The organism is Flagellimonas crocea (assembly GCF_033441595.1).
Taxonomy (GTDB): Bacteria; Bacteroidota; Bacteroidia; order Flavobacteriales; family Flavobacteriaceae; genus Flagellimonas; species Flagellimonas crocea.
Map to the genome: position 1 here is coordinate 173015 of NZ_JAUZVX010000006.1, position 43513 is coordinate 216527.

A 43513-nucleotide genomic window follows, 5' to 3' on the forward strand; every position below is an offset into this window, starting at 1 on the left:
ATCACCGCCCATATCTGAAATTATCTTGATAATTTTTTTGCTTTCCCCATCGGCGCTTTCCTCCAGTTCGTTTAACCTATCCGAAGTTGAAGGATGGGTAATGGAGTCAGCTAGTTTTTGAAGTACTTGCTTGTAGTCCAGGGTATTGGTCAAAATTTTATTCAATATGTCTATGATGTTTTTTTCCATCGGACTCTACTTTTTTTGATATGGCAATGCCATATTTTTTATAAAAATATATTGGCAATTTATGATTACAGTTGTTGGTGGGATGACCCATTTGCACGAATTAGTGACTCGAAACAATAGATAGACCTTGTTAACATTAGGTTTAAACGGAAGCAATAAAATTCGCTGGCACGAAAACAAAATGCTTTGAAAAGAACCCGGTAGGAGGGTTTTCTATTTAAAAAATGCTTGAAAGATCACTATCCTCCAAGCATTTTTTGTTTCTTCGATAACTCTGGTTGTTCAAAGAAAATAGTTAGAAATCCATTGGACTTTGAAAGAACAATCCAGAAAGAAGGATTCCAAATACGATTAATATTAAAATGGTCAAAATAATCACAAAACCAAGTTTGGTAATACCTGTTTTCTGAAAAATATAATTGGGTTTGGGATTTTCCTCTTCTTTTACAAACTCCATATCATCCTCAGGTTGTTTCTCATCTACTTTCATGCAAAATTGTTTTAGTTCAACTGGTTTTTGACCATAATTTTTGGTCAATATTGAAAACTATGGTTTTTCTGACCCTGCTTTTGACATTTTTAAATAAAATCTTGACTCAAAAGAATATTGGATCTTTTATGCCCAAAAAACAATCTATTGAAATTTTACGCTATTTGAGTGCGGTGGTACTACGTTATGCCGCCTTTTTCAATAGAGCTAAAAATCTATTTTTTGGGTTACAATGAAACATATGGCTTTAAATACCTTTAATAAATGATGTAAAACGGAGAACATCCTTAAATAAATCCTCGTCGAACATAAAAACGAATCCGTATGGCCAATGTGGTGACCCTTGAAAAAAAGCTCAACAATTTGTTGAGGAAAACTCATGACGCGGAAAAAGGTTTCAACAAGGCTGCAGAACATGCCAAAAGTGCCGCTTTGCAGAACTACTTCTCGGTAAAGGCGATACGTCGCCATGGTTTTGGCGGCGACCTGGAACAGGAAATATTGGGTTTAAATTACGAAGTGGAAAAAAATGGTAGCCCTGCGGGGACCATTCACAGGGGATGGATGGATATAACAGTGTTTTTTTCAAAAAATACGGATCATGTTATGTTGGAGGAAGCGATCAATGGGGAGAAAGCGGCAGTTGAAGAATATGAGGAGCTTCTAAATGATATCGATTTACCTTTGACAACAAGAAGAATGCTTACGGAACAGATGAATAAGATTATTCACGATCTCGCTACGATAAAAAGGCTTGAGGGCAGCATTTGAGTTTACCCTATAATTTACAGCCGAAGTAAAAAGTTATTTGGATCCAGAAACAGATTACCTGTCCTTTTTCACCATTTGGTTTTGATATTCCTTTGGTGAGATTCCATATTTTTCTTTGAACAGTTTTGATAGGTAGCTTCTTGAGTTTATACCCAATTTATAACTGATTTCGGTAATGTTCATATTTGAATCTTCCAATAGTTCCTTGGCTTTTTCAACCCTAAAGTTTCGTATGTATTCGTTCACAGAGGCATTGTACAAACGTTTAAAACCTTGTTGCAGAGTGGTCTGGTTGAGTCCTACACGTTTTGCAAGGGTTACAATGTTGTCCATTCTGCCGATTTCATCTTCAATGATTTTTGCCGCCTTTTCAATCTTGGATAATGTAGCCTGTCTCAATATTTGGTGTTTTCCCTCCCCGTTCAGGTCATCCAAATATTGTTGCAACTGGTGGGACAGTATTTCATAGGCTTTTCCTTCTTGGTAAACGGTTTTCATAAAATCGGTGAGGTCGCATTCGGTAAACTCTTCCAAAAACTTCGCGATTTCCAAACTGTAAAATTCCTTGTGATAAAAAAGGTTTACCCCATTCACATCGCGGAACAATCCCATAAGGTCCTCGTTCATTTCCTCAAGAAACTCATTGATTTTCTCCTCAAACAATTTTCGGTTTATTTCCAAACTGTACACGCAAATAGGCTGGTTCGGTGGAAAGGAAAGGATATGGTTGTTTTGTGGGGTGCTGGATAAAATGGCGCTCTCCAGTCGGTTTATTTCATGATGGTCGTTGGTTTCATCAAATTCATGAAATATGGTCGATTCTCTATTGAACATTATTTTTAAGGGATGTACCGCGCCTTTTTTGTGTTCCAGGACCAGCTTTTTCTTTAGATAAAAATCAAACTCCAAAACACCAACTCCGTGGTTAAAATGAGTGCCTTTGATAAATCCGGAACCTATTTTATCCGGTATTCTAACACAAAACTCATTGTTGTCTTCTTCTATCTCGACCTTAAAATTTTTGGCAAGATCTTGTATTACATTTTTAATATCGCTATCGGATATTTCGAATTTAGCGCTCATTTCCACGGTCTTAAAAGTAAACTGCCCTGGGGTACTGGATTGTTGTTTGTTAATATGCGTCCAACGGTTTTCAACTGTTAATTACGGACATTTTTTGAATATCTTCCAAATTAAGTTCAAATGAATTAAGATTGTTCGCTTGTGCGTCAATGTATTTGTAATTAAAAGTACATCTTTAAGTCAAAACTTTTGAGGTATGGAAAATGAATTTGCAAAGCACGAAAAAGATTACATAAAGGCATATCAGGAGAAGGGTTATACAGCCAATTTTCGGTTCGAGGATGGGAAATTGATTGCATCCGACTCCAAGAAAGGCTTTAAACCGGAGGATATTTTTATTGTTGCCGATCACCGGTATGAAGGTATGAGCAACCCTTCGGATATGTCCATCTTGTATGTAATTGAAACCAAAAACAACATTAAGGGAACATACCTGCTAGGGTATGGGCCCAATGCCAATTTGGAAGCCAATGAATTCTTCAAGGCAATTCCAAAGGAAAATGTATCCGATAAAGCAAGTCTCGACTAGTTTATTTATGGCATTGGTCTAAATATCCAGAAAATGCCATTCTCATTGATACTTGGTCAAGGAAGCTTTGGGCAATTTATGTTCCATAATTCCTAGAGTAGTTAAAAGGATTTATCGTCTTTTTCTTATAGGTAATGTAAGGTTTGTTATCCGAAAGAATTATTGGGCAATAGTTCAGAATTGCTCAAAAACGCTACAATAGTGTTAAATAATTGTCTATTTTTAGTTTATACTTGCATAGATCTTACCCCGAGCATCTAATCTTTGAGAACCTATTTGTCGGAGAATGAAAATTAGTATCAAATATGATTTGGATATTACTTGCAAAACAATTGTGCATGAACAGTTGGACAAGCTGAATATTCCCCATATACTGCACAACGCCGGCGAAATAGAGATTAAAAGAATGCTTACCGCCGAAGAAATGGAACAATTGGAGGATAACCTCAAACACTATGGTATTTATGTATTGAGCAATCAAAAACAGGCATTGGTTCAGCGAATCAAAAATACCATTAAGGAAATGTTGGAAAACGACATGTTGCAATCACAGACAATTTCTCAATATTTGGCCGACAAGTTGAACTACTCCTATACCTATCTATCCAACCTTTTTTCGGAATCCACGTATACATCCATCGAGAATTTTGTGATTCTCAGTAAAGTGGACCGGGCCAAAGACCTCATGACCAGTACAGACCTAACCCTAACAGAAATAGCCTATCGTTTAAACTACAGCAGCGTGGCACATTTATCAAGTCAGTTTAAAAAAACAACCGGATTGACGCCTACCACGTTTCAGAAAATTTTGGAAAAACGACGGGGAAATAGAATAGAACAGACTATATGAAAATAAACCCATCAAACTCTGGCAATCAAATCTTGAATATTGCCCTTGCTGATGACGATGAAGACGACCGCCTATTTTTTCAAGAAGCCATAGAAGACATTTCAATTCGAACAAAACTCTCTTTGCTGAACGACGGCAAGCAGTTAATGGATTATCTTAATCTACCAAATACAATTTTGCCCAATCTGGTATTTTTGGACCTTAACATGCCGGTAAAAAATGGAATGCAGTGTTTAAAAGAGATTAGATCCAATCCAGCATTGGACAAAATCTGTATTGCCATATATTCCACATCATGTTCCGAAAAGGATATTGAGGATACCTTTGTGAACGGTGCAAATATTTATTTGAACAAACCCAATAGCTTTGCCAAATTGAGGGAAGCTATCGAAAAAGTGTTGTCCATCAATTGGCAATACCATACCTCCAATCTTAATCGAGACAATTTTTTGCTGCGATTGTGACAAGGTTTTCGACAAAATTTCTTTAAATATGCAAGGAGATACATGTACCGTGTGCATGTTGTAGGTATTGGTATTGAGCAGATTGATGGATTCCAAAATAGTACGTCGTATATTAAACTCACCTTGGCTGGATAGACTGTCCCTGGCATCTGCCATTGCCCTTCTTTTGACTTTGACCACGGTTTTGTTCACACAGATAAAAACGCTGGAAAGCTCTGCTGAAAAGGTTTCCCATTCGCTTAAAATGGAGAAGGAAATAAATGGTTTGTTTTCCCAATTCGACCTTATGGAGTCCTCGGAATTTAGGTCGGTGATTTTGGGGGATACCACTTTTTATGCGTCCTACATAAACTACAAGTTGGAAAGCGATAAATCCTTGGAGCGGTTGCATGACCTTGTGGAGGATTTACCAGATTACAAAGTAAAGCTCGAGTCGATCGCTAAGCTCAAGGACAGTTTCCATATTACATTGACGGCCTTGCATGGAAAAATCAATCCTTTTGGCGCCGATTCCGTAGCTATGGTCTATGTGAAAAGAGGCTCAAACCTGCTTAAGGATTTACAAGACATAAAATTTGAAATGCTTCGGGATAACGAGCAATTGCTACAAGACCGTTTGCAAGCATATAGAAGGCACACATTTCTGACCCCGCTTACTACGCTATTGCTGGCCCTTTTTTCAATGCTCATATTCACCATTGCCTTTATTCGATTGCGAAGGCAAAAAAACAAAATCCAATCTTCGGAAAGTCTGCTTCAGAATATTGTTCAGAGTACGGATAATATCATGAACTACTATGAACCCATTTACGATTCCAATAAGAATGTAGTGGATTTCAGGGTTGTGTTCGCCAATAGTTGTAATTGGGAATATTTAAAAATGAAGCCTGAAGATCTTATTGGCAAACCCATATCCAAAGTGTTCCCCTTTGTTTTAAAGAACAATGAACTGGAAAGGATAATAGACTGTTTTTTAGAGGACAAGACCATCGATTTTGAACGCCAGATTACCGTAGAGGGAGAGGTATTCTGGTTCCATTCCTTTGTAAGACGTGCCGATGGTGGATTATTGGAAGTGGTAAGGAACAAGACGGATGAGTACAATGCAAAGAAAGATCTGTTGAAACTCAATCAAGAACTCGAGGTCCAAAACTTTATAATGTCCGAAGCCAAAAAAGTGGCCAAAATTGGCAGCTATACTTGGTACTTGGATACAGGGGTAGCGGAACTTTCCGATAATTACTATAATATATTGGGCTGTGAACCTGGCGAATTTGTACCTTCCTTGGAGACCTACCGGGATTTTGTATATCCAGAAGACTTAAGTATTTATGATGAGTATGGGAAACGTGGCAAAACCATGCAACCGCCCCAAGCCCATACTTATAGAATTGTATCCAAACAAGGTGAAATCAAACATATAAAATCGAAGGGGCATTACATAGAAAGAGCAGGTAAAACCGTAATGATAGGGGTAGTCCAAGATGTATCCGACCAAATCAAGGCAGAAAACGAGCTGAAAGCAAAAAATCAGGAACTAAAGCGCAGCAACGTAGAGCTAGAATCCTTTAACCGTGTGGTAAGCCATGATCTGCAGGAGCCGTTGCGAAAAATACAAATGTTCATATCCCGTATTGACGAAGGGGATAAAAACAGACTTTCCGAAAGGAGCAGAAGGTATTTTGATAGAATTGAAAATGTAGCCGCCCGGATGCAATCCCTAATCCGCAATTTATTGACCTATTCCCGAATTGGCAACGAACAGGACGACTCCAACCGGATCGACCTGAACCAATTGATGGAAAGGGTAAAAGAAGAGTATCTGGAACGTATTGAAAGTGTTGATGCCTCCATTGTTTGGGAAGAGTTGCCAGAAGTACATGGAGTTTCATTTCAGTTGGAACAGTTGTTCGGCAACCTAATATCCAATTCCTTAAAATACAGGAACCCAGAGGAGCAGACAAAAATCCTGTTGAAATCTGAGATCGTGTCCCGTGGGCAGCTTCCCAAAGAGGTTGTCAACCCTTCAAAGGAATATCATAAAATTACGTTGTCCGATAACGGAATTGGTTTCGATAATCAGAATTCGACCAAGATATTCGAAGTGTTCCAACGTTTGCATGCTAAAACACAATACTCAGGTACCGGTATAGGGCTGGCCATTTGCAAGAAAATAGTGGAAAACCATCATGGGTTCATTACTGCAACAGGGGAACCGGGGAAAGGCTCTATTTTCAGCATCTACCTGCCCGTATAAAAATAGTGGGCCTGTCTTACTTCTCTTTGGAATTTTTTTGCCCCAAAAAAACTTGCTTCCCTGTTATTTAAGAAGTTTTTAACAGTATTCTGCCCCATATCAAAAGTTTCTATAACAGAATCCAAAAGTTGTGTAACGTGTGAGGTGCGCTTTGTGGTCATCTTTACCATACAACTCTCCATTGTTTATCGTAATGGAGAATAACCTTTAAATAACACTATTATCATTATGAAGACTATATCCCTAAGAACAGCGAATATAAATGAAGTGTTCAATCAATTTCAAGAAGCTATAGGAGGCGAATTGAGCATGGATGCCAAAGAGCATATTTTAAAAGTGAACGGAACATTGGGTAACGGCCTCATAAAGGGAACATCCTTTAAAGGAGGCATATCCTACATGGAGTTTGATGTGGAATTTGCCGAAAATTTGGTTCTAGTGGCCAACTCTCCCAAATATAATCCCATATGCTTTGCATATTGCTCCCAAGGTCAAGTGTCCCACAGTTTTGGGCTTGACGGTCAGCAACAGTTGCTGGAAAATTTTCAAACCGGTATTTTGACCAGTAAGAACAATCAGGACAACGTATTGTATTTTGAAAAAAATGTTCATCTTAAAATGATTATTGTGCTGGTGTTTCCCGTAAAAAACAACGATGAAAGAGCACATCTTAATCAAGAATTGCAGAAGTTGTTCTTTAAGGATGATGTAGCCGATAATTTTACCTATGTTGGATCGTACAACCTTAAATTGGCCGATATGGTCCGACAGTTGAATACCATCAAGGAAAAGGGAATTGCCCGAAGGTTGATGATAGAAGGGTTGGTACATTTGATTTTAGCGCTGGAGATTCAACAACATTCGGACGACCTTAATAAATCTGAGTTGTCGGAGTCTTCATTGACTTCAAAAGAGCAGGAAATTATCCAAGAACTTTCCTTGTTCATCAACAACTATCCGGAAAAAGAACTTTCCGTATCCTATTTATGTAAAAAGGGTGGACTGTCCCCATCCAAATTGCAAGAAGGCTTTAAATTGATGCACGGAACTACCGTTACGGATTACATCAGGGACGTGAGAATAATAAAGGCAGAGGACCTAATTAAGAATACCGACCTGAACATTTCCGAAGTGGTGTATAGTATCGGATTTATCAGCAGAAGTTACTTTTCGAAGATATTCAAGGCAAAATACAACTGCAGTCCAAAGGAATATAAGGATAAGCAAAAATGTTTTGCTGTTTCGGCCTAGGTCGATTTTTACATCTGGGTGACAACTTTTTGCATTGCTCAAGTAAGTCAATTCCCAGAAAAGAAGAATAATCTATCAAACAGCATTAAATCTTATAAAAACATGCTAGCTTATGGAAAAAGCCGAGGGAACCTTATTGTGCTTGCCGGATATAAGTGGATTTACCGAGTTTATGAGCGATGTGGACTATGAGCTCGCCTCCAAGGTAATCCCCACATTGTTGAACAAAACTATTTATGCCAATACCATAGGCCTAAAAGTTTCGGAGATTGAGGGGGATGCTGTGTTTTTTTTCAAAAAAGGACCATTGCCGTCATTTGACAGCCTCATTGATCAAAGCATACATTTTTATGAAGATTTCTATTCAGGGCTTACCGCTTTAAAAAACGAGTTCAGCGAACACGAAAAGGCTCATAAAATTCCAGAAATACTTGGTTTAAAAATTATACTGCACTACGGGGCCAATGTGGGTTTTGCACCTATCGGAAACAGTATCAAACTGTTGGGGGAAGAAGTTATTGTGGCCCATAAACTGCTGAAAAACAAAATAGAAGAGAAAGAATATGTTTTGATGACCAGTTCTTTATTGGATCAATACAAGGATAAGGAAAGCTCTGACCATATTGTATGGGGCAATTTAGAGGATGGGGAAGCAAAATTTGATCACTTGGAAAAGGTCCGTTATAAGTATTTGCCCAACCCATCAAATTCAATGTTATAATTCACTATTTCTATTCAAAGTACACCTGCACTGGGGAACAAACCCAATTTTTGATAGAGTCAACAATAAAATGAAAAAGAGTAGCGTCAATTGAGCCTTCAAATTACCTTGTCCATTTAAAAATGTGTAGAGTAATGCCGTCCTTGATTTGATGCTATCACATTTGTAAGCGTAATCCCTTTTTATGTTTTGCTTGTTTTATAAAAAACCTCAACTAAACAAAACAGTCAAGGGCTAGTGGATAAGTAAGGTTTTACCTGAGGTTTAGTTATCGAAAATCCCTTTTATGAGAACAATATGGAACAGAGCAATTTTATCTTTCATTCCTTTACTGCTTTTTTCTTGTGCTACCTATAAGCTTCAGCACAGTGAGCCGTTTGCTTCAACAAAAAAGGATAAAGTGCCAAGCCATACATTTTTTGTTGCAGGTGGCTTAGGGAATATTGCTCAAGCCGATACGCTTCCCATCATGGAGAATCTTCGGGGTCAGCTGAAATCTGCGGGAGAAAATAGCACTTTGGTGTTCACGGGTGATAATGTTTCCGCAGAGAATAAAAATTGGAATTCCGATAAAGAATTGTTGAACAGACAAATAAAGCTTGCCCATGATTTTAAGGGAGATGTCGTTTTTATTCCGGGGAACAATGAGTGGAAAGAAAAAAATACCGATGATGTTGAACAAATAGAGGATTACATCAAAGACCTCGACAACGAACAAATCAATTTTTTTCCCGAAAATGCGTGCCCTATCGAGCGGAGGATCATCAATGATAAATTATTGTTGGTCCTAGTGGATTCAAAATGGTTTGTATCCAATTGGTCACGGACGAAAAACATAAATAAAAAATGCACGGACATTGTTACTAGAACAAGATTTGTAGAGGAACTGGAAGATGCAATCGATGATAACTTGGATAAGAACATTGTCATTGCCATGCACCATCCCGTGTTCAGCAATGGACAGTACGCCGGATACAAAACATTCAAGGAACATATGACCCCGGTTCCCGTGATAGGAACCCTTGCAGAAGGTTTCATGGATCTGGGAGCATTTGACCCAGAACATTTGAATTCCAGAAGATACAACTACCTGCGTATATTGGTAACGGCACAAGCCCAAAAATCGGACCGGATTACCATAGTGTCCGGCCATGAGGAAAATTTGCAATATCTCGTCGGAAAAGAAGTCCACCAAATTATAAGTGGATCATTGGGAAGCAAAACAGCCACCAAACTTTCCGAGGATGAACTGGTGACCATAGGCGGGGCATTGCCGTTTGAAGGTAAATTTGCTTACGGGGACCTTGGTTTTGCAAAGCTTACGTATTTTGAAGATGGTTCTTCCGAGGTCACCTTTTATAGCTCCGATAACTTAAAAACAGGCTTCACAATGCCGGTTATGCCCAATTTCCCTAACCGGGAGGAGGTAAGCGACTTTGGTTCCACGACCCAAAAGGAAGAGATCGCACAAGTATTGGACAATCCGGAGGAATACCGCAAATCGGATTTTTATGAATTTCTCTGGGGTCACCGCTATCGTAAATATCTAGGGACACCGGTTACTGCACCCGTGGTACAGTTGGATACTTTGTACGGAGGCCTTAAAATAACCAAGATGGGAGGGGGGCACCAATCGTTTTCGTTGCGGTTGGAGGATAAAGACGGTCGTGAATATGCGATGCGTTCGCTTAGAAAAAGTGCGTTAAAATATTTAAAGTACAAGTTGCCCGGCATATCTTACAATGAAGAAGACTATAAAGATTCTTGGCCGGAAGAAGTAATATCCGATTTTTTTTCCACCGCGCATCCCTACATGCAGTTGGTGGTAAATCCTTTGGCAAGGTCTGTTGGTATAAATCATTCCGATACACGACTGTTCTACGTACCAAGACAAAAGGTTTTGGGCGAGTACAACAAGGACTTTGGCGATGAGCTATATTTTATAGAAAGACGCCCATCGGAAGAGCAAGCAAACCATAAAGGATATAGAAGGACAATTGATGATGAGGGCAAAGTAACGGATATGGAAAGCACCACGGATATGCTGGAAAAAATCAAAAGTGATGAATCTTATATCGTGGACCAAAAAAGTTATGTTCGAGCCAGAGTCTTTGATATGCTCATCGGCGACTGGGATCGGCATCAAGACCAATGGCGATGGATGGAGTATGAAGGGGAGGATGACATTAAAGAATTTATGCCCATCCCAAGGGATAGGGACAATGTTTTTCCCCGATTTGATGGTTTCGCAATGAAGCTGGTAAAGATGTTTGTGCCCAATGCACGGCGTTGGCAGACCTTCGATGACGATATTGATGATGTTAAATGGCTAAACCTCTCTGGCAGTAAACTCGATAAAACACTTGTCACCGAATTGGATGTAGAAGATTGGGTGGCAGAGGCCAGAATCATCCAACAGCAAATGAATGAGGAAGTGATTGACGCTGCATTCCGGAAACTTCCCGAAGAAATTCAGGATGATACTTCTGAAAAAATAAAACGTTCCCTTTTGGAGCGACTCAAAACGCTTGATGAAGATGTGCGGTCGTATGCAACCTATTTAAATAAAATCGTTGTGGTCAGGGCTACGGAAAAGGATGATAAAATAGAAATTGCACGTGGAGCGGAGAATAAAACGACCGTGGTAATTAAACGGATACTTACCGATGAGCCCAATGAAGAAATTTATCGAAGAATCTTTGATCATTCCGTGACCAAAGAACTTTGGATATATGGACTTGGTGATGATGATGTTTTTGAAGTAAAAGGTTCCGGAAACAATGCAATTATGGTAAGGATTGTAGGAGGGTACGGCGATGATGTTTATGATGTCGAAAACAAGAAAAATATAAAAGTGTATGATTGGAAGCACGAAAAAATACATTTTAAAGCAGAAGAGCCGGCAAATCAGCTAACCAACTTGTACCGCACCAATTCTTTTCATTGGCGATATTTTATGCCGAACAGTAATGTATTGGCCCCTAATCTTGGTTTTAGGACGGACGACGGTGTATTTTTTGGTTTGACCGATCGCTACACCAAAAATGGCCTAAATGGTGCTCCATTTAGGCAACAACATACCGTAAAAGCCAATTATTATTTTTCGTTTGCAGCGCTGGATATGCAATACGATGGTGTTTTTGCGAACATAATACCCAATTGGAATTTTGAAATGGGTGCCTATTACAGCAACGATAGGTATGTCAAAAACTTTTTTGGATTCGGAAACGAAACGGTCAATGGAGAGGACCAACTGGACATAGATTATTATAGGGGCCGCGTACGCCAATTTAATTCCTATGTTGGATTGGCCTATTATAACCTAAGGCCCAGATTATTGTTCGAATCTTTTAAAGTAAAGGAAATGCCGGACCGTTTTTTTAATTCACAAAACTTGAATGAATCGGCCTTTGAAACACAAAATTACGTGGGTGCCGAAGTTTCCGGACACTACGATAGGGACAATGCCGGTGATTTCCCAACCAAGGCCATGTATGTTGGATTAAGCGCAGGGTACAAGGCCAATCTCAATATTAAGGACAATCGGTTTGGCTACGCTTCCATAAAAATGGGGTTCGACCATCAGTTGATTCCATCAGGGGATTTGGTGTTCTCCACAATAGCGGAATACAAGACGAACATTGGAGGCAACAACTATTTCTTTTATCATGCCCCTTCCATTGGTGGGAACAACGGCTTGCGGGGATTCCGGGACCAAAGGTTCGCAGGCCGATCCTATTTTTATCAAAACACCGATTTAAAACTTCGTTTAAAACAATATGTTACCGCATTTACACCCGTAACCCTAGGGATTTATGGCGGATTTGACTATGGCAGGGTTTGGGTAAAGAACGATACTTCCAATATTTGGCACACTTCTCAAGGAGGTGGACTTTGGATCAGTGGATTAAAATCGTTGGTTTTTAGAATAGGATATTTCAATTCCATAGAAAACAATATGCTTCAGGTAGGTTTTGATGTATCTTTTTAAAAAGTCGAGGGTTGTGGGCTATCCAAAACATGGAGATTGTGTTGGACATGCGCAAATAACACCAAACCAAGATTTATCAAAATTATAGGAAGAACAAAATATGGTTAAAGAAAGCTTACAAGTTGTAGTACGCAAAGTTGAAAAGTGCCTTTACCCCCTGTTGGAGAAATATCGTCATAAGGGAGCCTATGTCGCCACGGCTCTGGCCGCATTGATATTGGTGATATTGGCAATCAACATTTTTGTTGAATTGACCGAAACTCTTACCACAGAAATGTTGGGTACTTATGACCAAAGCATAACCCAATATGTATTATCCTTTCGTTCACCTCGGCTTACGAACTTTTTTCTGTTTATGACCAATGTGGGCGATCTTGAGGGATATTTGACCATTCTGGGAATAATGGTGCCATTGACAGCGATTGTTTTCAAGAAATGGAAGTATGTAGGTCAAATATGTTTGGTCTTGTTTTTGGCCTCTACGTCAAATTTAGTTTTAAAACGATTTATCAACAGGGCCCGGCCAGAATTGGAGCATATGGTATCGGTGGAAACGCTAAGCTACCCCAGCGGTCATGCGATGAGCGCAATGGCGTTTTATGGCTTTCTGATTTACTTGGTTTACACGTTCAGGTTAAACAAGTATCTTAAAAGCAGTCTTATCCTTTTACTGATTCTTTTGATTTTGAGCATTGGGATCAGCAGGATTTATTTGGGCGTTCATTTTCCATCGGATATCGCCGGTGGATTTATTGCCGGTGGCATATGGGTGTTCCTTTGCGTTTTATTGTTCAATCTGGTGGAGGTCTTCCGAAAAGATTCCGAGACCCGATGACCCATTCATAAAACCGTTACCAACACAGTCTTCATAGCCATACTTGAAAAGGCAATAGCGTTAAAATAAAAACTTATAGGAATCAGTCTCCGAATTCAATTTTGATAACTTTCCCAAGTTGAGTCCAGAAGTCGGGATGGTGATGTTGATCTGAAGTAAAAGCATCAAAACAATGATTTTACGATTACTTCTGATAGATTCATGTTCAACTGAAGCAACAGCCTTTCAAAAATTAAACAATTTCATTTTATGAAGAGAATTTGGAAAATCTTGTTATCCATCACGGTAGTGGTAGGGATTTTTATTGCCTTCGTGTATCTTTCAGTTTCAGAGACCGAAGCGACTTTCCGTACATGCAAAATCATATATCCGACCGAAATAGGAAACATCAATTTTCGTGAATTTGATTCGGTCACCGTATCGGCAAACACCATTTATCAGGCAAGCGGATTTAAGGAATTCATGCAAGGTGAACAATATAGGGATGCATGGACCCAGCCCGTTACGGTGCCCATAGCTTATTTGGATACTCTAAAAGGAGGTCTCAAAATTATTGAAGAGGGCGGAGGAAAGCAGACACATTCCCTAGAACTCGAAGACGGTACGGGAATACGCTACGCGTTGCGAAGTTTGAGCAAGGACCCTTCAAAACTGGTGCCGGATGTTGCAAAAAAGCTTGGATTGGAGAATATCGTAGTGGATGGGGTTTCCGCCCAACATCCTTATGCCGCCCTGGTAGTATCCAAGTTGTCGCAAGCCGCAAATGTATTGCACACGCATCCCAAACTTATTTTTGTGCCCAAACAAGAAACACTTGGCGAACTGAACGAAAAATACGGAAACCGGCTTTACTTTTTCGAATATGAGAGTGAAGGTGAAGTCGACTGGACAGGCATCAAAAATGTAAAAGAACTGATTGATACTGATGATTTGCAAGAACTCAGAATGGAAAAGGGTTCCGAAATTACAATAGATAAAAAAGAATTGATAAAGGCCAGATTGTTCGATATACTGATCGGTGATTGGGACCGCCATGCCAAGCAATGGGGTTGGGCAATGGTAAAAAAGGACAATGGGTTTTTGGCCATTCCGGTACCGACCGATAGGGATAATGCCTTTTTTAAGCAAGATGGGGTTCTCCCAACGTTAATTACCAATGACCTCACCCTGCCAAAGGTTCAAGAATTTGAAGAAAAAATTGATTTTTTGCCCGGACTGGTTCGACCTTTTGATGAATATTTTTTACGGACAGCGACTCTGGAGCAATTTAGGGAAGCCGCTAAATATTTAAAGCAAAAATTGACGGATGAGGTCATAATAGATGCATTCAATGCGTGGCCCAAAGAAGTAGACAGTTTGGATGGTCCGGAAATTCGGAACAAAATCATCGCTAGGAGAGATCACTTGGTCCAATATGCTGAAGAATTTTATAGAACATTGGAACAACGTCCCAAAGAGCCGATAATTTTGAGCGGCTCCGAGGATTTGGAGCTGGAAGGGAGTCTGAACAATTGTTTTGATTGTGATATTTGAGTACATTAACGTTCATCCAAAACCTTACTGTCAATAACTAGAAACTTAAAAATGACAAATATTAAAACCCAATCCATAAAAAAATATGTTACATCATATTTTTCGGAAAATTTGACCCCGGACCATTTATTCCATACCCTGGACTATACACAAAGGGTGGTAGACTATACGGAGGTGCTGATGGAGGAATCTTCCAGTCCGAATTTGAACAAGGATGCAACAATAGCTGCAGCTTGGTTTCTTAACCTTGGATTTATTGAGAATTACAATGATCATAAGCACTGTAGTTGTGAGTTGGCAAAAGCATATCTATCAAAGAATCCATTGCATATAAATGCATCGGAAGTTTCTGATATTATTAAAGCCGCTTGGGGCACCGATGAACCTTCCAGATCGGAAGTTGAGATTTTAAGGGATGCCAATACCGCTTTTTATGGATCCAAGGATTTTGATAAGCTTATGGAACTGGAAAGGATGGAACTTTCCAATTTTTCGCAAGATACCTATACAAGTGTGGAATGGCGCGAGGAATATCTGGAGAAACTTAGGATACACCATCGCTACTTTACGCAATATGCCATTGATGACCTAAAGGAGCAAAAGGAGAGCAACATCCTAAAGCTTGTGGGACGAATCAAGAAGTTGAACAAAACCAAAAAGAAAGAAAAGCTTAAGGTAAAGTTCAAGGATCAAAGCCCGGAAAGAGCGATTCAATCCCTTTACCGTACACAACTTAGAAACCATATTAAACTAAGTGATATAGCAGATACCAAGGCAAACATACTACTGTCGGTGAATGCGATCATTATTTCTTTGTTACTTGCCAATCTGATTCCTGCCTTGGGGCAGCCCAAAAATTCATATTTGATTTATCCCACAGTTATTTTTGTGATATTCAGTATAGCCTCCATGATTATGTCCGTCCTTGCGACCAGGCCCAATATCGACAACAAAAAAATGATGGATGGAGGTATATCCGAAAAGGAGATGAACTATCTCTTTTTTGGAAATTTCCATGCTATGCAACTTCCGGATTTTAAACAAAAAATCAGGGATATCATTCAATCAAAGGACACCATTTACGATTCACTGACCATGGATCTATATTATCTGGGAATGGTACTTAAGAAAAAGTATTATCTACTTCGTTGGACCTACACCATTTTTATCATAGGAATCATTCTTTCTGTTCTGGCGTTCGCTTTGGCTCTCAAATACTTTGGGATGGAAGATGAAATTATAAATGCTGTAACACCGGATGCACCTCAATAAGTAAGGCGACACTTAAAGTTGATCAAGGGAGAAGCAATGAAAAATTCGATTGGTTTTATGGAATTGAAAGGAATTAATGTGATGGAAGCCTTCATTGCTGTGTCTTTTAACTGTATTCAAGTTATTTGACTTAAAAAATGCATAAACCATTAAAAACCAGAAAACATCAATTTTCTGGCTTTTTATACCCAAATTAAATTTGAGGTAGAACTGTCCTGTGTTGCCCCATTTCCCTTGAACTCGCATTGGAGTCTAACCTCTAATCTAGCTATTAAATAAGCTTAGAGTCAATCTTAGGATTTGGATAATTATCCGATTGGTCTTCACTGGTCTTGTCCATACAGGCAAAATCCTTTTCCAACAATAGGGCAAGTTCTTTTCCGTTGCCCAGGGGCATCATGTTCTGATAGCCAACCCTTTCGGAGGAGGCCCAAGTATGACGTTCTGCATCGGGAACGAATAGGGTAATGGTATTATGGTCAAAATCAGCTTCCATAACGGAAATACCTTCCTTGGCTTTTAAGACGTACCTGAACACATTGGTTCCAAAGTGTGTTTTTTCCTCAAATATTCCTGTATCACAGAATGTTTCCACTTCGGTTTTTGTCAATCGGTATCGTATGGAATCACCTTTTATTCTAATCTTCATTTTCAATGCTTTTTAAATTCTTTTTCTCGCTTTCTTTTAAGGTGTAATTTATAGTGACCCGTGTACCTTCACCTGGTGTGGAACTAATGAACAGTCTTCCATTGATGTAACTGATGCGCTCCTTCATGAAAAACACCCCCATTCCTCCTTCACTGTTATTTTTCGGAGGAGTTTTTAATATAGCGGGATCAAATCCTTTTCCATCGTCATCGATAACAACGCTCAGCAGGTTGTCCGTAAAATTGATGGTCACCAAAATATAGTTGGCGTTGGCATATTTTATGGCATTGTTCACGGCTTCTTGTGTTACCCTATAAATATTGGTTTCCGCCAAGGAATCAAACCGAATATTTTCTTCTGCCTTGTTTTCGAACAATATGTTCCTCCCTGTTAATTTGCTCAATTCCGAGGTCATTTTTTGCAGGGCAGGGAATATCCCATGGTCGCTTAATTCGGGTGGGGTTAAATTGAATGTGGCCGTTCGCACCCCTTTGATCAAATCCGCTGTCAGGTTTTTGAGGTATTCGATTTTTTCTTTGGTTTTTTCCTTGTTGATAAGGTTGATGGATTCAATATTGAACCGTAAAGCCGTGAGCATCTGCCCGATTCCGTCATGGATATCCTTCGCGATACGTTTGCGTTCCTCTTCCTGACTTTCTACGATCAAACTGGCCTGAATCTGCTTTTGTCGCATCCGTTCCTCATAGTTCTGAACCCTGAGCTGTTCTACCTTTTTTTGATTCTGTATCCGCTCGGTAATGTCGGAGCACAGCAAAAGCACATTATGCTTATTGCTGGATTGGTGAATGGGAATAATGGAAATGTCCAACCATAGTTTTTTCCCTGTTTTTGTCCGTATCTCAATTTCTTCCGAACGGATGTGCCTTCGCGGTTTGGTCAAAATTTCCCGAAGGTATTGTTGCTGCCCGCTATCCTCGGTCAATATTTCTGAAAGTTGTGGATTTGGGGGTAAATTTTTCTTCTCCAGTAAAGTCAAGAATTTCTTGCTCATAAAGACCACCGAACCATCGGAACGGGTACTGGCAAAAAGCGCCGCGTTGTCAATCACAAAATTGAGCTCTCTCAACTCTTGCAAAGACTTTTCTTTCTCTTGAACCACTTTTTTGATTTCCCTTGCATCCTTTTCCGATTTTATCTGACTTTTGACCAAATCCCGTATGGTCTCTCGGATTTGAATGGAAAGTGGTCGGAATATAAAAAGTACCTCCAATAACAATATCCCTAGCGAAAAGGCCAAAAGCGCGTATTCCTTAAACTTTAAGTTTTCAAGTTGATCTTTGCTGATGCTGTCGTATTCGTTTACGATTTCATCCATTTTGGAGAGGAAATCACCTTCATTGGCCAGTAAGATTTCAACTTGAGAGTCGGATGGGGCAGGACCATCATTTGAAAGCAATGTTTCCACCGCATTGACCATGGCTTTATGATGAACGGACACCTCTTCGAACAAGGCTAAAATGGTCTTATTGTTTTCTTTGGGCAATCCGATACTGTCATTGCCATTTTGAAGTCCATCATGGGATACCTTCCATACCCATAAAGTGTGATTTAGTTTTGATAAAAGTTCTTCCCTTTCATTTTCGGTAAGCGCTGGATTTTGAAGAAGCAACGCTTCTTTTGTCAATTTTTGACTATAGGCGCGTTGTCTTCCTGCCACATTGATGACCCTTGAGTCGTATAATTGTCCGTCGAGATGCCTTTGAATCAAAACTTGGGCAACGATAATGGTCAACGCAATCGCGGCAAGGGCCAGTAGGTACCATTTTCGTATCCTTATAAATGTGGATACGTCCAGTGCCTGTTGTTGGTTGTTTCTGTCCATTGCCTTTTTGATATTCTTTTATGTGTTGGATAAAGCCTTTTTCACCAATGCCAGTCCGTCTTCTGATAATGATAATTTAAGAGCGGCTTTATGACCTTTTTCCGACATTTTTTTCCAAGTTTTTTGAAGGATGGAAATCATCTTGGCTTCATCGTGCTTGTGCAAAAATGGCTCATAATAATACTTTAAGAAGACCAGACAGATTACGTCTTCCAAAGTTTGGGTATCCTCGTCCTTTTTCAACTGCTTTTTGAGCAATAAAAATTTCACCCTATCTATTGTTTCTTTATCGTATCCTACCTGTTCTAAAATTGAACCTGCTTTTTCTGCATGGAACTTTTTTAGATCCTGTCGCCACCTAAGGTACCCCGTCCGATTCATTTCATAGGAGTCCCGTGGAATTTCCCAGCGGCAAATATGCTGACAACGTGCGGTTAATTTCAATGCTTCTGGAGCATCGGGATCAAATTCATCCAATATTTGGGTCATTCGTTTGGCATACAACAACTCTTTTGGTTGTTCCATGCCATTTTCCAGTTCTATATTGGGGTCTTTGGAATTGGCTTCGTCAAATAGTCGAAACGCTTCCTGTAGTTTATCATGACTGCCCATTCGCAATGATTTTTCTAAAGCTATTCAGAAAAACCAATATACACAAAGCCATCCTCAATTTTAAGAGGATAAATAGCGATGGCAGGAAGGTCTCCATTCAAATTTTCCCCCGATTCCAGAGAGAATGTTTTTTTGTGCATCGGACAGGCCACTTTGGCAATTCCGTCGGCATCTCCCAACATGCCCCTGCTCAATACCATTTCCATTTTATGCGGGCACAGGTTTTGGCATGCGTACCAAGTCTTTTTTCGCTTGTAGTGATAAACAGCGATTTGTTTGTTCTTGTATTTGATGCAGGCCCCACCATTTTCTGGAATATCGTCAACGCTGCAGGCTTTGAACCAAACGGAAACGGTTGTTGGGTCTACTGAGGTATATTCAGATAAAATTGATTCCATAATTACAGTTTTTAGTTGGTCCAGGGTTCTGGCATTTTTTGATCACGCATGGGAACAAACACCATGTTATCGTCTCGCTCTTCTGTATTGACAAAATGGGAGAAACGTTTTTTCATTTCTTCTGATTTCACAGCCTGTTTCCATTCACATTCATATTTATCAACCAAGGACTGCATGTCCAGTTCCAGTTCTTCCCCTAGGTTCAGACTATCTTCCACAACAATTCGTTTCAGCTGCTCTATGCCTCCTTCCAGTTTATCCAGCCATGCTGCTGTGCGCATAAGCGGTGCGGCCGTACGGATGTAGTACATTAAAAAGCGATCTAAATATTTGATTACGGTTTCGTTGTCAATTTGTTCCGCCAAAAGCAAAGCGTGTTTTGGAGTGGCACCACCGTTTCCGCAGACATAAAGATTCCAACCGCCCTCTACGGCAATTACCCCAAAATCTTTTCCACGGGCTTCCGCGCACTCACGAATACAACCAGAAACGCCACCTTTGAGTTTGTGAGGTGATCGTAGGCCTTTATAACGGTCTTCCAGCTCAATCGCAAAACTCACACTTTCGTCCATTCCATAGCGGCACCATGTGGAACCTACGCAACTTTTTACGGTTCGTAGTGATTTTCCATAAGCATGCCCACTTTCAAAACCGGCATCTATCAGTTTTTTCCAGATTGCAGGAAGATCATTGAGTTCTGCACCAAATAGGTCGATACGCTGTCCGCCAGTAATTTTGGTGTACAAATTGTACTCTTTGGCCACTTCACCGATTACAATCAATTTTTCAGGAGTTATTTCTCCTCCAGGGATTCTAGGAACAACCGAATAGGAACCATTACGTTGGATATTTGCCAAGAATCGGTCATTTGAATCTTGGATTACATCTTCCTTGTTGGCCGTATCATTATAAATGGTGGCAAAAATGGAGGCCAAAGCAGGCTTGCACACCTCACAACCATCACCTTTGCCGCATTTGTCCAAAGCCTCATCAAAGGATTGAATGTTTTTCACTTTTACAATGCCGTATAATTCCTGACGTGTGTATTCAAAATGCTCGCAGATGACATCTTTTACCTCTTTCCCCATGGACTTTAAAGTCTCATTGACCAAATCCACGACCATGGGTTTGCAACCTCCGCATCCTGTTGTGGCCTTCGTCAATCCAATAACGTCTTTTAAGGAATTACAGGCCCCCTCTCTTATCGAACTACAGATTTTTCCTTTGGAAACACTTTCACAAGAGCAGATTTGAGCAGTATTCGGTAGGTCCATGGCACTGCCAAAAGCAGAACCACCATCGGCACGGGCGCCCACGATCAATTCTTCGGCATTCTCTGGTAGACTCATGTTGTTGAGGTACATCTGGTGCAAGATGCTATAATCATTGGCATCTCCTACAAGAATTCCGCCCAACAAGGTTTTGCCATCATGGCTCACATTGATTCGTTTGTATAAATGTTTGGTCTTGTTTTCATAAATAATGGACAATCCTTTTTCGGCAGGCATGTAAGGCGTGCCAAAACTGGCCACATCAACTCCCATTAGTTTCAATTTGGTCGACATATCAATGTCATTTGGCATCAATACTTCTGGATTTCCTAAAATTTGATGAGCAGCTACATTGGCCATTTCATATCCTGGTGCCACAAGTCCGTAAATCATATGGTTATAAAGTGCAACTTCCCCAATGGCATAGATATCGGGGATGGAAGTTTCCATTTTATTATTGACCATAATGCCTCCACGAGTGCCCATGTCCAATCCGCAGGTTTTTCCAAGCTCGTCTCTTGGGCGAATTCCAGCAGAGATAATCAACATATCCACATCCAATTGATCATCTTCGCCAAAATCCATTCCTTCAATGACACTTTCCCCGATAATTTGGTTCGTGGCCTTGCCCAAATGAATATGGATGCCCATTGATTCCAATTTTAGTTGGAGCACATTGCTGCTGCGCGTATCCAGTTGTCTGGGCATCAGTTTAGGGGCAAATTCCACAACGTGGGGCTCTAATCCCATATCCAAAACAGCTTTGCCTGCTTCCAGACCCAATAAACCCCCGCCCAGTATTGCAGCACGTCCATTGGGCATAATAGCCTTTATTTGGGCGGCATAGGACAACATATCCTCAAGATCTTCAATGGTACGGTACACAAACACTCCTTCCTTTTCAACGCCTTTTATTGGGGGAACAAAGGGAACGGAGCCAGTAGCAAGCACCAAATAGTCGTAGGAATAGGTTTTCCCCGAAATGGTACGAACTTGTTGGGTTTCGTTGAGAATGTCCGTGACCCTTTCATTGGTGATAAGATCTATATTGTTGTCGCTATACCAAGAAGCGGGGGCTAGTTCCAATGCTTTAGCGTCTTGATTTCCGAAATATTCACTTAAGTGAACCCTGTCATAAGCGGGTCTTGGTTCTTCGCCAAAGACCACAACTTTGAATGCGTCGCTAGATGAATGTGCCCTGAACTTTTCACAGAACTTATAGCCAACCATTCCATTTCCTACTACAATTACTGTTTTCATATGCCAAAGATTTGAAATACGATTCAAAACTAAGTATAATTACTTAAATAAATACTGATTTTTCAAAAATAATTACGTATTCTTGCTGTCAAATTGATAAAATGTACTTGCATTAATCCTGATAATAAGGAATAACTATGAAAGCGAGAGTAAGTTTGGTAGGTGCTGGACCTGGTAGTTCAGACCTAATAACAGTAAGGGGTTTACGAGTTTTGAAGACGGCAAATATGGTTTTGTACGATGCATTGGTCGATGAAGCATTGCTATGTGAAATTCCACATCATATTCCTAAAATATACGTAGGTAAAAGATGTGCTAAGCATAGCTATACGCAAGATGAAATCAATACCCTAATAGTAGAAAGTGCATTTACCTATGGGCATGTTGTTCGATTAAAAGGAGGGGATCCGTTTGTATTCGGCAGGGCTTCTGAGGAGATTGATTATGTGCAATCCTTCGGATTACCAGTTGAGGTGGTTCCTGGGATTACCAGTGCGATTGCTGTTCCGGCAAGTCAAGGTATTCCCGTAACCAAAAGAGGGGTCAGTAGTAGTTTTTGGGTGCTCACGGCCACTACAAAAGAGCATGGGTTTTCTAAAGATTTTGAGTTGGCAGCACAGTCATCCGCAACCTTGGTCATATTGATGGGTGTGCGTAAACTAAAGGAAATAGCAGATTCCGCCATGAAATATAGAGAGGGTAGCACGCCCTTTGCTGTAATTCAAAATGGCACTTTGACCTCAGAAAGTTGTCTAGTGGGAACCTTGTCGGATGCAATACATATATATAAGGAATTGGATTGCTCTAAGCCAGGAATTATAGTTATAGGTGAAGTGGTTGCCGATCACAGCTTCTTTTACCAGGATGAAATCCAACGAGTACTGCAGTCAACTTTTTAAAAACGACTCTCGATCGAGGATTTCGAAATCATAGATTATAAATTTTTAGCATTCTTCAATTTGTACCTTTTCAAAAATCCAATTTCATAAATCTCATTAAAAATCAGTATAAATACGTAAATATACTTAGTTAATTAAAAAATGATACGTAGTTTTACCTTATAGTTTATGATAACCATTTTAAAAGTACCGCTTTATGAAAACAAACATTTCAAAATTTACTAGCCTTCTATTGATGGTAGCCTTGTTTGCCTGTGGAGGAAAGAAAGAAAAAAAGGAGGGGGATATTGCCCAGGTGATAGATACAGCTCCAACATTGGAAATTGAAAAACCACAATTGACTTTTGGTTTTATAAAATTGACGGATATGGCTCCTTTGGCCATAGCTAAGGAAAAAGGATTTTTTGAAGATGAGGGACTTTTTGTTTCAGTGGAGGCACAGTCCAACTGGAAGAATGTATTGGACCGGGTAATAGACGGACAATTGGATGGTTCCCATATGTTGGCAGGTCAACCGATAGCCGCGGGAGCAGGATTTGGTCGTCAGGCAGAATTGGTAACTCCTTTTTCCATGGATTTAAACGGAAATGGGATAACGGTTTCCAATGATGTTTGGTCAAAAATGAAACCAAATGTCCCGACTGGGGATGATGGAAAACCAGTACATCCCATTAAAGCGGATGCATTAAAACCTGTTATCACGGAATATAAAAATAGCGGAAAGCCCTTTAAAATGGGAATGGTATTTCCTGTATCAACCCATAACTATGAGATTCGGTATTGGTTGGCTGCCGCGGGTATCCATCCAGGATTGTATACGGCCGATAATGTTCAGGGCCAGATTGATGCGGAAGTGTTGCTTTCTGTGACACCTCCACCGCAAATGCCCGCAACTCTGGAAGCAGGAACCATTTATGGGTATTGTGTAGGCGAACCATGGAACCAGCAAGCGGTTTTTAAAGGTATTGGTGTTCCCGTGACTACCAATTATGATATCTGGAAGAACAATCCCGAGAAAGTTTTTGTAATGACCAAAAAGTTCGTGGAAGAAAATCCGAACACTGCCATTGCAGTGACCAAAGCATTGATCAGAGCGGGAAAATGGTTGGATGAACCTGGAAATAGGGCAGAAGCGGTTAAAATTTTGTCGCTGCCACAATATGTTGGTGCAGATGAAGTGGTGTTGGCGAATTCCATGACAGGAACCTTTGAATTTGAAAAAGGGGATAAACGCGCCATGCCAGACTTTAATGTATTCTTTAAATACAATGCAACCTACCCTTTCTATTCTGATGGCATTTGGTTCTTGACCCAAATGAGAAGGTGGGGACAGATTCCTGATCCAAAACCAGCAGCATGGTACGAGGAGACCATCAAGGATATTTACCGTCCCGATATCTGGAAAAAAGCTGCAGAAGCCTTGGTTACAGAAGGCCATCTTTCATCAGGTGATATTCCTTCAACGGATGGATACAAGCCAGCAACAACCGATTTTATCGATGGCAAGACCTATGATGCAAAAGACCCCATTGGGTACATCAACAGTTTTAAAATTGGAAACAAAGAGGATGATTCATCCCTATAAATCAAAAAAACCATGAAGCATAGCGTTACAGTAGTTCAGGATGAAAAAGAGAATTTTGGCACCGTGGTAAAGGGTTTTGTAATCAAATTGATGCCTGCCATGCCCAAATGGAATGGAAAGAATTTGGTGAGGAAAGTATTGATACCATTGGCTTCGATTGTATTGTTCGTTGGTTTGTGGCACGTTGGCGCAAAGGCACTTTACAATATTGAGGCGGATTATAAAATTCAAAAAGCACTCACGGATCAAGGTCAAGAGGCTGCCGACCAAATGGTTGAATGTATCGCTTCAGGGGCGATAAGTTGTCAGCCAAATACCCTACCATCACCCGCTCAGGTATGGACTTCGTTCAATACGCTGATCGCAGACCATAAGGCCATTAGTGCGGACAAGGCTGAATTTAAAGCTAAAACTGCTGCCTTGAATGCCACACGTGAAGCCGAGGGGAAAGCACCCATAACCTATACCGGAAGACCATCTTTCGTTGACCAAATATTTACCAGTTTAAAAACGGTTTTTGCTGGATTTCTTTTGGCTCTGATCATCGCCGTTCCCGTGGGAGTTATTATTGGGTTGAGTACCACCTTGCGTAGCTCTTTCAATTGGTTGATTCAGATTTTTAAGCCAGTTTCACCAGTGGTTTGGCTGCTGTTGGTCTTTATGATCGTAAAAACGATGACCAAGAATTCAGATTCCGATAGCGCTTTTATTATCTCTTTTATCAGTGTGGGATTATGCTCCATGTGGGCCACCTTGGTCAATACCGCTATGGGTGTTGCCACAGTGGACAAGGACTACATCAACGTAGCGAAGGTGCTCAAATTGGGGCCAATCCAAAAAGTGTTCAAAGTGATTTTGCCATCATCATTGCCATTAATTTTTACGGGATTGCGCATTACGCTTTCCGTGGCGTGGATGGTATTAATTGCCATTGAGCTATTGGCACAAAGCCCAGGATTGGGGTCTTTCGTTTGGGAAGAATTTCAGAATGGCGCCATCGACTCCAATTCAAAGATCATTGTGGCCATGTTCGTCATTGGTATCATTGGATTCTTGTTGGACCGAATCATGTTGACTGTCCAAAGTATGGTATCCTTTAATAAAAACGCAACCGCTTAAATAAATAGCTATGGCATATCTGGAACTTAAAAATGTAAGTATGACCTATGGTCGTGGTACCAACGCCACCGAGGTGTTGTCCAACATCAACTTGTCCATTGAGGAAGGAGAGTTTGTGGCGATCGTAGGTTTTACGGGAAGTGGGAAGACCACTTTGGTGAACTTGATCAACGGGCTTTTAAAGCCGACCAGTGGCGAAGTGCTTTTTAAAGGCGAGCCTGTTGTGGACACCAGCCATGAAAGAGGTGTGATATTTCAGAATTATTCCTTGTTGCCATGGTTGACCGTGGGACAAAATGTACAAATGGCTGTGAAAGAAGCATTTCCAAAAGCCAACAAAAAGGAAATAAATGCAAGGGTCGAAGAATATGTCGCTATGGTGAACCTTTCTCCAGCCATCAATAAAAGACCAAAGGAGCTTTCTGGGGGAATGCGTCAACGGGTTTCAGTTGCCAGAGCTTTGGCGATGAATCCTGAAATGATCATCATGGATGAGCCATTGGGTGCATTGGATGCTTTGACCCGTGGTAATCTGCAAGATGAAATCCTAAAGATTTGGAGCAAGGACAAACGTACCGCTTTGTTGATCACGAACGATGTAGATGAAGGCATCTACATGGCCGACCGCATTATCCCACTCAAGCCAGGGCCAAATGCGACCTTGGGCCCCGAATTTACCATCGGTCTTGATAGACCTAGGGATAAGACCGAGCTCAACGATAACGTGGAGTATAAAAAGACCAGAAATGCCATCATAGAATATTTGATGGGCATTGGGGAAGAACGAAAATCAGCTTCCAAGAAAGTGTATGAATTACCAGAATTGACACCTAAAAACTTTGTGGCCTAACCTTTAAAAATGAAGCAAATGGTAGTAGATATAAAAAAAGAGTCCCAAGGGCACGAGAATGGGATTACCTATCCATCGGATAGCGTAATGTTGGATTTGAACAACTTGAAAAAAGTGTATCCAACCCCCAAAGGTGACTATGTGGTACTGGAACATTTGAACCTTCAAATTTTAAAGGAAGAATTCGTGACCATCATCGGTCATTCAGGATGTGGAAAAACCACTATGCTTTCCATGATTGCAGGATTAAATCCTATTTCTGGAGGAAGGATTTCCGTATTGGGAAATTCCATCAAAGGACCAGGACCAGACCGTGGATTGATTTTTCAAGCACCCAGTTTAATGCCTTGGATGACGGCTTTGCAAAATGTTATGTTGGGAGTGAATCAAGTATTTCCTCACGCCAGTAAGTCACAACGAAAGGACATTGCCATGTATTATTTGGACAAAGTCGGCTTGGAGGGCGCATTCCATAAAAAAGCCAATGAACTATCCCAAGGTATGCAGCAACGGGTCGGGATTGCCCGAGCTTTTGCCATAAAACCCAAAGTATTGTTGTTGGACGAACCTTTTGGAATGTTGGATTCCCTTACACGAGGAGAACTTCAGGATATATTGATTGAAATCTGGAACAAGGAAAAAATCACAGCGGTAATGATTACCCATGATGTGGACGAAGCTATTTTTTTAGCAGACCGTGTTGTGATGATGACGAGCGGGCCTCGAGCCAAAATAGGAGATGTACTTTCCATTGATTTTGAACGGCCCCGAACGCGAAAATCGGTATTGGAACACGAAGATTACTACACATACAGAAAACACCTTATTGACTTTTTGGAGCATTGATGTCTCCCAACTGACTGAATAACCTTTAACAAATCTCAAAAATGAAAAAGCTAATATTAACCGTTGGCATGCTATTGCTATGCCTTTTTGGAGCGGAAGCCCAATTTACTTTGGATGGTCAATTCAGACCAAGAACAGAATATAGAAATGGATTCGGAAGTCTTATTCCCGATGCTGCAGACCCTGGGTTTGCAATTACGACAAGGGCGCGTTTGAATGCGGCATATCAAACTGAAAAATACAAGTTCTATTTAAGCATCCAAGATGTGCTGGTTTGGGGGGAGAACCGCCAGATCTTACCAGATGACCAAAACGATTCGTTTGCCGTTTTTGAAGCCTGGGCAGTATTAAATTTGGGTTCAGGTTGGTCCACTAAATTGGGTAGACAAATACTTTCCTATGATGATGAGCGAATTCTTGGTGGCCTGGATTGGGCGCAACAAGGCAGAAATCACGATGCGGCACTGATCAAATATGCAAAAGATAACTTTATCTTGGATTTTGCTTTTGCCTACAATCAAGATTTTGATGACCCTACGGGATATCAATCTGTGGGGAATGCCTATAACACTACGGGTTTTTTTAGCTACAAAACCATGCAAATGCTTTATCTGAAGCAGAAATGGGAAAGTTTTGGCGCTAGTTTGGTATTGATGAACAATGGATTTCAAAACTTTGATGATCAAGACAATGCCGATGGGTTGAGCAGTCTACAAACTTTTGGAACCTATCTTACTTTCAATAAAGGCAATTTCGGACTTGCGGCAAATGCATTTCTTCAAACTGGTGAGCGCCAAGGCGAGTTGGATGTAAAAGGCGCTTATTTGCTGGGATTGGATGCTACCTACAAAGCGTCGAGCGCCATTGGGTTGGGTGCTGGAATTGAAATTATTAGTGGAAACGATGGACAAACAGCGGGAGAGACGGGAGCATTTTTCCCACTGTATGGAACCAACCACAAGTTCAATGGTTTTATGGATTATTTCTATGTGGGCAACCACGCCAATTCCATTGGATTGTTCGATATCCATGCCAGTGCCAATTTCAAATTGGGAGAAAAATCCAGCCTTTTGGCCAAGGTGTTGAATTTTAAGGGCGAACAAGACCTGCCAAGTGGTGAAAATGCATTGGGAACCGAGGTTGATTTGGTTTTCACTCAAGGATTCAATGGGTATTCCCTTAAAATTGGGTATTCACATATGTTTGCGGCCGATGGAATGTATGAACTCAAAGGAGTTGCCGAGGATACTGCTGCTGGCAACCAAAACTGGGCATGGGCCATGCTTATTATAAAACCAAAATTGTTCAGTACGGTCAAGGTCGATTAAAAATACAGAGTTAGTTAGTGTTTAAGGGCCGTTCCATTTTAGATGGGGCGGCCCTTTTTTTAAACTCACGGAATTCAATAATTCGACTATTTTTGTGATATGGAAGATTCGCAATTAAAAGATGCCATTACCATAGTTTTAGCGGATGATCATTCCCTGGTAAGGGATGGTATTCGGGCATTGTTGGAAGAAGAACCAGACCTCGATGTGATCGGTGAAGTGGCCAATGGCCTGGATGCCATTGATATGGTAGGGGATAAATCTCCCGATATTTTGATTATAGATATCCGTATGCCAGAGTTGGGGGGGATTGAAACGGTGGAACGATTAAATGCGAAAGGTGGTTTAAGCACCAAATGCATTATTCTTTCCATGCACGATTCTGAAGAGTACATTCTTAAATCGGTACAGGCAGGGGCCAGCGGTTATTTATTGAAAGATACTGGAAAGGCAGAGTTTGTAAAGGCCATTCATGTAGTGCACGAGGGCGGTAAATATTTTAGCGGTGATATTTCCAATGTTTTGGTAAACAATCTGTTCAAATCCACTCAAAGTTCCCAAGGCACCGTTGAATCAAAAGCCAAAGAAAACCCGTTCGACCTCACCAACCGGGAATTGCAAGTGTTGGAACTGGTTTTGGCAGGCTATACCAGCAAAGAAATCTCCGAAAAGCTCAATAACAGTAAGCGTACCATCGATACCCATCGTTTTAACTTGATGAAGAAGATGGAGGTCAAAAACCTTATTGATCTATCCAAAAAAGCACAGAAATTCAATTTGGTCTAAACATATCTTCAGCCCAGGCCGATTATTATTGTCAATACTTCATTTTTTAGCCTCACTTTTGCCAAATTAACACTACGTATTTATACGTATTTTTCTATTTTTAACTATAGGAAATTCAGGAATATAAAACTCCTTACATGCAAAAGAAGGATACATTCGATACTATCTGTTCCTATTGTGGAGTGGGTTGCGGCATTACCGTTAAAAAAGACGCTAAAGGCATACTTTCGGTAAGTGGCAACGAGGATTATCCAGTGAACAAGGGTATGCTTTGCACCAAAGGGAAAACCTTGAACTATGTGGCCCAGGACACTTCCGATAGAATCCTTTATCCCGAAATGCGATGGAGCCGAAACCATCCCAGACAACGCGTTACCTGGGATATGGCCTTTAAACGAGCGACTGCCGTTTTTAAGAGTATTATGGATAGGCACGGCCCCAATAGCGTTGGATTTTATGTTTCTGGACAATGTCTTACCGAGGAGTATTATTTGGCCAATAAGTTGACCAAGGGTTTTTTGGGGACCAATAATATTGACACCAACTCCCGTTTATGCATGAGTTCTGCTGTTGTAGGATATAAGAAAACGGTTGGCAGCGACGCGGTCCCCATTTCTTATGAGGATATCGAATTAGCAGATTGTTTTCTGATTGCGGGGGCAAACCCGGCATGGTGCCACCCTATTTTGTTTAGAAGGATAGAGAAGCACAAGGAAGAAAATCCAAATGTGAAAATCATAGTGGTGGACCCTCGAAAAACACAAACCTGTGCCTTGGCAGATTTACACCTACCAATTTTACCAGGAACCGACGTTATTCTTTTTAATGCCATGGCCAGATGGCTTATTGAAAAGAAGAAAATAGATACATCCTTCATACAAAAACACACTTCCAATTTTGAAGCTGTGAAGCAAACCGCTTTTGAACTTACCATTCGTCAAGCAGCTGAAAAATGTGGAATTTCTCCCGATGACATTCGTATGGCTGCAAAAATGATTTCCAATGCGAAGGGGTTTATTAGTATGTGGACCATGGGGCTCAATCAGAGTGTAATCGGTGTGGACAAAAATACGTCACTTATAAACCTTTCGTTGCTTACAGGTCAAATTGGAAAACCTGGGTCAGGACCTTTTTCGTTAACTGGACAGCCCAATGCCATGGGAGGCAGGGAAGTAGGGGGTATGGCGAGTTTGTTGGCGGCTCACCGCGATTTGGGCAATCCCAAACATCGAAAAGAAGTACAGGAATTCTGGGGAAGTAAGGAAATTCATGGAGAACCTGGGTACACGGCCACCGAAATGTTCGATGCGCTGGAATCGGGCAAAATGAAAGCTGTTTGGATCGTATGTACCAACCCCGTAGTGAGCATGCCCAATGCCAAAAAAATTGAGAAGGCACTCGAAAAGGCAAGCTTTGTCATTGTCCAGGATATTTCCCATAATTCCGAGACCACCAAATATGCGGATTTGCTCCTGCCCGCTGCGGGTTGGTTGGAGAAAGAGGGCACCATGACCAATTCCGAACGAAGAATAAGTTATTTGCCCAAAGTTATCGATCCGCCAGGAGAGACACTGCCCGATGTTGAAATTTTATGGCGTTTTGCCCAAGAAATGGGCTTTCATGGATTTGACTATTCAAATGCTTCCGAGGTATACGATGAATATTGCTTGATGACCAAGGGAACAGATATGGATATTTCAGGACTTTCCTATGACAGATTAAAGAACGAGGGCAGCTTTCAATGGCCAGTGCCAACACCTGACCATAAAGGAACTCCCAGGTTGTTTCAAGACCAAAACTATTTTACAGCTGATGGAAAGGCGCATTTCAATGCACCAAGAAATTTATATAACAAATCGGAGACGACAAGTCCTGAGTTCCCCTTGATTTTAAATACGGGACGGGTACGCGATCAATGGCATACTCGAACGAAAACGGGTAAAGTAAAGCGACTTTTGACTCATATCCCGACACCTTTCCTTGAGATGAACCAAATTGATGCCTATGTCAGGGGCTTTAAGGAGGGGGATGTTGTTACCGTAAGGAGTAGAAGGGGAAGTGTAAGGGTCAAGCTAAAAATCAATTATGATATTAGGGAAGGAGTGGTGTTTTTGCCCATGCACTGGGGTAAAATACTCAACAACGATTTTAGTAGGGCCAATAATTTGACCAGTACTTTGGTTGACCCGGTTTCCAAGGAGCCCGATTTTAAATACTGTGCCGTTCAGGTGGAAAAATATAGAAAGCCATTTCAGAAAATTGTGGTGGTAGGGGCAGGAGCAGCGGCATATCGATTTGTGCAATCCTACCGTGAAAAAAACAGGACGGATGAAATCAAGGTATTTTCCAAGGAAGAATATCCATTTTATAATCGGGTTTTGTTGCCAGAGTACGTAAACGATGATCTGGAATGGGGGGCCCTTCAAAAATTAAAGAAGGGTGAATTGGAAAAATTGAAGTTGGACGTTCACCCAAACAATGGAATCCAAAATATAAATAGGAAAACAAAGCAAGTTACGGACGATCTGGGAGCCACATACGATTATGATATTTTGATTCTGGCTACTGGTAGCCGTGCCTTTGTGCCCAACGATGTTCGGATAGATCTCCCAGGTAGATTTACCATGCGGGAACGTGGGGATGCCGACCGACTAAAAACTTATTTGGCACTCACCAATCTACCTACAAATGAGCAACACGTAGTGATTATTGGAGGGGGATTATTGGGATTGGAATTGGCAGCAGCCCTAAAAAAAATAGACGTCAATATCAGTATCATTCAACGGTCGCCCCGACTCATGGAACGTCAACTAGATCCGATTGCCAGTAGATTGTTGGCCGAAGATGTTATGGAAAGAGGGATTCAACTATTCTTTGATAATGAAGTAAGTACGGTTTTTGAAGATTCCGAGTCACCAAATAAATTATTGGTCAACCTAAAAACAGGCAGTACACTGAATTGCAATGCCATTGTATATGCCATTGGAACACGGCCCAATATAAATTTGGCAGTTGAAGCTGGACTCAAAACCAAACGCGGCGTAGTAGTGGACCCTTATTTAAAGACCAATGACGAATCCATTTTTGCCTTGGGAGAAATTGCTGAATTTGAAAATTCACTTTTTGGGATCACATCCGCGGCGGAACAACAAGCGGATATTGCGGCCAATTATATTTTGGGAGATTTGGGAAGCTTCTACTCAGGCTCCGTACTCATGAATATTCTAAAGTTCGAAAACCTTGACCTATGTAGTATTGGAATGGTGAATGCACCCAAGAATGATGCTTCGTACGAGGAAATCATTTTGATGGATGTAAGCCAAAGGTTCTATAAGAAATGCATTGTTAAGGATGATACATTGAAAGGAGCCATCCTTATGGGGGATAAAAACGAATTTGCCGAATTTAAGCGGTTGATCGAAGAGGGTGTTGAACTCTCTGAAAAAAGGAATGAGTTATTACGGGGAGCTTCAAACAGAGAACCCTTGAAAGGGCAAATGGTCTGTACTTGCAGTCAAGTGGGGGACGGAAACCTCAAAGAAGCCATTGCCGCAGGATGCACAGATTTTAAAAATCTATGTGCCCAAACCGGGGCGGGCCTTGGCTGTGGCAGCTGTAAACCCGAGGTCAAGGGTATTCTCGATGCGCAATTAAAAGCCACAACTGTTTAAATGGGAACTATGAACGATGATTTACACAGAATATTGGTGAGGGGAGGGGTAACTTCACCAGGAGAACTTATGGAGAGTATAGGCCTTTTGGAGACTGCTGGAGTATCCGAAGTGTTTTTTGGGTCCAGGCAAGATATCCTTTGTCCATCCACCAACACTGATCAAGAAGAATTCGAGAAAATATTGGGCAATTCAGCGGACATTGTTTCTGATAGGTCCATCCAAAACATTGTATGCTCCTATGTATGTGCCGACATTTTTGATTCGACACATTGGCTCAAGGGCTCCACATATCTGTACTTGTTGGAACAGTTTGATTTTTTGCCCAAGTTAAAAATCAATATAACGGACCCCAAGCAACGTTTGGTTCCCATTTTTGGGGGAAACCTAAATTTTATTGCTTCTGAACATGAGGATTATTGGTATATGAACGTAATCCTCCCCCATTGGAAAACCAGTGCTTATTATCCGGTTCTGGTGTACAGTTGGGACATTGCGGACATAAGTAGGGAGATGGAAAAAATACATCATAAAATTAAAGATGTAGACCAGTTATTTGCCGCCTTGAACGGTACATTGGGAGCCACCAACAACAAGACTATGGACAAGGAACTTGTTGTCCCATATCAAACCTTTCCTTATTATGAGGGAATAAATCGAATGGGCCTTGACCAGTTTTGGTTGGGCCTTTATTGGCGAAACAATAGGTACAACCTCAAATTCTTGAAGGAATTCTGTAGCTTTTGTTTGGACAAGAGTATCGGTAAAATATGCATTACTCCTTGGAAATCCTTTATTGTAAAGGGAATTCCGAAGAAGAGTAGAACGGCATTGGAACTTTTTCTGGGTGAAAGGGGTATCAATGTCCGTCATTCGCAATTGGAGATGAACTGGCATTTGCCAGTGGATGATAGTGACGCGCTTGATTTGAAAAGATATTTGGCACAGCGTTTCGATCAAAAGGACATTAGTACATATGGACTTACCTTCGGAATAAGTAATGAGGTGGGCAAACAAACACATATGTCTTCCATAGTCATTGAGAAGAACCCGTTATCTAAAACTGTTGAGCAATTCAATCCAAATCCAAGACCGACCTATAATATCAGGTATTTTAAAAATTTTGATCCCAATACGAGACAAATTCAAACATTTGCACAAGAGGTTGATCAAAAGGAGTTACCGGATTTGTTGATTGAGTTGAGTAAGAAGTATTTTCAAGAACTGGGAAAGGAAAAGGAAGTAGAAACTACGAACATCAGAAAGAGTGAGATAATAAAAAATCAGGTGCATCAATGTCAAAATTGTTTTACGATATATGATGATGTCATTGGCGACCCAAAATCAAATATTGACCCAAAAACAAGATTTGAAGACCTGCCAGAATCTTATGAGTGTAACGTTTGTGGTGCTGGAAAGGATACTTTTGCTCAAACTGAAATTGTTTTAGATCAGTTTTAAATTGCTCTATAATGTTGGAATTATATATAAGTTGCTGAATTGGATTCAACTGTTTGGGAAAAAAGGGAGCAACATTCACTACTGGCGGGAAGCTTAAACCTATCTTGTTTATTGATTTTCTGATGAAAAATTTTTTGGGCGGCTCAGTTAAAAGGAAAGAACCCAAACACTATCTATGACGCTCAATGTCAATTGAATTGGGATACAATTGATGCAATGCCCCCATGAGTACGAATAAAATAATGGAATCCTCGGTCTCAAAGGTCTCTCTTATTTTAGTGTAGGCAATTCTAATCTGGGCTTCCACTGTACGAACTGAAATACCTAAGTGGTCAGCGACTTCTTGCTGGGTCAACCCTTCGATTTTTGTCATGATAAGGATGTCGCGGCAACGCTTTGGCAATGTCTCAATGACCTTTTTCAATTTACAGACCTGCTGTTGTGTATGCTCATAGTCTACAGGTTCGTCCTGGATGGCGTCAAAACTGAGTTCAGCATATAGATTGGCCCTGCTCATGGTACTTCTATACTCATCGATAAAGAGGTTTTTGGCCATGGTGAACAACAAGGGCTTAAAATTGGTGGGCTCAAATGTTTTTCTTCTCTTCCAAAGGGAAACAAAGCTCATTTGTACAATGTCCTTGGCCTGTTCATGGTCTTTGGTCATACTCGCCACATAGCCAAAAAGGGGACGGTTGTATTTTTCAAAAAATGCTTTGAACGCTGCTTCATCCCCTTCAATTATACCCTGACTTAATTTTTTTTCGCAATTATATTCATTCATACTGGGAATGGGGTTGTGGGTGAGAAACAAATAGACTCGGGTTAAATGTAAAAAAAAAATTAAGTAATCTTTAAGTATGTTATCTATTGTATCCGTTTAACCTATGCACAATAAAAATAAAATGACTGAAAAAGAAGAACGATTGATACATAAATTCCTCGACAAAACATTGAGCGAGGAAGATTGGAAAACATTGTTGGACTGGTTGGAAAATCCGGAAAACAAAAAGGTGTTCAACACCTACGTTAAAGCGGAATTTCTCTTGCACATGTCCTTTGAGGAACAAGATCGAAATTTAACCTTTGATACATTGTTGGAATTAATGGATGAAAACCCGCATCAGGGAACACCAAAACTTTGGTCAAACCAAAAATGGTGGGCAGTGGCCGCATCGATTGTCATTTTGATTGGACTGGCGCTGGGTACATACTATTGGGTTGGTCCATCGGACAATGGGGCTCCAGAATTGGTGAAGAAGATCACTATTGAACAAGGTACCGATGGTGCTACGCTGACTTTGGAGGATGGAACCGAGGTGGAATTAAAAAAAGGTAGTTCCTATAAAAACTCCTATGCGACGAGTAATGGTGAAGAGGTGGTCTATGCAGATGATGAAAGTAAGTTTGACGAATTGTACAATACCATAACTGTGGCACGTGGGAAACAATTTGCCATGACCCTCTCCGATGGTACGAAGGTTTGGTTGAACTCGGACTCCAAGTTGAAGTACCCTGTCAGTTTCCATCCAGGTGACACCCGCGTAGTGGAATTGATTTATGGGGAAGCCTACTTTGATGTTTCCCCTGCAACGGAAAACCAAGGAAGTGCCTTTGAAGTGCAGCAAGAACACCAAAAAGTTACTGTTTTGGGCACCGAATTCAATATAAAGGCCTATGCGAACGAAACACTCCTCCTCACCACTCTGGTGGAAGGAAAGGTTGCGGTCACTTATCAGGATACCGAAACCATGCTTGAGCCAAGTGATCAATCCGTAGTAGATATGGAACTTGGAAAGATTGAAACCCGACAGGTCGATGTGCTGGCTGAGACCTCATGGCGCCGAGGGCTCTTTATGTTCAAGAATAAAAACCTGGGAGAAATTGCCATTACGCTGTCACGTTGGTACGACATCGATATTGAAATCAAGAATAGGACTATGGAAGAGATCGAGTTCAAAGGTACCCTGAGCAAGAACCAGCCTTTGGAAGAAATATTGGAAATGATCAAGAACACTAAATACATCAACAATTATGACATAGAAAAAGATAAAGTGGTTATCAGGTAAGCAACCATTACAGGATCCACTATAAAAAAGAAGAGGGACGGAATTACCAACATCTCACCGACGATAATCCTTCCCTCAGTACAAATAACTAACGAGTATTAATTAAATGCAACCAAATTTATGAAAAACCAACTAAAGGGAAGTGTACTTTTTCCTTATGGGAAAAGATTCCTGTTACTATTTATGAAAGCCTATCTACTTTTTTTCTGTACCATGGTCATGGGAATGAACGGTATGGAAGTATTGTCACAGGAAACCATCGTTGTGGATAGGGACCAAAAATTGACGATAGATCAAGTGTTCGATCTGATCATGGAACAGACGGACTATAATTTTATCTATCAAGTGGACCTCTTCAAGGGCAAGCCCAAAGTGGAACTTAAAAAAGGAAAAATAAGGGTAAACAAGCTCTTGGAGCAAAGTTTGATGAGCGCTTCCGTGGTTATGGAAGTTACAGCTTCCAAAACGATCATCATCAAGCCAACTGCATTGGATTACAGCATACGGCAAGATCTGCTCATAAGGGGTAAGGTTAGCGATGGGGAGGGGCTGCCACTGCCTGGAGCCAATATTATTGAAAAGGGGACCGACAATGGTACGCAGTCCGACTTTGATGGGAATTTCGCCATAACCGTGTCCGATGCGAACGCAATTCTGGTCGTTTCCTACCTTGGGTTTACCACCAAAGAAATACCCTTGGAGGGAAAGACGGACATAGCGGTACAATTACTGGAGAATGCCGCTGGATTGGATGAGGTGGTAGTGGTTGGATATGGTACCCAAAAGAAGGTGAATCTAACTGGGGCGGTAACTTCTGTTAAAGCTCAGGAATTGAACCAAATACCCACCAATAATTTATCCAATACCTTGGCCGGACGTGCTCCAGGGGTAAACATCACCAATACTTCGGGCCTGTCCGGTGCATCTTCCAGCATTCGAATGCGGGGTAGTTTTGGGGAACCTTTATATGTTATCGATGGTATCGTAAGGGACAAAGATGCCTTCGATGCACTAAATGCCAACGAAGTGGACCAATTGACGTTTCTAAAAGATGCGGCAACGGCTTCCATTTATGGGTCAAGAGCGGGTAACGGTGTAGTTTTGGTGACCACCAAAACAGGAAGTGAAAACGAAAAACCCATCTTTAGTTTTCAGACCACTTACGCATCTGCAATGCCTACCCAACAATTGCTATCGGATAAAACCACAGCAACCGATGAACTTATTTACCAAAACAGGGTGGCCGAATTCTTGGGTACAGCCCCACCAAACGGTGAAACAGAGTTTGAATATTTCAAAAACAGGAGCTATAACGTAAATGACATGATATGGCAAAATCCATCGAGTCTGGATTATACCATGAGCATAAATGGCGGGAGCAAGGCCTTGACCTATTATGCCCTTGGCAGCTATCGCAAAGAAGAAGGTTCCTTTAAAGGACTGGATTATGCCAAGTACAACCTTAGATCTAATATGTCAGCCAAGCTTTCCAACAGCATCACCTTGGATCTTAATCTAGCGGCCAGTCAGCAAAATCATAATAGATTTTATTGGCCTTTTTCCGGAGATGATGATTATGACGTTGCCGATCTTTACAGGGTAACCTTCAACTGGCCAAAAACGTATCCATTTTATTTGGAAGCCGATGGAACCCCGGCCAATTATATTACAGACTATCCGGTACAGACGCCAATGGGCAGTTGGTTGGCATGGAGCGTTATCGATCAAATCGTTGGCGATCGATACATTAGAACCAGAAGAAGACAACTTAGTTCCATTGTTTCATTGGACATCGATTTGGATAAAATGGTGCCCGGTCTGTCCACCAAATTTAGGGGTAGTTACTTGGCAGAGGATTATTTGCGCAAACATTATTTGACGTATCAACACAATTACATTTTTACCCAAGCTGATCCAGATGGCAACAGGTTCATCCCTGCACCTCCGGACCCCAATAAGATAAGCACCTTCACTTTTAGCCAAAATCAAGAGTTTTTAAGTTATAATATCAATACTGCATGGGAGTATCAAGTAAACTGGTTCCTCAACTACAAACGCACGTTTGGTAAGCATGGCGTGGATGCCATGGCAGTATTTGAACAAGGGGAAAGCGGATACTATGGTTCGTATGCAAAGGCAGAAGATCCTGTTACCCAATACGATCAGGACTTTGTATACTCTACCGATTCCGAGAGAAGATATGGGTCAGGCTATGAGGGTATTGGCGCAAGACAATCCTTGATAGGTCGATTGAACTACAATTTTGATGAGCGCTATATCGCAGAATTCTCCTTTAGATACGATGGGAATACACTTTTTCCAAAAAATGGACGCTGGGGTTTCTTCCCTTCCATTTCGGGCGCTTGGAGAATAGGGCAAGAAGCTTTTATGGAAAAGGTAAACTGGTTGGATGAGCTTAAGCTAAGAGCATCATACGGTACAACAGGTAATGATCTAGATGTCAATAACGGTGGGATATCCCCGTTCTCCTTTAGAAACACCTATGGAAATGGGAACAGTTATATTCTTGGCAACGACCTTTATCGCGGTATCAGTCCAGGGGCCACACCAAACCCTAATTTAACCTGGGCCACCATGACCAATTACAACGTTGGGTTGGATTTTTCCATTTTGGACAATAAGCTTGGTGGATCATTCGATGCCTTTTATAAAAAGGAAACGGACATCCTAGGTTCTAGATTGGTAACGCTGCCAGATAACTATGGACAGTCGCTAGCTCCGGAAAATTATGCAGAAAGGTCATGGCGAGGAGGTGAAATATCCCTTAAATGGCAAGATTTTTCAGAGAACGGAAAATTCAACTATACGGTCTATGCCAATATGGGATATGCCAAGGATCAGTGGGATAAAATAGACGAAGACCCCATTTTTGGCGAAGGAGGCCTCCGGGAATCGGAATCAAGGATTGGGCAGCCCCTAAACAGGATATTTGGGCTAAAGTCTTTGGGAATCGTCCGAACCCAAGAGCAATTGGATGATCTGTTGGCTCAAGGGCTTACCCAGTTTGGCAGGGATCCATATTTGGGCGGTCTTTATTTTGAGGATATCCGAGGAGACGGCTATTCTCCAGGACCGGACGGTAAAATAGATGGTAATGACTTTCAATTACTTTCCACCAAAGCAGCCCCAAGAATCAATTATGGTTTCGGTATCAACTTGAGGTATGGGAATTTTACATTGGACTCCCATTTTCAAGGGGTCAGTGCATACGATCGTATCATCAGCAACCAGGAAGGTCCCGGAATGAGGCAATACGGCGGCAGTGTTCGCCCATATTATCCCATTTGGGCTGGCGATGTTTGGACCCCCGAAAATCCAGACGCCAAATATCCACGGGTAGTGGGCAGCAGTTGGTATGAGTCCGGTACCGGAGCTACCTCTTTTTGGATTTATAATGGTGCATACCTAAGACTCAAAAACCTGAACCTTGGGTATAACCTACCCACTCAAGTATTGAATACAATAGGCGTTTCAAGTGCAAAAATCTTCTTTAATGCAACCAACCTCTTTTCAATATCGGAGGTAAATGAATTTCATGACCCGGAACAGGCGAACTACGATTCTTACCCTGTAATGAAGACGTTTGCGCTAGGAATGAACTTTAATTTTTAATCGATAGGAATATGAAAAAAATAATATATATACTTGGACTTTTTGTTTTTTTTGCAAGCTGTTCCGATGTCCTTGATATCGAGGATTTAAACAACTATAGCCCTGAATCTGTCTGGAATGATGAAAACCTGGCCAATGCCTACATGGTTAATTTATATCCAATGTTCGGTAATTGGAATGCGGGATCGGATAGGTTGAGTCAGCAACTTGCCGGTATAGAATGGTATGCGGACCGGATCACCATTTCTAATGAGAATTTTAAAAATTGGGATTATTACACCATCAGGCTGATCAACCAGGCGATTTTGGATGTGGAAAGTGGAACACTTCCACAGCCGGTCAAGGATAGAATTACCGGCGAAGCGCTTTTCATGCGAGCTTACAGATATTTTGATATGGTCGTCTATCATGGTGGTGTGCCTTATATTAAGGTACCTCAAGACAGATATGAAGATGATCTTTATGTACCTAGGAACTCTACAGAAGAATGTTTTGATTTTATCATTGAAGATCTGGATAGGGCCCTGGAACTATTACCGGAAAGTATTGGAACAGGATCGGATGAATATGGAAAGATTGACTCCAATTTTGCATTGGCTTTCAAGGCCAAGGTGCTATTGTACAAAGCTTCCCCACAATTTAACCCTACTCAACCATGGGACAATGCGTATTGGTCAGAAGCCCACACTGTCAACAAGAATGCGTATGAGACCCTTTTGGCGTACGGATACGGATTGGTGGAGGACTATGCCAACATAGCTTTGGAGGAAAGGAACAAAGAAGTGGTTTTTTCCGTTATAAACAGTTATCCAAACAAGACAGCCTCTTGGGATAGCGGGGTACGTCCCGGTTCGGAAAGTAGAGGCCCCGCCAATGCTTGTCCAACATGGGAATTTGTAAAAGAATTTCCTATGAAGGATGGAAGGTTGTACAATGACCCCTTAAGTGCCTATAATATGACGGACGAGGAATTTCTTCAGAATTATTGGGAAAATCGTGACCCAAGATTTGACAAGTCCATCGTATGGAACGGCAAAATTTATGAGGTTTCAGGGAAGACGGGAAAAAGACAATATACCGCATTGGGTATAGCCAATGAACTGGATGATTTTGGAATCAATCCCAATGCAAATACCAACTCTACCAATTTAGATCGCTATACCGGGTTCTTTATCCAGAAAAATAGCCTTTTGAGCCTCACACAGGCAGAAGTGGAGCAATATGATTTGGATTACGTGCTGATGCGTTTTGCAGAAGTAATGCTCAATTATGCAGAAACGGCCAATGAAACTGGTAATCCTGCCGTTGCTTTGGATATTCTCAAACAGATCAGGGAGAGAGCTGGAATTGAAGCAGGAGCCGATGGTAATTTTGGGATTTCCGCAAGCAGTAGGGAAGAAATCCGGGAGGCCATATTGGCCGAGAGAAATATTGAGTTTTGTTTTGAAGGACATCGTTTTTGGGATTTGAGAAGGTTGAGAATGTTAGACCGGCTCGATGGTGCCACCAAACACGGAGTGGAGGCGATTGCCATTACCGAAGAGGGTAGTGAGATGGCCATAAGCACAGCCCGGAGTTTGGCCGACGACTACGAACTTGTTGAGTCAGATTTTAAATATTCAATTTTACAGGTGCCACTGTCAGGAGTAAAAGAGAGTACGCTTCCGGATAACTACTATTTCTTTCCCATACAAGCGGATGTAATAAATAGAAATCCGCAATTGGAGCAGAATGAAGGTTGGGGAGGCTCTTTTGACCCTACACTAAATTAAGATCTGAATATTTATTTGAATAAAAAGCAAGGCTATGGACCTACATGTTTCAGAACGTAGATCCATGGCCTTCATATTAAAATAGTTGCTGAATCATCAAACAAAATGAAAGGAAACGTGGGATTAGGTCATCATTTTCCACAGTTATAACAGGCTCTATTTAATGGTTCCAATAAATGAGTCTAAATCTTAGCGATTACCGCCCACACAAATTTTCATAATCATAAAGTATAATAAACAAATGAGATTAAACCCTATACAACGAGGTTCCATTTTAATACTATCAATAATGGCCTTATTACTGACCATTGCAGCTTGCAAGGACCAGACCAACAAAAAAGAAGAAACGGCATCGGTTCCTACCGAAGAAACGGCATCCGAATGGACCTATCTTTTTGATGGTACATCCCTGGAAGGCTGGCGCGGGTACAATATGGACTCCCTGCCCCCCGGCTGGACGATCAAGGACAGCGTACTCACTTTTGATACCGAACTGGGACTGGAACAGGACTATACCGGCGGAAAGGATATTGTTTACGGGGCCGAGGAGTTCGACAATTTCGAGCTCTACCTGGAATGGAAGGTTCCCAAAGGGGCCAACAGCGGGATCTTTTACCATGTAAAGGAAGGTTATGACGGGCCACCGGAAGTGGCGCCGGAATACCAGATCATCGATGACGAGAACTACGCCGATATCCACGACTTGACGGGCTACAACTCACAGTTCGGTGCCGAGCATCCCGAACTTCTCCAGGACTGGCAGAAAACGGGCGCCGATTACGCCATGCACACGGCTGATGAATCACAAAAGCAGTTGAATCCCGTGGGCGAATGGAACTCCTCCAAAATCGTGTTCACCCCCGAAAAGGTGGAGCACTGGCTCAATGGCAAAAAACTGTTGGAGTTCGTTCCCTGGTCCGAAGAATGGAACGCCAAGAAAGCATCGGGAAAATGGGACAACGCCCCTGATTATGGAAAATACAAAACGGGCTACATTGCCCTGCAGGATCACGCAAGCCCCATTTGGTTCAGAAACATAAAAATCAAAAAACTATAACCTCCAGACCATGAACAAAAGAGAATTTTTAAAGAAAAGCAGTGTAGGGGCTCTTGGCATTATGTTTGCCCCATCCATTTTAAGGGCAGGATTTCCGAAAGATAAGCTCAGGACGGCCCACATCGGGGTCGGTAACATGGGGATGGAGGATCTCAAGGCGGTCTCATC

The 43513-nt window shown here is 41.2% G+C and carries 33 protein-coding genes (1 of these 33 only partly in view); 24 read left to right on the plus strand and 9 right to left on the minus strand.

The window, feature by feature from the left end; all coding sequences use genetic code 11:
* Both SD449_RS18190 and SD449_RS18195 read right to left on the minus strand, forming a co-directional pair.
* Nucleotides 1-189, minus strand: the 5' end (the start) of a protein-coding gene (locus SD449_RS18190) for a hypothetical protein (RefSeq protein ID WP_318312617.1). 252 nt of this gene lie to the left of the window's left edge; the window shows 189 of its 441 coding nt (coding positions 1-189); its start codon is at nt 187-189; its stop codon lies beyond the left edge, outside the window.
* A 295-nt stretch (nt 190-484) separates the two neighbouring features.
* Nucleotides 485-679, minus strand: a complete 195-nt coding sequence (locus tag SD449_RS18195) for a hypothetical protein (RefSeq protein WP_318312618.1) — start codon at nt 677-679, stop codon at nt 485-487.
* 324 nt (nt 680-1003) lie between these two features.
* Here SD449_RS18195 and SD449_RS18200 point away from each other — a divergent pair, with 324 nt between their 5' ends.
* Entirely contained in the window at nt 1004-1450 is a 447-nt protein-coding gene (locus SD449_RS18200; RefSeq protein ID WP_318312619.1) for a ferritin-like domain-containing protein, read from the plus strand.
* A 54-nt stretch (nt 1451-1504) separates the two neighbouring features.
* On the opposite strand, the gene SD449_RS18205 is transcribed toward SD449_RS18200, so the two are convergent.
* Entirely contained in the window at nt 1505-2533 is a 1029-nt protein-coding gene (locus SD449_RS18205) for a helix-turn-helix transcriptional regulator (RefSeq protein WP_318312620.1), read from the minus strand.
* A 196-nt stretch (nt 2534-2729) separates the two neighbouring features.
* Here SD449_RS18205 and SD449_RS18210 point away from each other — a divergent pair, with 196 nt between their 5' ends.
* From SD449_RS18210 to SD449_RS18255, 10 genes are all read left to right on the plus strand, one after another.
* Complete coding sequence (locus SD449_RS18210) at nt 2730-3062, plus strand: hypothetical protein (protein ID WP_318312622.1); 333 nt, start codon at nt 2730-2732, stop codon at nt 3060-3062.
* A 286-nt stretch (nt 3063-3348) separates the two neighbouring features.
* Nucleotides 3349-3912, plus strand: coding sequence for a helix-turn-helix domain-containing protein (locus SD449_RS18215; RefSeq protein ID WP_318312624.1), 564 nt, complete (start codon nt 3349-3351; stop codon nt 3910-3912).
* Nucleotides 3909-4376: a response regulator gene (locus SD449_RS18220; RefSeq protein WP_318312626.1), complete on the plus strand. Its 468-nt coding sequence runs from the start codon at nt 3909-3911 to the stop codon at nt 4374-4376. The genes SD449_RS18215 and SD449_RS18220 overlap by 4 nt, the downstream gene beginning before the upstream one ends.
* Before the next feature lie 85 nt (nt 4377-4461).
* Nucleotides 4462-6633, plus strand: coding sequence for an ATP-binding protein (locus tag SD449_RS18225; protein WP_318312627.1), 2172 nt, complete (start codon nt 4462-4464; stop codon nt 6631-6633).
* A gap of 228 nt (nt 6634-6861) precedes the next feature.
* Nucleotides 6862-7884, plus strand: coding sequence for a helix-turn-helix domain-containing protein (locus tag SD449_RS18230; protein WP_318312629.1), 1023 nt, complete (start codon nt 6862-6864; stop codon nt 7882-7884).
* A 112-nt stretch (nt 7885-7996) separates the two neighbouring features.
* Nucleotides 7997-8605 carry a DUF2652 domain-containing protein gene (locus SD449_RS18235; protein WP_318312630.1) on the plus strand — a complete coding sequence of 203 codons (609 nt, stop codon included), beginning with the start codon at nt 7997-7999 and terminating at the stop codon, nt 8603-8605.
* 286 nt (nt 8606-8891) lie between these two features.
* Nucleotides 8892-12596 (plus strand): metallophosphoesterase, encoded by a 3705-nt coding sequence (locus SD449_RS18240; protein ID WP_318312631.1) that lies wholly within the window; start codon nt 8892-8894, stop codon nt 12594-12596.
* 100 nt (nt 12597-12696) lie between these two features.
* Entirely contained in the window at nt 12697-13431 is a 735-nt protein-coding gene (locus tag SD449_RS18245) for a phosphatase PAP2 family protein (protein WP_318312633.1), read from the plus strand.
* Between the two features lie 249 nt (nt 13432-13680).
* Nucleotides 13681-14964, plus strand: a complete 1284-nt coding sequence (locus SD449_RS18250; protein WP_318312635.1) for a hypothetical protein — start codon at nt 13681-13683, stop codon at nt 14962-14964.
* Nucleotides 14965-15015: 51 nt separating this feature from the next.
* Complete coding sequence (locus SD449_RS18255) at nt 15016-16236, plus strand: Pycsar system effector family protein (protein WP_318312636.1); 1221 nt, start codon at nt 15016-15018, stop codon at nt 16234-16236.
* 271 nt (nt 16237-16507) lie between these two features.
* On the opposite strand, the gene SD449_RS18260 is transcribed toward SD449_RS18255, so the two are convergent.
* From SD449_RS18260 to nirB, 5 genes are read right to left on the minus strand one after another with little or no spacing between them, the layout of a single operon-like run.
* Entirely contained in the window at nt 16508-16885 is a 378-nt protein-coding gene (locus SD449_RS18260) for a DUF7009 family protein (protein ID WP_318312637.1), read from the minus strand.
* Nucleotides 16875-18728 carry a PAS domain-containing sensor histidine kinase gene (locus tag SD449_RS18265; protein ID WP_318312639.1) on the minus strand — a complete coding sequence of 618 codons (1854 nt, stop codon included), beginning with the start codon at nt 18726-18728 and terminating at the stop codon, nt 16875-16877. Before SD449_RS18265 ends, SD449_RS18260 begins: the two co-directional genes overlap by 11 nt.
* A gap of 18 nt (nt 18729-18746) precedes the next feature.
* Nucleotides 18747-19340: a DUF4202 domain-containing protein gene (locus SD449_RS18270; protein ID WP_318312641.1), complete on the minus strand. Its 594-nt coding sequence runs from the start codon at nt 19338-19340 to the stop codon at nt 18747-18749.
* Nucleotides 19341-19360: 20 nt separating this feature from the next.
* Nucleotides 19361-19738: a nitrite reductase small subunit NirD gene (gene nirD / locus SD449_RS18275; protein WP_318312643.1), complete on the minus strand. Its 378-nt coding sequence runs from the start codon at nt 19736-19738 to the stop codon at nt 19361-19363.
* 11 nt (nt 19739-19749) lie between these two features.
* Complete coding sequence (nirB, locus tag SD449_RS18280) at nt 19750-22269, minus strand: nitrite reductase large subunit NirB (RefSeq protein WP_318312645.1); 2520 nt, start codon at nt 22267-22269, stop codon at nt 19750-19752.
* A gap of 137 nt (nt 22270-22406) precedes the next feature.
* On the opposite strand from nirB, the gene cobA reads away from it, so the two are divergent.
* From cobA to SD449_RS18325, 9 genes are all read left to right on the plus strand, one after another.
* Nucleotides 22407-23168, plus strand: coding sequence for a uroporphyrinogen-III C-methyltransferase (gene cobA / locus SD449_RS18285; protein WP_318312646.1), 762 nt, complete (start codon nt 22407-22409; stop codon nt 23166-23168).
* A gap of 196 nt (nt 23169-23364) precedes the next feature.
* Nucleotides 23365-24753, plus strand: a complete 1389-nt coding sequence (locus tag SD449_RS18290) for a CmpA/NrtA family ABC transporter substrate-binding protein (protein WP_318312647.1) — start codon at nt 23365-23367, stop codon at nt 24751-24753.
* A gap of 12 nt (nt 24754-24765) precedes the next feature.
* Entirely contained in the window at nt 24766-25872 is a 1107-nt protein-coding gene (locus tag SD449_RS18295; RefSeq protein ID WP_318312648.1) for an ABC transporter permease, read from the plus strand.
* 10 nt (nt 25873-25882) lie between these two features.
* Entirely contained in the window at nt 25883-26722 is an 840-nt protein-coding gene (locus SD449_RS18300; protein WP_318312650.1) for an ABC transporter ATP-binding protein, read from the plus strand.
* Between the two features lie 18 nt (nt 26723-26740).
* On the plus strand, nt 26741-27568 hold the full coding sequence (locus tag SD449_RS18305; protein ID WP_318312652.1) for an ABC transporter ATP-binding protein: 828 nt from the start codon (nt 26741-26743) through the stop codon (nt 27566-27568).
* A 41-nt stretch (nt 27569-27609) separates the two neighbouring features.
* Nucleotides 27610-28896: an alginate export family protein gene (locus tag SD449_RS18310; protein WP_318312654.1), complete on the plus strand. Its 1287-nt coding sequence runs from the start codon at nt 27610-27612 to the stop codon at nt 28894-28896.
* A gap of 99 nt (nt 28897-28995) precedes the next feature.
* Complete coding sequence (locus SD449_RS18315) at nt 28996-29682, plus strand: response regulator transcription factor (RefSeq protein ID WP_318312655.1); 687 nt, start codon at nt 28996-28998, stop codon at nt 29680-29682.
* Nucleotides 29683-29819: 137 nt separating this feature from the next.
* A complete protein-coding gene (locus SD449_RS18320; RefSeq protein ID WP_318312657.1) occupies nt 29820-33353 on the plus strand; it encodes a molybdopterin-dependent oxidoreductase in 3534 nt (1177 codons plus the stop codon).
* A 9-nt stretch (nt 33354-33362) separates the two neighbouring features.
* The gene (locus SD449_RS18325) at nt 33363-34814 is read left to right on the plus strand and encodes a rubredoxin (protein WP_318312659.1); all 1452 of its coding nucleotides are present in this window, start codon (nt 33363-33365) and stop codon (nt 34812-34814) included.
* A 169-nt stretch (nt 34815-34983) separates the two neighbouring features.
* Here the strand turns inward: SD449_RS18325 and SD449_RS18330 are convergent, their stop codons facing one another.
* Nucleotides 34984-35598 (minus strand): RNA polymerase sigma factor, encoded by a 615-nt coding sequence (locus tag SD449_RS18330; RefSeq protein ID WP_318312661.1) that lies wholly within the window; start codon nt 35596-35598, stop codon nt 34984-34986.
* A gap of 121 nt (nt 35599-35719) precedes the next feature.
* Here SD449_RS18330 and SD449_RS18335 point away from each other — a divergent pair, with 121 nt between their 5' ends.
* The 4 genes from SD449_RS18335 to SD449_RS18350 all read left to right on the plus strand — a co-directional run bounded on the left by SD449_RS18335 (nt 35720) and on the right by SD449_RS18350 (nt 43345).
* Nucleotides 35720-36883 (plus strand): FecR family protein, encoded by a 1164-nt coding sequence (locus SD449_RS18335; protein WP_318312663.1) that lies wholly within the window; start codon nt 35720-35722, stop codon nt 36881-36883.
* Between the two features lie 120 nt (nt 36884-37003).
* Nucleotides 37004-40516 carry a SusC/RagA family TonB-linked outer membrane protein gene (locus SD449_RS18340; RefSeq protein WP_318312665.1) on the plus strand — a complete coding sequence of 1171 codons (3513 nt, stop codon included), beginning with the start codon at nt 37004-37006 and terminating at the stop codon, nt 40514-40516.
* Between the two features lie 11 nt (nt 40517-40527).
* Nucleotides 40528-42288: a RagB/SusD family nutrient uptake outer membrane protein gene (locus SD449_RS18345; RefSeq protein ID WP_318312667.1), complete on the plus strand. Its 1761-nt coding sequence runs from the start codon at nt 40528-40530 to the stop codon at nt 42286-42288.
* A gap of 289 nt (nt 42289-42577) precedes the next feature.
* Nucleotides 42578-43345 (plus strand): 3-keto-disaccharide hydrolase, encoded by a 768-nt coding sequence (locus SD449_RS18350; RefSeq protein ID WP_318312669.1) that lies wholly within the window; start codon nt 42578-42580, stop codon nt 43343-43345.
* Nucleotides 43346-43513 lie beyond the last annotated feature (168 nt).

What these genes read in the sequence shown, in the direction of transcription:
- SD449_RS18320 (WP_318312657.1), top strand. Translation starts at nt 29,820, where the DNA reads ATGCAAAAGAAGGATACATTCGATACTATCTGTTCCTATTGTGGAGTG.
- SD449_RS18250 (WP_318312635.1), top strand. Translation starts at nt 13,681, where the DNA reads ATGAAGAGAATTTGGAAAATCTTGTTATCCATCACGGTAGTGGTAGGG.
- SD449_RS18240 (WP_318312631.1), top strand. Translation starts at nt 8,892, where the DNA reads ATGAGAACAATATGGAACAGAGCAATTTTATCTTTCATTCCTTTACTG.
- SD449_RS18295 (WP_318312648.1), top strand. Translation starts at nt 24,766, where the DNA reads ATGAAGCATAGCGTTACAGTAGTTCAGGATGAAAAAGAGAATTTTGGC.
- SD449_RS18260 (WP_318312637.1), bottom strand. Translation starts at nt 16,885, where the DNA reads ATGAAGATTAGAATAAAAGGTGATTCCATACGATACCGATTGACAAAA.
- SD449_RS18255 (WP_318312636.1), top strand. Translation starts at nt 15,016, where the DNA reads ATGACAAATATTAAAACCCAATCCATAAAAAAATATGTTACATCATAT.
- SD449_RS18310 (WP_318312654.1), top strand. Translation starts at nt 27,610, where the DNA reads ATGAAAAAGCTAATATTAACCGTTGGCATGCTATTGCTATGCCTTTTT.
- SD449_RS18325 (WP_318312659.1), top strand. Translation starts at nt 33,363, where the DNA reads ATGAACGATGATTTACACAGAATATTGGTGAGGGGAGGGGTAACTTCA.
- SD449_RS18340 (WP_318312665.1), top strand. Translation starts at nt 37,004, where the DNA reads ATGAAAAACCAACTAAAGGGAAGTGTACTTTTTCCTTATGGGAAAAGA.
- SD449_RS18265 (WP_318312639.1), bottom strand. Translation starts at nt 18,728, where the DNA reads ATGGACAGAAACAACCAACAACAGGCACTGGACGTATCCACATTTATA.
- nirD (WP_318312643.1), bottom strand. Translation starts at nt 19,738, where the DNA reads ATGGAATCAATTTTATCTGAATATACCTCAGTAGACCCAACAACCGTT.
- SD449_RS18290 (WP_318312647.1), top strand. Translation starts at nt 23,365, where the DNA reads ATGAAAACAAACATTTCAAAATTTACTAGCCTTCTATTGATGGTAGCC.
- SD449_RS18220 (WP_318312626.1), top strand. Translation starts at nt 3,909, where the DNA reads ATGAAAATAAACCCATCAAACTCTGGCAATCAAATCTTGAATATTGCC.
- SD449_RS18330 (WP_318312661.1), bottom strand. Translation starts at nt 35,598, where the DNA reads ATGAATGAATATAATTGCGAAAAAAAATTAAGTCAGGGTATAATTGAA.
- SD449_RS18200 (WP_318312619.1), top strand. Translation starts at nt 1,004, where the DNA reads ATGGCCAATGTGGTGACCCTTGAAAAAAAGCTCAACAATTTGTTGAGG.
- SD449_RS18315 (WP_318312655.1), top strand. Translation starts at nt 28,996, where the DNA reads ATGGAAGATTCGCAATTAAAAGATGCCATTACCATAGTTTTAGCGGAT.
- SD449_RS18215 (WP_318312624.1), top strand. Translation starts at nt 3,349, where the DNA reads ATGAAAATTAGTATCAAATATGATTTGGATATTACTTGCAAAACAATT.
- nirB (WP_318312645.1), bottom strand. Translation starts at nt 22,269, where the DNA reads ATGAAAACAGTAATTGTAGTAGGAAATGGAATGGTTGGCTATAAGTTC.
- SD449_RS18350 (WP_318312669.1), top strand. Translation starts at nt 42,578, where the DNA reads ATGGCCTTATTACTGACCATTGCAGCTTGCAAGGACCAGACCAACAAA.
- SD449_RS18245 (WP_318312633.1), top strand. Translation starts at nt 12,697, where the DNA reads ATGGTTAAAGAAAGCTTACAAGTTGTAGTACGCAAAGTTGAAAAGTGC.
- SD449_RS18235 (WP_318312630.1), top strand. Translation starts at nt 7,997, where the DNA reads ATGGAAAAAGCCGAGGGAACCTTATTGTGCTTGCCGGATATAAGTGGA.
- SD449_RS18305 (WP_318312652.1), top strand. Translation starts at nt 26,741, where the DNA reads ATGGTAGTAGATATAAAAAAAGAGTCCCAAGGGCACGAGAATGGGATT.
- SD449_RS18195 (WP_318312618.1), bottom strand. Translation starts at nt 679, where the DNA reads ATGAAAGTAGATGAGAAACAACCTGAGGATGATATGGAGTTTGTAAAA.
- cobA (WP_318312646.1), top strand. Translation starts at nt 22,407, where the DNA reads ATGAAAGCGAGAGTAAGTTTGGTAGGTGCTGGACCTGGTAGTTCAGAC.
- SD449_RS18345 (WP_318312667.1), top strand. Translation starts at nt 40,528, where the DNA reads ATGAAAAAAATAATATATATACTTGGACTTTTTGTTTTTTTTGCAAGC.
- SD449_RS18225 (WP_318312627.1), top strand. Translation starts at nt 4,462, where the DNA reads ATGGATTCCAAAATAGTACGTCGTATATTAAACTCACCTTGGCTGGAT.
- SD449_RS18300 (WP_318312650.1), top strand. Translation starts at nt 25,883, where the DNA reads ATGGCATATCTGGAACTTAAAAATGTAAGTATGACCTATGGTCGTGGT.
- SD449_RS18205 (WP_318312620.1), bottom strand. Translation starts at nt 2,533, where the DNA reads ATGAGCGCTAAATTCGAAATATCCGATAGCGATATTAAAAATGTAATA.
- SD449_RS18270 (WP_318312641.1), bottom strand. Translation starts at nt 19,340, where the DNA reads ATGGGCAGTCATGATAAACTACAGGAAGCGTTTCGACTATTTGACGAA.
- SD449_RS18210 (WP_318312622.1), top strand. Translation starts at nt 2,730, where the DNA reads ATGGAAAATGAATTTGCAAAGCACGAAAAAGATTACATAAAGGCATAT.
- SD449_RS18230 (WP_318312629.1), top strand. Translation starts at nt 6,862, where the DNA reads ATGAAGACTATATCCCTAAGAACAGCGAATATAAATGAAGTGTTCAAT.
- SD449_RS18335 (WP_318312663.1), top strand. Translation starts at nt 35,720, where the DNA reads ATGACTGAAAAAGAAGAACGATTGATACATAAATTCCTCGACAAAACA.